At 55.3% G+C, this 50,317-nt stretch carries 55 protein-coding genes; 24 read left to right on the forward strand and 31 right to left on the reverse strand.

The genetic code is table 11. The annotated features are described in order from the left end of the window. Positions 1–101: 101 nt before the first annotated feature. Positions 102–677 carry a hypothetical protein gene (locus tag VGK23_06045; protein HEY3420096.1) on the forward strand — a complete coding sequence of 192 codons (576 nt, stop codon included), beginning with the start codon at positions 102–104 and terminating at the stop codon, positions 675–677. A gap of 131 nt (positions 678–808) precedes the next feature. Here VGK23_06045 and VGK23_06050 read toward each other — a convergent pair whose 3' ends face one another. After that, positions 809–1,345: an inorganic diphosphatase gene (locus VGK23_06050; protein HEY3420097.1), complete on the reverse strand. Its 537-nt coding sequence runs from the start codon at positions 1,343–1,345 to the stop codon at positions 809–811. A 177-nt stretch (positions 1,346–1,522) separates the two neighbouring features. On the opposite strand from VGK23_06050, the gene VGK23_06055 reads away from it, so the two are divergent. Continuing rightward, entirely contained in the window at positions 1,523–2,797 is a 1,275-nt protein-coding gene (locus tag VGK23_06055) for a cation:proton antiporter (GenBank protein ID HEY3420098.1), read from the forward strand. 55 nt (positions 2,798–2,852) lie between these two features. On the opposite strand, the gene VGK23_06060 is transcribed toward VGK23_06055, so the two are convergent. Beyond that, positions 2,853–3,020 carry a preprotein translocase subunit Sec61beta gene (locus tag VGK23_06060; protein ID HEY3420099.1) on the reverse strand — a complete coding sequence of 56 codons (168 nt, stop codon included), beginning with the start codon at positions 3,018–3,020 and terminating at the stop codon, positions 2,853–2,855. 162 nt (positions 3,021–3,182) lie between these two features. Between VGK23_06060 and lysS the strand changes: the two genes are divergently transcribed. Then, the gene (gene lysS / locus VGK23_06065) at positions 3,183–4,724 is read left to right on the forward strand and encodes a lysine--tRNA ligase (protein ID HEY3420100.1); all 1,542 of its coding nucleotides are present in this window, start codon (positions 3,183–3,185) and stop codon (positions 4,722–4,724) included. Here lysS and VGK23_06070 read toward each other — a convergent pair. The 5 genes from VGK23_06070 to VGK23_06090 all read right to left on the reverse strand — a co-directional run bounded on the left by VGK23_06070 (position 4,721) and on the right by VGK23_06090 (position 9,830). Further along, positions 4,721–5,092, reverse strand: coding sequence for a hypothetical protein (locus tag VGK23_06070; GenBank protein ID HEY3420101.1), 372 nt, complete (start codon positions 5,090–5,092; stop codon positions 4,721–4,723). The genes lysS and VGK23_06070 overlap by 4 nt on opposite strands. 46 nt (positions 5,093–5,138) lie before the next feature. Next, positions 5,139–6,263, reverse strand: a complete 1,125-nt coding sequence (locus VGK23_06075) for a DNA topoisomerase IV subunit A (protein ID HEY3420102.1) — start codon at positions 6,261–6,263, stop codon at positions 5,139–5,141. Continuing rightward, the gene (locus tag VGK23_06080; GenBank protein HEY3420103.1) at positions 6,256–8,280 is read right to left on the reverse strand and encodes a DNA topoisomerase VI subunit B; all 2,025 of its coding nucleotides are present in this window, start codon (positions 8,278–8,280) and stop codon (positions 6,256–6,258) included. The genes VGK23_06075 and VGK23_06080 overlap by 8 nt, the downstream gene beginning before the upstream one ends. A gap of 106 nt (positions 8,281–8,386) precedes the next feature. Further along, entirely contained in the window at positions 8,387–9,337 is a 951-nt protein-coding gene (locus VGK23_06085; protein ID HEY3420104.1) for a zinc ribbon domain-containing protein, read from the reverse strand. A gap of 169 nt (positions 9,338–9,506) precedes the next feature. Then, complete coding sequence (locus VGK23_06090) at positions 9,507–9,830, reverse strand: DUF1801 domain-containing protein (GenBank protein HEY3420105.1); 324 nt, start codon at positions 9,828–9,830, stop codon at positions 9,507–9,509. Positions 9,831–10,022: 192 nt separating this feature from the next. Between VGK23_06090 and VGK23_06095 the strand changes: the two genes are divergently transcribed. The 8 genes from VGK23_06095 (at position 10,023) to VGK23_06130 (ending at position 18,289) form a co-directional block, all read left to right on the forward strand. Continuing rightward, complete coding sequence (locus VGK23_06095) at positions 10,023–11,804, forward strand: hypothetical protein (protein ID HEY3420106.1); 1,782 nt, start codon at positions 10,023–10,025, stop codon at positions 11,802–11,804. A 247-nt stretch (positions 11,805–12,051) separates the two neighbouring features. Further along, a complete protein-coding gene (locus tag VGK23_06100; GenBank protein ID HEY3420107.1) occupies positions 12,052–13,164 on the forward strand; it encodes a GTP-binding protein in 1,113 nt (370 codons plus the stop codon). An 81-nt stretch (positions 13,165–13,245) separates the two neighbouring features. Further along, positions 13,246–14,241: a hypothetical protein gene (locus tag VGK23_06105; GenBank protein HEY3420108.1), complete on the forward strand. Its 996-nt coding sequence runs from the start codon at positions 13,246–13,248 to the stop codon at positions 14,239–14,241. A 167-nt stretch (positions 14,242–14,408) separates the two neighbouring features. Beyond that, positions 14,409–14,864 (forward strand): hemerythrin domain-containing protein, encoded by a 456-nt coding sequence (locus VGK23_06110; protein ID HEY3420109.1) that lies wholly within the window; start codon positions 14,409–14,411, stop codon positions 14,862–14,864. 10 nt (positions 14,865–14,874) lie between these two features. Beyond that, positions 14,875–15,090, forward strand: a complete 216-nt coding sequence (locus tag VGK23_06115; protein HEY3420110.1) for a hypothetical protein — start codon at positions 14,875–14,877, stop codon at positions 15,088–15,090. Positions 15,091–15,192: 102 nt separating this feature from the next. After that, a complete protein-coding gene (locus VGK23_06120) occupies positions 15,193–16,971 on the forward strand; it encodes a M3 family oligoendopeptidase (protein ID HEY3420111.1) in 1,779 nt (592 codons plus the stop codon). A gap of 218 nt (positions 16,972–17,189) precedes the next feature. Further along, positions 17,190–17,372, forward strand: coding sequence for a CxxC-x17-CxxC domain-containing protein (locus tag VGK23_06125; GenBank protein ID HEY3420112.1), 183 nt, complete (start codon positions 17,190–17,192; stop codon positions 17,370–17,372). A 200-nt stretch (positions 17,373–17,572) separates the two neighbouring features. Continuing rightward, on the forward strand, positions 17,573–18,289 hold the full coding sequence (locus tag VGK23_06130; GenBank protein HEY3420113.1) for an SDR family NAD(P)-dependent oxidoreductase: 717 nt from the start codon (positions 17,573–17,575) through the stop codon (positions 18,287–18,289). Positions 18,290–18,360: 71 nt separating this feature from the next. Here VGK23_06130 and VGK23_06135 read toward each other — a convergent pair whose 3' ends face one another. The 4 genes from VGK23_06135 to VGK23_06150 form a co-directional block, all read right to left on the reverse strand. Beyond that, positions 18,361–19,497 (reverse strand): hypothetical protein, encoded by a 1,137-nt coding sequence (locus tag VGK23_06135; protein ID HEY3420114.1) that lies wholly within the window; start codon positions 19,495–19,497, stop codon positions 18,361–18,363. After that, entirely contained in the window at positions 19,494–20,336 is an 843-nt protein-coding gene (locus tag VGK23_06140) for a hypothetical protein (GenBank protein HEY3420115.1), read from the reverse strand. Before VGK23_06140 ends, VGK23_06135 begins: the two co-directional genes overlap by 4 nt. 125 nt (positions 20,337–20,461) lie before the next feature. Next, on the reverse strand, positions 20,462–20,902 hold the full coding sequence (locus tag VGK23_06145; protein HEY3420116.1) for an ester cyclase: 441 nt from the start codon (positions 20,900–20,902) through the stop codon (positions 20,462–20,464). Between the two features lie 75 nt (positions 20,903–20,977). Next, entirely contained in the window at positions 20,978–21,538 is a 561-nt protein-coding gene (locus VGK23_06150; protein HEY3420117.1) for a hypothetical protein, read from the reverse strand. A gap of 260 nt (positions 21,539–21,798) precedes the next feature. On the opposite strand from VGK23_06150, the gene VGK23_06155 reads away from it, so the two are divergent. From VGK23_06155 to VGK23_06175, 5 genes are all read left to right on the forward strand, one after another. Beyond that, the gene (locus VGK23_06155; protein HEY3420118.1) at positions 21,799–24,603 is read left to right on the forward strand and encodes a response regulator; all 2,805 of its coding nucleotides are present in this window, start codon (positions 21,799–21,801) and stop codon (positions 24,601–24,603) included. Between the two features lie 131 nt (positions 24,604–24,734). Beyond that, entirely contained in the window at positions 24,735–25,709 is a 975-nt protein-coding gene (locus VGK23_06160; protein HEY3420119.1) for a hypothetical protein, read from the forward strand. 14 nt (positions 25,710–25,723) lie between these two features. Further along, positions 25,724–26,425 carry a hypothetical protein gene (locus tag VGK23_06165; protein HEY3420120.1) on the forward strand — a complete coding sequence of 234 codons (702 nt, stop codon included), beginning with the start codon at positions 25,724–25,726 and terminating at the stop codon, positions 26,423–26,425. 203 nt (positions 26,426–26,628) lie between these two features. Continuing rightward, positions 26,629–27,567, forward strand: coding sequence for a prenyltransferase (locus tag VGK23_06170; GenBank protein HEY3420121.1), 939 nt, complete (start codon positions 26,629–26,631; stop codon positions 27,565–27,567). Between the two features lie 4 nt (positions 27,568–27,571). Next, positions 27,572–28,609 (forward strand): polyprenyl synthetase family protein, encoded by a 1,038-nt coding sequence (locus tag VGK23_06175; protein ID HEY3420122.1) that lies wholly within the window; start codon positions 27,572–27,574, stop codon positions 28,607–28,609. Positions 28,610–28,814: 205 nt separating this feature from the next. On the opposite strand, the gene VGK23_06180 is transcribed toward VGK23_06175, so the two are convergent. Next, on the reverse strand, positions 28,815–29,006 hold the full coding sequence (locus VGK23_06180) for a hypothetical protein (GenBank protein ID HEY3420123.1): 192 nt from the start codon (positions 29,004–29,006) through the stop codon (positions 28,815–28,817). 151 nt (positions 29,007–29,157) lie between these two features. Between VGK23_06180 and VGK23_06185 the strand changes: the two genes are divergently transcribed. Then, positions 29,158–30,582, forward strand: a complete 1,425-nt coding sequence (locus VGK23_06185) for a DHA2 family efflux MFS transporter permease subunit (protein ID HEY3420124.1) — start codon at positions 29,158–29,160, stop codon at positions 30,580–30,582. 80 nt (positions 30,583–30,662) lie between these two features. Here VGK23_06185 and VGK23_06190 read toward each other — a convergent pair whose 3' ends face one another. From VGK23_06190 to VGK23_06200, 3 genes are all read right to left on the reverse strand, one after another. Beyond that, the gene (locus VGK23_06190) at positions 30,663–31,244 is read right to left on the reverse strand and encodes a zinc ribbon domain-containing protein (protein HEY3420125.1); all 582 of its coding nucleotides are present in this window, start codon (positions 31,242–31,244) and stop codon (positions 30,663–30,665) included. 90 nt (positions 31,245–31,334) lie between these two features. Then, complete coding sequence (locus tag VGK23_06195) at positions 31,335–33,188, reverse strand: response regulator (GenBank protein HEY3420126.1); 1,854 nt, start codon at positions 33,186–33,188, stop codon at positions 31,335–31,337. Positions 33,189–33,378: 190 nt separating this feature from the next. Continuing rightward, positions 33,379–34,077, reverse strand: a complete 699-nt coding sequence (locus VGK23_06200) for an MBL fold metallo-hydrolase (GenBank protein HEY3420127.1) — start codon at positions 34,075–34,077, stop codon at positions 33,379–33,381. Positions 34,078–34,155: 78 nt separating this feature from the next. Here VGK23_06200 and VGK23_06205 point away from each other — a divergent pair, with 78 nt between their 5' ends. Further along, on the forward strand, positions 34,156–34,896 hold the full coding sequence (locus VGK23_06205; GenBank protein HEY3420128.1) for a nitroreductase family protein: 741 nt from the start codon (positions 34,156–34,158) through the stop codon (positions 34,894–34,896). A 142-nt stretch (positions 34,897–35,038) separates the two neighbouring features. Further along, positions 35,039–35,614 (forward strand): response regulator, encoded by a 576-nt coding sequence (locus VGK23_06210; protein HEY3420129.1) that lies wholly within the window; start codon positions 35,039–35,041, stop codon positions 35,612–35,614. A 42-nt stretch (positions 35,615–35,656) separates the two neighbouring features. Here VGK23_06210 and VGK23_06215 read toward each other — a convergent pair whose 3' ends face one another. Beyond that, on the reverse strand, positions 35,657–36,295 hold the full coding sequence (locus VGK23_06215; GenBank protein ID HEY3420130.1) for a DUF1638 domain-containing protein: 639 nt from the start codon (positions 36,293–36,295) through the stop codon (positions 35,657–35,659). A gap of 89 nt (positions 36,296–36,384) precedes the next feature. On the opposite strand from VGK23_06215, the gene VGK23_06220 reads away from it, so the two are divergent. Beyond that, positions 36,385–37,101, forward strand: a complete 717-nt coding sequence (locus VGK23_06220; protein ID HEY3420131.1) for a winged helix-turn-helix domain-containing protein — start codon at positions 36,385–36,387, stop codon at positions 37,099–37,101. Between the two features lie 163 nt (positions 37,102–37,264). On the opposite strand, the gene VGK23_06225 is transcribed toward VGK23_06220, so the two are convergent. Then, positions 37,265–37,672 carry a fasciclin domain-containing protein gene (locus VGK23_06225; GenBank protein HEY3420132.1) on the reverse strand — a complete coding sequence of 136 codons (408 nt, stop codon included), beginning with the start codon at positions 37,670–37,672 and terminating at the stop codon, positions 37,265–37,267. Between the two features lie 207 nt (positions 37,673–37,879). Between VGK23_06225 and VGK23_06230 the strand changes: the two genes are divergently transcribed. Then, entirely contained in the window at positions 37,880–38,704 is an 825-nt protein-coding gene (locus tag VGK23_06230) for an SDR family oxidoreductase (GenBank protein ID HEY3420133.1), read from the forward strand. A 15-nt stretch (positions 38,705–38,719) separates the two neighbouring features. Here VGK23_06230 and VGK23_06235 read toward each other — a convergent pair whose 3' ends face one another. The 4 genes from VGK23_06235 to VGK23_06250 all read right to left on the reverse strand — a co-directional run bounded on the left by VGK23_06235 (position 38,720) and on the right by VGK23_06250 (position 40,489). Then, a complete protein-coding gene (locus tag VGK23_06235) occupies positions 38,720–39,313 on the reverse strand; it encodes a thioredoxin family protein (protein HEY3420134.1) in 594 nt (197 codons plus the stop codon). An 11-nt stretch (positions 39,314–39,324) separates the two neighbouring features. Beyond that, positions 39,325–39,798, reverse strand: a complete 474-nt coding sequence (locus VGK23_06240) for a hypothetical protein (protein ID HEY3420135.1) — start codon at positions 39,796–39,798, stop codon at positions 39,325–39,327. A 195-nt stretch (positions 39,799–39,993) separates the two neighbouring features. After that, the gene (locus VGK23_06245) at positions 39,994–40,176 is read right to left on the reverse strand and encodes a YHS domain-containing protein (protein ID HEY3420136.1); all 183 of its coding nucleotides are present in this window, start codon (positions 40,174–40,176) and stop codon (positions 39,994–39,996) included. A gap of 139 nt (positions 40,177–40,315) precedes the next feature. Then, the gene (locus VGK23_06250; protein ID HEY3420137.1) at positions 40,316–40,489 is read right to left on the reverse strand and encodes a YHS domain-containing protein; all 174 of its coding nucleotides are present in this window, start codon (positions 40,487–40,489) and stop codon (positions 40,316–40,318) included. 354 nt (positions 40,490–40,843) lie between these two features. On the opposite strand from VGK23_06250, the gene VGK23_06255 reads away from it, so the two are divergent. Beyond that, positions 40,844–41,014, forward strand: a complete 171-nt coding sequence (locus VGK23_06255) for a hypothetical protein (protein ID HEY3420138.1) — start codon at positions 40,844–40,846, stop codon at positions 41,012–41,014. Positions 41,015–41,292: 278 nt separating this feature from the next. On the opposite strand, the gene VGK23_06260 is transcribed toward VGK23_06255, so the two are convergent. The 6 genes from VGK23_06260 to VGK23_06285 all read right to left on the reverse strand — a co-directional run bounded on the left by VGK23_06260 (position 41,293) and on the right by VGK23_06285 (position 45,147). Further along, positions 41,293–41,817 (reverse strand): flavodoxin domain-containing protein, encoded by a 525-nt coding sequence (locus VGK23_06260; protein ID HEY3420139.1) that lies wholly within the window; start codon positions 41,815–41,817, stop codon positions 41,293–41,295. Beyond that, the gene (locus VGK23_06265) at positions 41,789–42,208 is read right to left on the reverse strand and encodes a hypothetical protein (GenBank protein HEY3420140.1); all 420 of its coding nucleotides are present in this window, start codon (positions 42,206–42,208) and stop codon (positions 41,789–41,791) included. The genes VGK23_06260 and VGK23_06265 overlap by 29 nt, the downstream gene beginning before the upstream one ends. 136 nt (positions 42,209–42,344) lie before the next feature. Beyond that, positions 42,345–42,611, reverse strand: a complete 267-nt coding sequence (locus VGK23_06270; GenBank protein HEY3420141.1) for a hypothetical protein — start codon at positions 42,609–42,611, stop codon at positions 42,345–42,347. 9 nt (positions 42,612–42,620) lie between these two features. Beyond that, entirely contained in the window at positions 42,621–43,268 is a 648-nt protein-coding gene (locus VGK23_06275; protein ID HEY3420142.1) for a winged helix-turn-helix transcriptional regulator, read from the reverse strand. Between the two features lie 128 nt (positions 43,269–43,396). Then, positions 43,397–44,209 carry an ABC transporter permease gene (locus VGK23_06280; GenBank protein HEY3420143.1) on the reverse strand — a complete coding sequence of 271 codons (813 nt, stop codon included), beginning with the start codon at positions 44,207–44,209 and terminating at the stop codon, positions 43,397–43,399. A gap of 5 nt (positions 44,210–44,214) precedes the next feature. Beyond that, on the reverse strand, positions 44,215–45,147 hold the full coding sequence (locus VGK23_06285) for an ABC transporter ATP-binding protein (GenBank protein ID HEY3420144.1): 933 nt from the start codon (positions 45,145–45,147) through the stop codon (positions 44,215–44,217). Positions 45,148–45,537: 390 nt separating this feature from the next. On the opposite strand from VGK23_06285, the gene VGK23_06290 reads away from it, so the two are divergent. Together VGK23_06290 and VGK23_06295 are read left to right on the forward strand one after the other, a co-directional pair. Beyond that, on the forward strand, positions 45,538–45,750 hold the full coding sequence (locus tag VGK23_06290) for a hypothetical protein (protein ID HEY3420145.1): 213 nt from the start codon (positions 45,538–45,540) through the stop codon (positions 45,748–45,750). Further along, complete coding sequence (locus VGK23_06295) at positions 45,750–46,379, forward strand: hypothetical protein (GenBank protein ID HEY3420146.1); 630 nt, start codon at positions 45,750–45,752, stop codon at positions 46,377–46,379. The genes VGK23_06290 and VGK23_06295 overlap by 1 nt, the downstream gene beginning before the upstream one ends. A gap of 12 nt (positions 46,380–46,391) precedes the next feature. Here the strand turns inward: VGK23_06295 and VGK23_06300 are convergent, their stop codons facing one another. The 4 genes from VGK23_06300 to VGK23_06315 all read right to left on the reverse strand — a co-directional run. Then, positions 46,392–47,663 carry a response regulator gene (locus VGK23_06300; protein HEY3420147.1) on the reverse strand — a complete coding sequence of 424 codons (1,272 nt, stop codon included), beginning with the start codon at positions 47,661–47,663 and terminating at the stop codon, positions 46,392–46,394. After that, positions 47,567–48,472: a hypothetical protein gene (locus VGK23_06305; protein ID HEY3420148.1), complete on the reverse strand. Its 906-nt coding sequence runs from the start codon at positions 48,470–48,472 to the stop codon at positions 47,567–47,569. Before VGK23_06305 ends, VGK23_06300 begins: the two co-directional genes overlap by 97 nt. After that, positions 48,469–48,924: a PAS domain-containing protein gene (locus VGK23_06310; GenBank protein HEY3420149.1), complete on the reverse strand. Its 456-nt coding sequence runs from the start codon at positions 48,922–48,924 to the stop codon at positions 48,469–48,471. The genes VGK23_06305 and VGK23_06310 overlap by 4 nt, the downstream gene beginning before the upstream one ends. Positions 48,925–49,316: 392 nt before the next feature. After that, on the reverse strand, positions 49,317–50,317 hold a 1,001-nt coding region (locus tag VGK23_06315; protein HEY3420150.1), incomplete at its 5' end, for a DUF3427 domain-containing protein.

The raw sequence follows: 50,317 nt of genomic DNA on the forward strand, positions 1-50,317 counted from the left end.
TCGAGATATCGCGATTCCCTCAAGACCGAAGGAACAATCATCCATGATAATCGGACGGTAACCTATATCGTCGAAAAGGAGCCTAGCAAGGTGGAGATACTTTGCGCTCGAGAGGGAGTTACAGTTTCATCGGATTTGCAGCTGCCTCGTTCGTCATAGCCATCTTCTGTCTGATCGTTATCGGAGGCACGAGCGGCTCACCGCCGTTGTCGGGAAACGGCGAGGTGATCGCCGAAAAAAACTTTAACGCGCTTCCAGTGAATGTAGTGGGGACGGCGAACATCGATTACAGCGTGTCCGTTAGGTCCGGAGGAAACGTTTCCGTCTACCTGATCGATCAATACCAATTGGCCAATCTGGAATCACTGAATTCTTTCCCATGGGATCCGGAATTCTCCTTCCTGGACGTCGGTCATGCTGAGAAGACAGGGAACCTGACCTCAGGGAACTACTACCTGGTGATCGTGAACGGCCTTTCAGTAAATTCGACCGGACCGGTGGTCGTTGACTATCATCTGAACATAGGGGGTCAAAATGGACAGATGACGGTGATCGGATGGGTATGGTCCATAATAGCTCTTGCATCCACGGTGGCCATGGCGATCGGGGTCATCGATCTTAACAGAGGGAAAAGGACGAAGAAGGCCCATCCGAAACGGTCGAACATGTCGAGATGAATGCCCGACTCCGAACGAAGAACTATTTGTTCAGAGATCGCCATTTTGTCCGTGACTTTAACGTTCCACCTGGGAACTGTTTTAAGGAGCGTTTGATGACGATCTCTGTTTGCGGATAGGAATGTGCCTTCTCACTTGTAACCGAACTTGCTGCGGAACAGGTTCAGCGAGTAGGTGATCTCTTCCATGGCAACTTCCTTGCCGGCCCATCCTTCGACAGTGGTGCCCTTGCCCTCTTCCAGACGCTTGTAGCTCTTGAAGAACTCGAATATCTCGTCCAGCATATGCTTGGGCATGTCCTTGAGGTCGAAGTAGTCCTGGTTCCTGGGATCGCCGGTTGCCACGCACAGGATCTTGTCGTCCCGCCCCTTCTCATCGCTCATCTTCAGCACACCGATGGGGCGCGCCTCCACGACACATCCCGGGAACGTGGGCTCGGACAATATGACCATGGCATCGATCGGGTCTCCGTCGTCATAATAGGTACGAGGGATCAGTCCATAGGCATGGGGATAGACGACCGATGAATGCAGCACCCTGTCAAGCAGTATGCAGTCATACTCTTTGGATACCTCGTACTTGTTCTTGCTGTCCCTCGGGGTCTCGATGATGACATTGACTATCTCTGGAGGGTTACGACCTGAGGGTACTTTCTTCCATAACGACATTTTTCACGCCCTATTGCTTGCTTCGGCGATAGGGGCTAGCTACTTATTGCTTTTGGCAGAACAATAACGGAAGTCATGATTCAGTGAGGAGACCGGGGCAACGAGCAGACGCGGAAACCCGGAACCCGATTGTAAGAATAAATATGGATATCCTGATATTGGGTTCGGGATGCGTACATGGAGTGGATCGTAGATCAGGAATTGGTCAAGCAGGTTCTGCTTCAGCTGTTTGTAATCATATCATTTGCCATGGCTGCGGCGGTGATCTGTAGATTGATCAAGGTACCTGTGGTGATCGGCGAGATCATTGTGGGAATAATCATCGGCAACAGCGGTATGGTGACCGCATTGCAGCTCGGGACCGATCACCAGGTCTTCGACGTGTTCAGCCAGCTTGGCGTTATCTTCCTCCTATTCGCGGTCGGACTGGTCACCCCTTTCAGTGAATTGCGCAAGGTGGGTAAGACCGCGTTCATCGTAGCATCGCTCGGAGTGGTTTTCCCATTGATCGGTGGGTATCTCTTCATGACGTGGCTTGGGTATGGCCTCGTCCCTGCCCTTTTCGTGGCCGCTGCGATGGTGGCCACCAGTGTTGGCATCACCGCCCGGGTGATAGGAGATATGGGCCTCAGCGATGCCGTCGAGTCTCGCATCATCATTGGTGCGGCGGTCATCGATGACGTGCTGGGGATGCTCGTGCTCGCCGTGGTCGTAGGCATCGCGGGAGGGTCCGGAACAGATGTAACCCAGACAGCGATCGTTGCCATTGAAGGCGTTCTGTTCGTTCTGGCTGTGATAATCATTGGCGGCATGGTCATCCCGAAGGTGCGGAAGACCAAGGAGAAGAAGGTCGACATCGAGCATCCCCTCATGCCGACACCCTCCGCCATCGTAAGCCCTCTGCCATTGGCACTGATAGTCTGTTTCGGCCTATCATTCATCGCCGCCTCGTTCGGTTTGGCAGCCATCATCGGCGCTTTCCTCGCAGGCATGGCCTTTGCAGAGTTCAGTGACAGATGGCCATGCAAGGAGAAGTTCGAACCGATCAACGAGTTCCTGGTTCCTTTCTTCTTCATCTTCGTGGGAATACAGGTCAATCTATCGTCGTATTCTGACGCATTGCTCATCGGCATAGGTCTGACCATCATTGCCATATTGACCAAGATAATAGGTTGCGGACTTGGGTCCAGGAATCTGGGGGGAAAATCGGCATTGATCGTCGGAGTGGGGATGGTCCCAAGAGGCGAGGTGGGACTCATTGTCGCCACGCTCGGCAAGAGCATGAATGTGATCTCCGACAGCATCTATGCCGTCGTCGTTTTCATGTCATTGGTGACGACATTGGTCGCTCCGGCATTGCTTACATACTCGTTCAAGGCCAAGTTCAAGAAGAAGGAGAAAACGATCGAGCGCGACGACGCAGATGGACAGCTAAAGTTCCGGGATCGTTGAAACTTCTTGATCCGTAAAACAAAACGACCATGCCGTTCCCTGAATGGAACCGGTCTCAGGTCGGGAAGATTACCTTGAGCACAGAGACAACGACAATGGTGGCGACGATCATTCCGATCACGATGTAGGGGCTGATCTTCAGTGCCTTCTCGTCCTCACTGTCGAAGTACCTGATAAGACCTGCAGCGGATTGGAACCCCGACCCTTTCTTGTCCTTAGGCATGCTGATACCTGAACTCTAACCAGAAATCGCATATAAAAACGTTGAGGTATTCCATCTGGATGATGGATTTCGTGAATACAACAAGCGACCGTCATGAGACCGCAGTAATATTCGCTGGGAACAGGGTTTATTAACGCTCGTGCGTTTGCCCCGGCGATAAACATGCAGTGGGCAGACGTCATCGCCAAGTCATTGCTCGAAAAGGGTCGAAAGCATCTGCTGTCGACCGGGATCAGCCCTTCTGGTCATATTCATGTGGGCAGCCTGAGGGAAGCGATCACCGCCAACGCGGTAGTGAAGGCCCTGCTGGACCAGGGAGCCGACGTCAAGCTGATCTATCTGGTCGATGACTATGATCCCCTGCGGAAGAGGTACCCGTTCCTTCCCGAATGTTACGAGAAGGAGATCGGCAGGCCTCTGTGCCAGATCCCCTGCCCAGGAGACAAGTGCCACGAGAGCTATGGAGCGCACTTCATCCAGCCTTTCCTCGACGCCATCGCCGAGATGGGCATACATCCAGAGGTCTTCTGGACGCACAAGGTCTACGAAGAGGGCAAGTTCGCCGAGCTGACCGACCTGGTGATCCGTGAGAAGGACAAAGTGGCGACGATCCTCCGCGAAGTTACCGGGAGAGAAGTCCCGGCCAATTTCTGGCCGGTATCGCCGCAGTGCGGATCGTGCGGCCATTTCACCGATCATGTCACTTCCTACGAATATCCCTACGTCCACTACAAGTGCCACTGCGGACACGAGGGCAAGGCCGACCTGAGGATCGGCCAGGCCAAACTGCCCTGGAGGCTGGAATGGGCCGCGAAGTGGAAGATATTCGGCGTTACCTGCGAACCTTTCGGAAAGGACCATGCCGCCGCGGGAGGCTCGTACGAGAGCGGGGTCCGGTTCTGCAAGGAGCTTTTCGGGATCGACCCGCCATACCCGATACCTTACGAGTTCATCCAGTTCAAGGGCAAGGGGCAGATGCACAAGTCCACCGGACATGTGGTCACCGGGACCGACGCGCTGAAGATCACTCCCGCCCCGGTGCTCAACTTCAGCGTCCTCCGTTACAATCCCGACCGGCACATCGACTACGATCCCGGACTGGGCATACTGGACGCTGTGGACGAGTACGACCATGTCGAATCGCTCTACTTCAAGGGCGGGGCGGATGAAAAGGAGAAGGACCTGCTCCGCGCCTACGAGATCGCCCAGCCCAAGTGCGTCCGCACCAAGCTGCCGATGCAGGTTCCATACCGCCACCTGGTCCATGTGGTCCAGACCGCGGAGACGTTCGAAGGCATAATGAAGATCATCAACAGGACAGAGGGACTAATGCCGCCGGCACCAGAGGACACAGAGGTGCTCAAGGAGCGCTGCCAGTGCGTCCGCTATTGGCTGGACAACTTCGCACCCGATGAGGTGAAGTTCGCCGTGGCCAAGCAGATGCCCGAGGTGGAACTGTCCACCCAGGAGAAGGCCTACTTCACCATGCTGCACGACGCCCTGGCCGGAGCGGACTGGAACCCGGACACGATACACAATGCCGTTTACGACAACGCCAAAGGAGCGGGCATCCTGCCCAAAGCGGCATTCCAGGCATTATACAAGATCTTCGTCTCCCGCACATCGGGACCGCGCCTAGGATACTTCCTGTCCACCTTGGACAAGTCCTTCGTGATGAAGAGGCTGGCCGAGGCCAGCTCTTAGGCCTGCCTTCTCCTCAGGGAGAACAGAAGTGCCACGACTGCGAACCAGACCAGCAGCACCACGATCAGTATGACCACGTACCCGGGGAAGAAGGTGTTGATGATCAGGACCACCCCGATCATCGCCATAAGGTTTCCCCAGAACAGGAAGTAGTTCGAGTCCGATTTTGTCCAGGGCATCCCCTGGGCTGGCTTTCCGAGGCTGAACCCGAGGATGAGGACGAACACGCCCAGCTCCAGGAGGATCACCGGCACCAATAGCCACCAGTTATTCAGCGCGAAGGATACTACTATGGCGACTGCCACCGACAGCAGCACCGCCGCTGTGGATATCCCGGAACTGTTGAACCTGCGATTACCGTCGGTCATAGGAACCGTATAGCCATTGCCCTGCTGAGATAATAAGATGACCGGTCTACTTCTTCAGTAGACCGAGCTCGTTCAGCTTGTCAGGCATGTACTTGTCGGTCACGAAGTCGAGACCGTACTTCGCCAACGCCTGCTGTTCAGCCTTCTTGTTCAGCTTCAGCATGGTCTCGATCTCGTCCTTCCAGTAACGGTCATTGAAGCGGGGGTCGTTCAGTTCCGCGTTCAGAGCCCGGACGTCCATGTCGGTCAGCTTGTCGGTGGGCAGGTTGTACTGCATGATGTCCGTCGCGGTGATGCCGATGAACTGGGCGGATGGGGTGGCCAGATATTCGCTGATATGGGCGGTCTTGATGGCCCCGTAGGCAACGGAGGCGAATATCCTGAAGGACCAGGGGTCACCGTCGGTGAACACGATGACCGGGAGGTTCATCTCCTCGTTCAGACGCTTGATGAACCGTCTGGTGCTGCGGGCCGGCTGTCCCTTCAGATGGACCAGGACCGAGTTGTAGTCCTCTGCGAACCCGTTCTCCACCAGACGGTCGAACATACCGCCGGTCTCGATGGCACAGATGAAATCGGCCCCGCTCTCGATTAGCTTGACCTTCTCCTTCTCCACGTTGTACGGGATGCCGTATCCGGAGTCGCCCACGTCGTCCAGGCAGTTGATGCGTTTTATCCGGCCTTTCCGGTCGAACTCCTCGATGGTGATGTTGCCGATGACGCTGGCCCCGTTCTCCTCCGGCCTGAGCTTGAAGTCCTCGCGCATGCATTTGGTGACGATCTCCAGGTCCTCGGCGAGCAGGTTCGATTCATCCTGGCTGTGGAACTTGGCCTTGCCCCAGCCTTCCGAGATGTAGTACATCTCCCTAAGGGTGGAGGACTTGTTCTTGTCGATCATGTCCTCGATGAGCTCAAGGGTGTACATGGTACGAAGGAGCATCATCGCGCCGTTGGTCTTCTTGGCCGTCCTGGCCCCGGTGGCCGAACCGTACTTGAACACCCCGTGCTTGGGGTCGAAACGGATGTTGCTCTTCGTCCTGAGCGGCAACACCATCTTCGGGATCTTCCCATGGTCGATCTGGTCGTAGATGGAGTTCGCCACGGAGAAGAGCGCCTCCACCGCCTTGTTGTCGACCCTCTTTTCCGGTTGCCCTTCGGTTGTCTCAGTCATCGCTCAGCGCCTCCGATTTCTCATCATAGTCGACCTCATCCTCATCCTCGGCGTCCGGTTTCTCGGGCTCGACCGGCGCCACCTCGGTGATGTTGAGGCCTTTGACGTCCCAGTCGCCCGGCAGCGGATCGGCACCGATCACCGAGACCGGGTTGATGCCGCTGGAATAGATCTCGTTCTCCTCGTAGGCCTCCTGGTCCAGGCCGTTCAGGTAGAACGATATCTCCACCTTGCCGGTGGAGGGGATGGTCTTGATCTCCCAGGTCGTCTTCCCGTCATCCCTGGCCTCCTTGGGGAACATGGCCAGCCCCTGATAGTCGAACGCGCCCTTGGGCAGGACCATGTGGATGTTGAGCCGCTGCCCGTGCGGCGTGTAGTTGTAGATGGTCACCCGGACCTTGTGACGGCCCTTCTCATAGGTGACATCGTCATCGATCCAGACCACGTTCATGATCTTGGTGATCGTGCCCGAAAGTGAGGGAACCGGCTTGTCGATGATCTTGGCGCTCTTCTGGGCGATGAGCGGCAGGATGACCTGGACGATGTCGAACTTCTCCTTGGTGCGGGCCTTGGTGTCCTTCTTGTTCAGATGGGTCTTGAGGGTACGGCCGCAGGTCCTGAGGGCGATCTCTATCTCGTTCTGGATCGCCGGTATGCTGGCTATCGCCTCCTTGGCCTCGGAGGTGAACGGCACCTTGGTGGAGGCGACATGGACGATGATGATCGCCGGCCCGAACGGTATCCCGTTGCCGCCGCGCTGCTCCAGCCCGTACCGGCGCCAGTCCACCGCTTCCACCGCCTTCGTGATGCAGCAGGCACCCTGCTGGTACATCAGCGGCACCCGGTTCGCGAACCTCAATAACTGGACCGGCTGGTCGGCCGGGATGCCCCCTCCGTAGACGATACCGACCTCGATGAGGAACGGGTTGCCGGCATTGACCTTGGGGTCGCGCGTGACCGGCGGGCAGTAGAACTCCGGCCTCACGTCCACCAGGACGTTCTTCAGGCCCTTCCTTATCAGGTTCTCCCCGATCGGGGAAAGGCAGTCGGTCGGGGGACCCATGATCTTCACCGCCCCGATGGCGGTCAGAAGACGTTTGTAATCCTCGAGCTTGAGACCGTTCTTGTTCTTCTCCGGGTCCCAGCTGCGGATGTTGGTCCGGTCCTCCTCCATCCCGGCCTTTATTGAGATGTCCTTGGCCAAACGGTCGCTTATGCGGCAGAAGTCGGTCTGCAGGAACTTGGACAATGTCTTCGCCTTGGTCTCGTTGGCCATGTTCATCAGGGTGCCGAGCTCGATGCCCTCCGGATGGGGCTTGATCTCCTTCACCGCCGGAGGCAGCAGGTCGGTGGCCCTCTCGAACGTTATCCGCCTTCCCTCCGGGTCGACGAAGGATATCTTGGCATGGGGATTGACAATGGCGGTCTGTTTGAGATATTCCATCACCGATTGCTTGCCGGTCATATAGCGGCCGTTCATGAAGAACTCGATCCGGGTGCCGTGCTCCTTGCCGTCCCAGATGACCGGGTTCTCCTTGAAGACGTCCGGCATGTTCTTCTTGGTGTTGACCATGATGTCGAGTTCCCAGGCGGTGTCCTCATGCGCCACCTTGGACCGCACCGTGGCCGGTTTGCCGGTGGTGATCTGGCCGAACATGACGGTGGCGGAGATACCGATACCCTGCTGACCGCGGGACTGGCGCACTGCGTGGAACCTTGAACCGTAAAGAAGCCGCCCGAAGACGTTGGGGATGGCCTTCTTGATGATGCCGGGACCGTTGTCCTCCACGGTCACCTTGTACTCGTTGGCCTCCACCTTCTCGATTCGCACGTAGAGGTCGGGCAGGATCATCGCCTCCTCGCAGGCGTCGAGCGAGTTATCCACCGCCTCCTTCACGCCCATGATCAGCGACTTGACCTGGGAGTCAAAACCCAGGATCTGCCTGTTGCGTTCGAAGAACTCGGAGACGGATATCTCCTTCTGTTTCTTTGCCAGCTCATCTGCTATGGAGTTCACGGCATCACCCTCTCGAGATATGACTGAACGAATGCATCCCAGCGGGCAGTATCCGCGGGCAGATACTTAAAAAAATGGAGAAAAGTAAGGGGTTTGACGGGAAAGCTCACTTCTTTGGCAGTTCCTTGCCGCAGTTCCAGCATTTGACATCGGACTCGAGGACCTTGGCCTTGCAGAACGGGCATTCCCGTTCCACCGATTCCTCGAACTTCTCGCCGCAGCGGGGGCATTCCTTCGCGTCGAGCGGAACGTCCGCTCCGCATTCGGAACAGATGAACTTGTCGACCATCTTCTGTCCGTCCTCGCTCTTCTTTTCCTGCTTGCGGGCCTTGTCGAACTCGGCCATCTTGGACTTCGAGCGGTCCATCCACCATGTCAGGACCAGCAGCAGGTAGAACAGCAGGCCGATCTGGAACAGGCCGATGAATATGATCCCGTACTGCAGGTATGACCAGAAGACCGCGTCCAAGCTCATGGCGATCGGACCTAATCCGGAATCCGTCAGCACATATCCGCCCGGGATCAGACCTTGATACTGGAATTGATATATCCCTTCCGTCAGATTGTTAAGCGTCTTGGAGAAGATGGCATTGGTACCATCCATTCCCACGTAGCTCATGGAATAGTTCAGAGTGGTGGTCGAAGCCCCATTGACCGCCAGCAGATATACGATGCTGGCGTTATTACCGTTCACCACTTCGACGGTGAAATTGTAGGAATCGCTGGGCAATCCCTTCACCGGAGCGACCTGACCGGCGATGAGGTCGTTGTTCTCCGAGTGGAGCACCTGCCCGTTGAACCCGTTGATGTAGTAGTAGATGTTGAGGCCGAACACCACGCCCAATAACAGGATCAGGAGCGTTCCGAAGACCGCCAGTTTCTTCCGGTTCTTGAGCCCGAAGTAGTATGGTATGCCATACGCGATCAGGGCTATCAGCATGGGAATGAAACACAAGGAAATTGCATACAATGTCAATGCCAGGGTGAGCAGGACGGTCACCGCGAGCCCTATCGGCACCGCGTACTTCTGCTTCCTGAATTTCTTGAAGCTTTCCATAAACGACATTGACGCGCAATCAGGTGTTCAACCTTTAAATCTTTTGAGAACAGCGGAAGGGTTTCCACTTCATTCCTGAACTCTTTGAGTGGTTTTTATGCAGGTGGCAAAATGATGGACCGGATCGGATTGGACGATGATGCATTTCAATCCCCTTCCATCCGTGCCCTTACCAACTTCTTAATGAGGTCCATAGGCAGGTCCTTGTCCAGGGGAATGCGGATCGTTCCCTTGAAAGCCAGGTAAGGGCCGACCTCTTCCTTGTACCTCTCAATGACCGGGCCGATAACCCGTAGAGACCGATGTGAGCCTTCGCTATCCCGAAGTAGACCGTCCGCCCTTTCTCACCATAGGTGGGCATCCCATAGCTGATCCGTTCTGGTGCGTTAGGAGCGATCTCCCTGATGGCCGCGCGAAGCTCGCGCAACTTGGACCTGGAACCACCTGGCGCGTTCTCGATGTACTCGTCCACATCTTTGGGGGAAGGCTTCATCGACGAACGACCGGATCAGCCATGATAATAACCTTGCCACCCAAACATTTCGATGGCTCCATGAGAACACGCTCAATGGATCGAGTTCATGATCGGTATTTGATTCACCTATCGTGATTGTGGTCCGAACCATTAAGTTGCGTAAAGCGCAGTCAATTCAACGTTGCACCAACGAAACTAGGTGGGGAGATCATGGTCGACGAGGAAGGAAGGTCCGATCCAAACCGGGATATCTATCGTGTTCTTGATGATGATTATGTTCCTGTCAAAGACAGGCTGGCTCCCGCAGAGGACGAACAGATAGATCCGCATAATTTTCAGGCCAGGGTTCCCGTGGGAGGGACCGATGCCCATGATATCTCCAGATCGAGAGGTTCAGGCAGGAAGGCTTGGGCGGTGGCCTGCGTTTTCCTAGTGGTCTGCCTCATCATTTCAGCGGGAATTGTATCTGGATGGTTCAAGATAAATAATGGCGGCCTTAACGGAGAAGCCTCCACCAAGGAGATCGCTGTGGGAGATTTCGATTCGGTCTTTCCAGATAATGGTTCGGTGATCAAAACCGATGATATCCAATTGATCTGGACACCGGCAGAGAACGCAAAAATGTACGAGATCATGCTCGACACCGGTCCTACGTTCATGCATCCCATCACCGCCCAGACGGATGGTAACTGTTACAGAATGAACTTGACAGACGGCACATACTATTGGAAGGTAGGGGCCGGAGGAGCGGGATCACCATCGAACTGGACCTCGGTCAAGAGCTTCTTGAAGATAACCGCCTTAGGTACGACCGGTTTGATATCACCACTGAACGATTCATTGGTCACAAACACGGATCTGTCATTTCTCTGGTCGGCCGTGGACCATGCTGCGCTGTACCGGCTTCAGGTGGACAGTGACCGCGATTTTTCATCCCCCGTAATAGACACCTTGACCAACGGGACGAACTACCCTATCAACTACCAATACCAGAACGGGGAGACATACTCCTGGAGGGTGATGTCGACGAACGGCGAGCTCGAAAGCGAATGGACCGCGGCGCGATCCTTCCATGTCAACATCAGACTTCCTGCCCCGTCATTGACCGGACCCGATGATGATGCGATGATCACTGCCGATAATCTGACATTGAACTGGACTGACGTCAATGGGGCATATGTCTATCGACTTCAGGTGGACCGTTCCAGCAATTTCTCTTCGCCGGCCATAGATGTTTTGACTCTGTCCTCGGAGTACAGAGCCACAGATCTGCAGGATAATGTAACATACCACTGGCGAGTGATGGCATCGAACGATCACTATCATAGCCCTTGGAGCACGACATCCGGATTCTTCAAGGGATTCGATCACCTATTGAGAAGCTATTCGTGGAACTATGGCGGACACGGCTTTCATCTGAACCTGAGCATCTCCGGACCCGCCTATTATGCACAAAAGAACGAGAACGGGCAGCCATTGAACCTTCTCTACCCCAATTTCGCCGCCCACGTAAATTCCAGCTCGGACTTTGTCAGGCAGGCAGCCTCGGAAATCAAGAAGTACGCTGCTTCGTTGGGATATAATCAGGAGCAGACCTTGAACCTGGCAATGGCATTCGTCCAGTCGATCCCATACGGTCTCGATCTCAACACCACCGGACATGTCGAATACCTGCGATATCCGGTGGAAACCCTGGTGGATGGAGTGGGAGACTGTGACTGTACCTCGATCCTTCTATTGAGCCTGATCCAAACACCTGAACTAGGATATGACGGCGTATTGCTGGAGTATGATGGATCCAATGGTGACTCCGGACATATGGCTGTGGGCGTCGCCGGGCAGTTCTCTGGCATGTATCACACCTACACCTACTACACGTTCTTAGGGGTGAAATACTACTATTGCGAGAGCACGAGCGAAGGATATCTGGCGGGAATGATCCCCGACGAGATCTCATCGAAATGGAACTCGGCCAAGATCATTCAGGTATAGGGGCGATATGGTTCGGACGACATGCCTATCCGCTATCATCCGGAATTCCATGCCTGATCCACCGAAATATGGACATGGGGTCAAGCTCTGGGGGCAAGACATCCGAAGCCCCAATCCAGTTGGAACCTGTACCAATAATCATATAATGGTGTCCGGTATTGAAGCGTCTTACTCAGAGAAGGAACATGTTCATTTCCAAACGTTCACAAATATCCTATCCGAAATTCCGACCCGTGGGTGATTGCTAATGGCAACCATCGAGGATTCCATCAAAGAGGTGGAGGCAGAGATCGCCAAGACCCAGGTCAACAAGCACACCGAGTACCACATCGGCAAGCTAAAGGCGAAGATCGCCAGGCTCAAGGATGAGCAGGAGAAGAGGCGCTCCACCGGTGGCGGCGGAGGGAAAGGTTACTCGGTCAAGAAGTCGGGGAACGCCACCGTGGCACTGGTGGGGTTCCCGTCGGTCGGTAAGTCCACATTATTGAACCGGCTTACTGGGGCGGAGAGCGAGGTCGGTGCTTACGATTTCACCACCATCGATGTCGTTCCCGGCATAATGGAGTACAACAGCGCCAAGATCCAGATATTGGACCTTCCAGGTCTGATACGGGATGCTTCCAAGGGCAAGGGGAGAGGACGTGAGGTCCTATCCGTCGTCCGTTCCGCGGACCTGATCCTGTTCGTTCTGGATACCTTCGACACCAACCTCCAGGTGCTGACCGGGGAACTGGAAACGGCTGGAATACGGATCAACACGCATCCGGCGGATGTCGTTATCACCAGGACCGAGTCAGGCGGCATCGAGATCAAGCCAACCGTCACCCTGACCAAGATCGATATAGACCTGGCCACCGCGGTCGTCTCGGAGTACGGCTTCACGAACGCCGAGGTCGTGATCAGAGAGGACGTCAACGTGGACCAGTTGATCGATGTCCTGACCGGCAACCGGGTCTATTCCAAGGCCATCCTGGCCATCAACAAGATCGACCTGACCGACAAGACCCACGTAGACGCGGTCATGGAGAAGTTCAAGGACTGGAAGCCCGTGCCGATCTCGGCCCAAGGCAAGGTCGGCATAGATGAGCTGAAGGCCCGCATCTTCGAATCCATAGACCTGATCCGCATATACCTGAAGAGACAGGGGCAGGAAGCGGACATGAAGGAACCGCTCATCATCCGGAGGGGCGCCACCATCGGAGAGGTCTGCGATTCCCTGCATCGGATATTCAGGCAGAATTTCCGATACTCCCTGGTTTGGGGAAAGAGCGCCAAGTTCCCCGGCCAGATGGTCGGACTCGACCATGTTCTGCAGGACCGGGACATACTGTACATCGTTGTGAAGAGGACCGGGGAGTGAATCGGTCAGAACGGGCTGCCCGGGAGGAAAGGCTTTCGGATGTAGCGACGTTACACCTGATTCATCTCAAGGTGATCCATTTTGACGACGGACAATGACCGACCGGATGCAGCGGAGATGGACTACTGGGAGGGGATGCTCTCCAATATGAATAGGGAAAAGAGGAAAGCGACGCTTCCTGCCACCGTCGGCGTGTTCTTCCTGCTGAACCTGACCGCCTTTCTGATGACCGATCAATACGCGGTGGTCTGGATATTGTCCAGCCTGTTGTTCTGCGTGTTCTCCGTCCTTTTCCTGATCATGCCGACGACCAGGCCCTCCAAGGTCCGTGAACCGGCGGAGCGCAAGCTGCGTTTGGACAAGGCCAATGTCATCGAAAACAAGGAGCTGCTCGGCCTGGCCATGTGGAACGGTTTCTTCATGAACTCCCAGCCGATGGCGTTCGGCGTCGTCGCCATATTCTCGTTCGACATCTCCCTGATCCTGTACCTTGGGATCATCGGCCAGGTGCTCACCGCAGAGGTCACTGGTCTGTTGTTGTTGCAATCGGCCGGGATCATCCTCTTCTACATCGGGATCGTTAGGATCAAGCCCTACGACGTTGGCTTCCTGGAAGAGGTGTGGTCGATCGGAAGATCGGTCAAGGATGTCCTCAAAGGCCGGTCGGTCAGGCGGTTCAGGAACGTTTTCCTCACCGTGTTGGTCCTGTCAGTGTTCGTCGCCTCGCTGGTCATCGCCATGCTCCTGCCCGGTTCATCCATCAAGATGTTGAGGGGTGATTCCAACGTAGACCTGGCGAAGGTGATGGCCCCTATTGTCCTGATCTTCCTATCCCAGTTCATACTGGTAAGGGTCACACAGGGCCTTTCGAGCCGGAGGATGGCGGAGGACATGCTTAGGAGAAAACTGTCATTGTTGAGGTCACGGCATGATGTCAGGGGGACCGGTATCGAAGACCTGGATGAGCACATGCCCATGTACTTCAAGGTGGTCAGGCACGACATCCTGGGATTCTTTCCGGTCTATATGATGAGCCCAGACCTGGCAGCGATCCTCGGAGAAAAGGGTACGCAATAGCGTCCCGCAAGCGCTCTTCCTCACCTCGGCCACGGCCTTGGCGCTGTCGAGGTGGCCGACACGTGGCATGGGTCATTTTTCAACGGAGAACCTACTAATATCGAGACCTAGGAAGAAGGTTCAGGGACTCGCCGCCAGCATCGCGACCTTCCCCAGATGGAATCAAGATGTCTATCGCCGATTCGATAAAGACCGACCACACCGAGTTCAGAAGCATGATTGCGACCTTGCAGAAGACCTCCAGGGAGGATTTCGAACTGAGGAGGAGAACATTCTCCGACCTCAGGCGGAAGGTCTCCGCCCATTTCCTGGCCGAGGAGGACACCGTCATCAAGGAGATGGCAAAATTGACCGAACTGAGACCGTTGGCCCTGGAACTGTTGGAGGAACACCAGGCGATCCGCGACCTGTTCGATGTGCTGTGGGCGACAAACTGTGACGACGAAGTATGGCTGCCGAGGCTCTCTCCGATAGCCGAACTGTTAGCCATCCACATGGGCAAGGAGGAGAACATAGTCATACCCGCCGCCCCGAAATACTTCACAGATGCCCAGCTAGATGCGCTGGGAAGGGTATTCGACAAGGTCGAGGCTCAGGAGATGGGTCAGCTGTTAAAGGCGTAGGGGCAGCAGAATGAAGAAGAAACAGCATGGCATCGAAAAGGAACCGCACGGGGCGGAGCCGCCCCTCTTCATCTGCCAGGACCGGCAGTGCCACAGCCCGATGATGACCCGGGTCTACATCCCGGAGGGCTCCCCGCCGTTGGATGAAAGATGGGGATCCGGGGACCTCAGGGAAGACATACCGGTCAAGAAACGGATCCCTAATGACCGCCCAGACCGCTATTAGCACTATAGATCCTTGGAGGATGCCGGTCATCGAACAGGGTCCTTCGGGCAGTAATTATTTGGTCTTGACCGTCCCTTCCGGGAGAACTGAGGAGTTTCGCTCATGAACGACGTCAAATGGGACCTGTCTCAGCTTGTCAAGAGCACAGACCAATCGGAGATCGTCAAGGAACTCGACGCACTGGTGGAGGAGGCCGGAAAGAAGGCTACCGAATACCGGGGCAATATCAAGGACCTGGACGCCAAGGGTCTGAAGGCGCTCTTCGAGCAGAAGGAAGAGATGCAGCTGCGATATGAAGGCGCCATCATGTACAGCCGCCTGAGGTATTCGGCCGACACCACGGATGTGGTCTCGAAACAGCTGAACGACGCCGTCAGCAAGGCCGGCACCAAGGTCGGTCAGCAGCTCGCTTTTATGGACATCGAGCTGAGCTATCTGCTAAAACAAAGACCGGAACTGGTAAAGGACCCGGTCTTGGCCGAGTTCAGGCATGCCTTGGAACGGACCCTCAGGGCAGCCCCGTATCTGCTCTCCGAGGAGGAAGAGCAGATCATCATGTCCAAGGACCAGAACGGCGCGCACGCCTGGTCGCAGCTGCAAAGGGAATGGCTCAGCACCAGAACGTTCCCGATAGAGGTCGAGGGGAAGAGGAAGAGATTGCCTTACGGGCAGATAATCGGATTGTACGGATCGCCGGAAAGGAGACTGAGGAGGGATGCCAACCGGATCGTGTACGGACGGCTGGGCAAGGACGAGATCATCTGGTCCACGGCACTGCGCTCGATCTGCGATGACCACCTGCAGAACTGCGACCTGAGGAAGTACCCGACACCGGAGACGTCCAGCCTCATCTATAATGACGTTGAACCGGAGGCCGTCGATGCGCTCATGACCACCATGAAGGACAATGTTGGCGTGTACCGCAGGTACCTCAAGCTCAAGGCCGAGATGATGGACCTGGACCGACTGGGCAACTGGGACATCATGGCACCGCTGCCCAAGGCGCCCAAGATGACCTTCACCTGGGACCAGGCGCATGAGACGGTCGTCAAGGCCTATGGCGGTTTCGATCCCCAGCTTGGCGAATGGGCCGAGGACATGTACCAGAAGAAGCACATAGACGCTGAGGTGCGCCAGGGCAAAGTCAGCGGCGCATTCTGTTCTGACTGGTACGGCGGCCGGTCCGCCTATGTGCTCCAGAGCTTCAACGGCCGCCTGGACGATGTCTACACGCAGGCGCATGAGATGGGGCACTCCATGCATGCCTACCTGACCTCCCGGGCGCAGCGGGCCACCAACACCGCCATCAGCTATTGCATAGCCGAGTGCGGCTCGATCTTCGGCGAACTGCTGTTGACGGATCACCTGATCGGCAAGGCCAAGGACGTCAAGGAGAAGCAGGCGGTCCTGACCCAGGTCATGGACGGGTTCGGGCAGGCGGCTTTCCAGGTGAGCGCCCGGTACTTCTTCGAGAAGAGCCTGTACCAGGCCATCCGGGACGGAAGATATCTGGACGGGGAGACGATATCGTCGCTATGGGTCAAGGCCAGGGATGATGTGTACGGGGACTCGGTGGAATGGCTGCCGGAGATGAAGTGGGAGTGGACGATGAAGATGCACTACTACATCCCGGAACTCCGCTACTACAACTATCCCTATGTGTTCGCCCAGCTGTTCGTGTTCTCCATGTATCGCCTGTACCAGGAGCAGGGCAAGGCCTTCGTCCCCAAGTTCAAGGGCCTGCTGTCGGCCGGATCGAGCCGCTCCGCGGCGGATCTGGCATCGGGGCTCGGTTTCGACATCGGGAAGGAGGGATCGTGGCAGAAGGGAATGATCCAAGCTGAGACCTTCATCGAAGAGCTGGAGGGTACGCTCAAATAGTCCGGTGTCGGTGGAGGAACCACTGGGATATCCAGGACCAAACCGTTTTTCCATACATTTGGAGAAGGATCTCAGAAAAGGCCGATGAGCCAGCGATTGTCCTTCTCCTCCAATCACTCTTCATTAAAATCAATTTAAATACTAGTACATTATTGGTGTTATTATCCCAAGAGTCGTTTCACGGTTTTTGAGATATAAACAAACAAGGTAGAGTAAAAATGTACGGTGGTAACAGAGGCAACAGCTATGGACGCCCAAGGAACGACGGACCGCGCGAGATGCACAACGTAAAGTGCTCAGACTGCGGAGCCGAGACCCAAGTCCCATTTAAACCGACCGAGGGAAGGCCGGTTTACTGCAGGGAATGCTTCCAGAAGCACAAGCCCAAGGACAGGTTCTAAACCTGTTCTAAAAATATTTCAAAAACCATAATCAAAAATAGGCAAATCAGTCTGCCCAGTCCTCGAAAGGGGGCAGGGTTCTTTTTCTAATAAATTCCTCAGAACACCGAAAGGTCAATCAACCTAAGGATTTGTTCAGATCATTCTCCGAGGTTAATCTCTAATATCAGCTGTTGCCAATCGACATCCGAGGTTGCTCAATGGCAAACGAGAAGATAGCGGTGGTGACTGGCGCCACGGGTTCCCTTGGCAGTGCGGTCACTAAAGGGCTGCTCACGCAGGGGATACATGTCATCGTCACATATCGGACCGAAGGGTCATTGGCCGGTCTGCGTGACGAAATCGGCACCGAGGCGGACAAGATCGAGCCCCGGAAGGCCGATGTGACCGATGAGAAGGATGTCGCCGAACTGTTCGACGCGGTCAGACAACAACATGGCCGAGTGGACATATTGATCAACAACGTCGGCGCCTACAGCGGAGGGAAGGAGATCTGGAACACCCCGGTGAAGGAGTGGGACGACATGTTGATCGTCAACCTGCGCTCGGCCTTCCTGTGCTGCCGGGCGGCCTTGCCCATGATGGTCGAGCAAAATTACGGGAAGATCGTCAACATAGCGGCCCGTCCGGCCCTGGAGAAGCGCTACCGGGCCAAGTCGGGGGCCTATTCGGTCTCAAAGGCGGGCGTGCTGGTATTGACCGAGACCATCGCCGAGGAGGTAAGGAAACTGGACATCAACGTCAACGCGGTCCTGCCCAGCACCATCGACACACCGGAGAACCGCAAGGCCATGCCGCAGGCCGACTTCTCCAAATGGGTACCGCCGGCAGAGATAGCCATGGTGATCATGGGCCTGGTATCAGACAACATGAGACCGGTGAGCGGTTCGGCGGTCACGGTGTACGGTAAGGCATAGGCACGAACGAAGGCTGGAACGGCGAGGGGTTCACCCTCTGTCCGTTGCGCCCCCTCCACGCCATTCCTTGACTACCGGCCCATCTCCTTCTCCTTGGCCTTCCGTTCACGGCGCTGCTGCTTCAATAGCGCGTCGTCCACCGGCCTGAACCCGTTCTGTACCCAGTCCTTCCGATAGATGAACGCCTCAACTGCCCAATAGATGCCCCACAGTGCCGCCGCGAAGATGAACAGCCAGAGCAGCGGTTCGAAGTTGAGGTTGAAATGGATGTTGGTGTTGAACACGTCCATCGAAACGGTGACATGGCCTTCGAGCGCGGCGAAGAATATCCAAGTGCAGATCAGCGCCACCACGACCAGGGCGAAGGTTAGCCTGGAGACCGAGCCCTTGGGATAGAAGCCCTTGAAGAATGACAGCACGGCTATCGGCAGGCCGATGTACAGAAGCAGATTGGCCAGCCTGTCCAGAGTGGCCGAGCCCAGCCCGAGAATGCCGTCGCTGTTGCCGCCCATGCTGTTCGCCAGGCCCTGCAGCATCCCCTGGGTGGCTTGGATGACCCCACCAAGCAGGATGATGAACAACAGCGGGAAGATCACGAACTTGAGCAGCGCCCTGTCCGCCTCTGCCATTCCCGGCAAGAACCTTCCGTAACGGATGCGGAAATCCTGCAATAACGTGTGCCGCTGCGGATCCTCCGCCGGGAGCGGCTCGGGCCATTCGACCCCAGGGTAGGTCCTGGCCATCCATTCCAGGAACGGTCTGCGGAAATCGATGAACTCCGCCAGCTTATAGAACGATTTGAAGACGATGAACAGGGTCAGCAGCCACAGGACCAGATCGAACCTGAAGGGGAAACCGGCATCGCTGAAGGCCGGACCCATCCTCCCGCCCATGTCGAAAGACCACACCATCAGGACATAGAACGGGATCATTGCCATGTCGAACGTTAGGCGGGAGACCGAACCCCTGGGATAGAACCCTTTCAGACCCGCCAATATCGTCAGCGCCGCACCGAACAGCAGGATATAGATGCGATAGTCCATGAACAGCTGGGCCAGATGCCTGGCCGAAGAGGAATTGAACCCGTTGAGGACCGAACCGATGACCAGGAAGATCAAGAATGGGACGATGATGAACTTGATCGCCGCAAAGGTCACCGCCCAAATGGCCTTCGATACCGATCCTAGTTCCAGCTTGAACTCGTTCATAGCACCGGGCTCCATTGATAATCGACGGTCTTGTACACCGAGGCCGACATGAAACCGGCCTGGACCTTGAAATGCAGCTGATCCGAGTGGGTCGCCAGATATTGACCGGTCTGGCTGGTGAGGTTCAGAACGATATTGCCATTGTTCTGCGGACGCAATACGATCTGCTGGTCGCTGGTGGCCATCACGCCGGAATTGTTGCTCATGGTCACCTTGAGATCCATCGGGGCCCCGGAGACCATGCTGGAGACGCTGACATGATAGGGGATCGTCATCGTGTATTGACCTCCGCTCTGGCTCACCCGGGCATGGCTCGTGTCGATCCCATAGTCAGAGACCAGCGGTGGCCAATCGGTGGAGGAGTTACCTCCAATGCTGGCCGAGACCCATCCAAGGGGATAGGTGGCGCCGATCTCCAGCGCCATGTTGACCTTCGTTTGGTTGAATACAAAGGAACTGAGCGCGGTGCCGTTCATCTTGTTTAGGTCAATGGTCATCTTCAAGGGCAGATTGCTCCACTGACCGGAGCGGATGTCCGTATGGCCTGTGGTGTAATTGCCCAGGCTGGTGGCATTGGCGTCGGTCATGCCTAGCACGAGGAAGAAATCCTTGACATCGAACATCGCACCGTTGTATACACCGACCGACGAACCCAGCTTCAGAGTACCGTTGTCGAAGCTCCATGCCGCATTGTTCAGCTCCGGAGCGTTCACCTTAACCCCTCCGGTCATCGGGGTGATCAGCGCCAGCACCAATATCACGATTATGACGATCTTGAATGCCAGTATGCCCAGCCGGGTAACTACGAGCTGCCATCTCGAATCGGAAAAGAGTCCCATCGGCGCGAACAACGCCTTGCCCGGTAATAATGGATTCCATTATGGATGATGTTCGAAAAAAAAGGCCGGTACTGCGTACCAGGCCCAAAAGATCGTTTGGCTTGATGGCTTTTCCTTACAGAAGCTCACATAAGGCCGAGCTGCTTCATCATTCCGACGACGTCGTAGAATAGCCGCTCCTCGACGATCTCGCCGTCCTTCCAGGTCGCTACCGTACAGAACTCCAGTTTCGCTGTCTTTCCGGCCGGCACCATCTTCCCGTCGGCTCCCTTCATCGGCACCTTGGTCGTTACCGTCCAATCGGCGACGGTGCAGGTATGGTCTCCCAGACCTATGGCGATCTTATATGGGTTGTTCACAAGCCGGTTGTCGAAGTTCTTGAAGAACTCGGTGGCCTCCACATCATGGTTATGCCTTCCCTTGGTGGGCAGAGGCTGGTTCGGCCAGTATACGAGGACGTCCTCCTTGTGGCGTTTCTTGAAGGTATCCCACAAGGGACTTCCCGGTCCGGCGTTCCAGGCATCGTCCAAGGTCTTCATCAACTTCAGGTTCTCTTCAACTGTCATTTTTTCACCAATGATTCGACCGTAGTCCGAAGGATTTAACGGTTACTCCTCGACAAGATTCTCAATGGTGACGGTCTAAAGGCCAAGATCGGAGGCCCTGGCCTGCATCCCTTCGAGGCATAGCGATAAGAATTCCTCCTTTCCTATCCCGATCTGTTCGCATACCATTATCCGTTCCCGGCTCACGCCTTTGGCGAAATCCTTCGCCCCGAACTTCTTCACCAACGATTCAGGGCGGACGTCCGAAAGCTTCTTTGATGGCGTCACCAGCGCGCAGGCGGTCACCAGGCCTGAGGCGGCGTCGCAAGCTATCAGCCCTTTCTTCATGGGCGTGTCCGGAGCCACGCCGGTGTGCTCGTGATTATGGGCCATGATGGCATCGATCAGCTCCTGGTCGACCAATCCCTCCAGAATGCCCTTGGCCCTGATCGTGTGGTCTTCGATGCCTTTGCATACCTCGAAATCGACATCGTGAAGTATGCCCACCAATTCCCACCGTTCTGGATCATGGCCCAACCGGAAGGCGACCGCCCTCATTGCTGCCCCTACGGCGATCATATGCTTCACATTGTTCTCTTTAGACACATGTCTCCGGACAAGAAGAAGAGCATCATCTCGGGAGATGTCTTTGATCATCATCGCATCTATGTAGGAACCATAATTTGACCTTTCACATAGGATCAATGATCCTACGATATATCGCAAACCCATGAAGGGTCGACAGGGCTCCTGGATTGTCCCAATTCTGAATGGTAATATAACTTCTGTTTTCATTTATGGATTCGATATCTGATCGGATGGACGCCGTCTCACTTCGATCGATCCACCTAAAATTTCATGGCATTTGAAATAGGTTTAATATTGAATTAACCGAATCCTTGACGGGCTTATCCTCAATGATGAACCAAAATAGCATCTCGGTCCTTTATATCGACGATGAAGAGGATATGCTGGACGTCTGCAAGCTCTATCTTGAACTTTCTGAGGACATCCGCATTGAGACCGAGGTCTCGGTCGATCGGGCGGAAAGGAGGCTCGACGATGAACGGTTCGATGCGATTATCTCCGATTACCAGATGCCGGAAATGAGCGGCATCGATTTCCTCAAACGGCTTCGGGCGAAAGGCAACGACATCCCGTTCATACTTTTCACTGGCAAGGGAAGAGAGGAGGTGGTTATCGAGGCCATCAACTCCGGGGCCGATTCCTACGTCCAAAAGGGAGGGGAAGCAAGGTCCCAATTCGTGGAATTGGGCCATAAGGTCAGGAAGCTGGTGGAGAAGAAGAGGGCCGAACGGTCGCTGAAGGAGAGCGAGGAGAGATACCGGATGCTATTCGAGGGCATCCAGGAAGGAATGGCCTATTGTCAGATGCTGTATGACCAGAACGGAGAACCCATAGATTGGCGCTATTTGAAGGTCAACGCCCAGTTCACCGCGCTGACCGGTCTGGAGGACATCGAGGAGAGGAACGCGACGGAGGTCATCCCCGGGATAATGGAACAGGACCGGGACCTTCTGGCCGCCTACGACCGGGTTGCCTCCACCGGGGCCCCGGACAAGTTCGAGATCTACTTCAACTCGTTGGCAATATGGCTGGACATCTCCGTCATCAGCCCGACCAGAGGATTCTTCATAGCGATCTTCGAGAATGTCACTGCCCGGAAACTGGATGAACAGGAGAGAGAGACCACCATAGAGTTCCTGAGGCTGGTCAACACCTGCAAGAACGTGAAAGAGCTGGTCGGATCCGCCATCACCTTCTTCCGGAAACAATCTGGCTGTGAGGCGGTTGGCATCAGGCTGAAAGACGGGTTCGATTACCCTTACTACGAGACGAGGGGTTTCGATGAAGGGTTCGTGCTGCTCGAAACGCATCTATGTTCCTATGATGACCATGGCGAGCTGTGCATGGATGGGAACGGATATCCGATCCTGGAGTGCATGTGCGGCAACGTGATCTGCGGCCGTTTCGACGTGACGAAGGACTTCTTCACGGCCAACGGAAGCTTCTGGACGAACAACACCACCAAGCTGCTGGCGACATCAACGGAGGACGACCGCCATTCCAGGACCAGGAACCGCTGCAACGTGGAAGGCTACGAATCGGTGGCCCTTATCCCCCTATCCATGGGAAGGGAACGGTATGGCCTCCTGCAGATGAACGATCGCAGGATCGGCATATTCTCGCCCCAGCTCATCGCCCGGTGGGAACGCCTGGCCGGATATCTTTCCGTAGCCTTATCGAAGTTCCTGGCCGACGAAGCGCTCATCGAGAGCGAGGTAAAATACCTCAACCTGTTCGAATCGATCGAGGAGTCCGCGGGGTTCTTCGAGTACGTACTGGACGGGGGAGGAGAGGTGGCCGATTTCATATGCCGGGACGTGAACCCGGCGGCATTGGCGGCGATGGGATACGACTCCAAGGAGGACGTGCTAGGGAGAAGGATGGGAGGTCTGGGTCCAGAGAGGACTCTTGCGCCCCCGGTAGCGGCGATAGCCGAGATGAGAAGAACTGGAAAGACGGTCATAACGAATATCCATCTCACGGCCCGGAATCGGGACTTCATAACCGCCATCATTCCCATCGATGAGGATCATTTCATCCTTACCAGCAGGGACGAGACAGATGTCGTGGAGATGAAGAGGATGGCCGATAACGATGCGTCCCGGATGAAGGCGATCATGGACGTCCTGCCGATCGGACTCATCCTCACGGACGAGACCGGTGCGATCATGGCGATCAATGACATCGCGAGGAAATTGTGGGGCGGATCATTCCCCATGGCTGAGAACGTGGCGGGCTACGGCATCTACAAAGGCTGGTGGCGTGACACCGGGAAGGAGATATCACCTGACGAATGGGGGGCGGCCCAAGCCATCAGCGAGGGAAGGACGGTGCTCGGCCAGGTCCTAACGATCCAAGGGTTCGATGGGGTCATGAGGTCGATGGTCAACAATGCGGCCCCGATAAGGACGAGGGAAGGCAGGATCGTGGGAGCGGTGGCGGCCACCCAGGACATCACGGAAAGCATGCTTCAGGAAGAGTCCCTACGCATCGCCAATGGGAAGCTGAAGCTTCTGGACAAGATCAACCGGCATGATATACGGAACCAATTGACGGTGTTGAGAGGAAGCCTGGAGCTAGTGAGAAGGATGATCTCCGACTCCGAAGGCCTCAAGCGCCTGGAGCAAGCCGGAAAGGCGGCGGAGATGATAGAAAAGCATGTGAACTTCGCAAAGCAGTATCAGGAGCTGGGGAGAACCTCACCGACCTGGCAGTCATTGAAAGTGGAAATAACCAAGGCATCGGAGGGCTTCGAACAGATCGATCTACGGATGGACGGTGAGCAGATATGCAACCCTGAAATTCTTGCCGATCCCATGCTTCCCAAGGTCTTCCAGAATCTGTTTGAGAACAGTCAGCGATACGCAGACAGACCGACCAGAATAAAGGTCCATTGTGAGAGGGACGGAACGGACCTCCTGGTCGTCTATGAGGACAGAGGTCAGGGAATACCAGGGCCAGAGAAGGAAAAGGTCTTCGAGAAGGGTTATGGCAAAGGATCCGGAATGGGACTTTTCCTGATCCGTGAGATCCTCGCCATCTCAGGCATCGAGATCAGCGAGAACGGTATCCCGGGACAGGGGGCCAGGTTCGAGGTCAGGGTCCCTCCGGGACGTTTCCGCAACTGCGGGTGAACCGTTCATCGAGAGTGATATGTCTCGGTCCGATACATGGCGCCGAACAACGATCGAAATTGAAAAGGAAACGGTCGATAACATTATCGTCATGATGCTGGAATTGTATCATTCAGACGAGGTGTCAAACGATGAAGGTGGCGATCGCAGGCGCCGGGATGGCCGGTTCCTATCTGTATAAAAGGTTGAAGGACCAGGGTCTTCACGATGTGGACCTATATGATGTAAGGAAGACCACTGCCTGCGGGTGCCGGCCCTGCGCCTGGGGGATAGCGCCGACATCGGGCTATCGGGAAATGATATCCAAGGTATCCGATCCATCCATTTTCGAAAGGCACCATTCATCCCAGGTCTCCGTCGACGGCGTCATGATACGTTCGGACATGATGACCATCGACAAGCCGGGCCTTATCCGAGAGCTGACCAAAGATGCGGCCATCCGAGAAGGCCAGATCGACCTGGACAATTATGACCGTGTCATCGATGCCACCGGTGTGAGCCGGGCTTACCTGCCGGACATAGAGAACGACATCATCGCCGATTGCGTACAATACCGGATAAGGAGCGAGGAGACGATGGACCTGTGGTTCAGGACATCATCCCTGGGGTATGAATGGTGCTTCCCTCTGGGAAACGGCGAGTATCATGTTGGGTTCGGCAACCTCAAGACCGATGTGAATGGTTACCGGCCTGCGTTGCTGAACGAGGCCGATAAGGGATCGAAGCAGGTACGCTGCAGATGCCAGAGCCGGGTGAGGCTGTCCTCACCGTTCTTTTCACAACCGTTCGTCAAGGACGGTAAGATCGTAGGGATCGGGGAGAGCATAGGGGCCGTCGGCCCGCTGGCCGCAGACGGGAACATCTATGCCCTGCAGACGGCGGAGATGCTGCTGGAGAACTGGGACGACCTGGACCAATACACCGAAAGGGTGCTTCAGAGATTCGATTGGATGAAAAGGGAACGGAAGGCGGCGGAGAAGCTGAGGGACGGGATCATGCCCAGCATGGCGGATGCGCTGGTGTTCAAGAGGCACAGCAACATGGTCGGCATCGAAATGAACACGCTGCACATCCTAAGACTGTTCAGAAGGTCATTGGAGCATTGAACGGGGGTGGACAGATGTCGGGGCCAATGAAGGCGTCGGAAACACTGGTAATTAATAGAGATCTTGGTTGGTATCGGTATCTGGTGCATAACCGGTCGGTGACGGGAAGCCTGTTCACCCTGCTGCACCTGCCCTTCATGCTCGCGTTCCTCTCCCTCGTGCTGCTGGGAACTTTCACGGTGGCCAAGATCGACCAGACGGTCCTCCTTTTGTCACTTGCTGCGGTGGCGGCCATGCTCTACGGCGAGCATATGATGGATGATACCACGCAGGTGGGAAAGCCGTGGAGGACCGTCTTCTCCGATCGGACGCTCACCTTCCTGGGGATCGGTCTGGATGTCGTGGCGGCGGGGATCGGCCTATATGCCAGCTATCGTTTTGGGACGGCCCTTCCGATCGTGGGGGTGTCGCTGGGGATCGTGTTCTGCACCCTCTATGGGCTAGAAAAGTGGAAGTTCCATCAGGTCTGGTTCGGCGCGCTCGGGATGGGGGCGATCGCCATGTTCTCATATCTTGCCCAGACAGTGATAGCCGGACAGACCCCGGATGCACCGGTGACCCTACTGCTCCTCGGCACCGGTTTCACTTTCAGCTATGTGCTGCTAGGGCTTTACGAATACACCAAAAGGGACGGAAGCCGGGTCATATGGAACATACTGGGCGGACAGTTCGCTTTGTCATATCTCCTGGGATTGGCCGTTCTGTGGTTCAGGTGATGTAAAGCTCCGTAACCCCGGGAGACGGGCCGGAACCTTAATTGCCCTTGTGCTCAGAACTCTACCACGGTGAATCCAAATAGAGATCGGAGGGACTTCGCAATTTCCGGAAAGAAGGTGCTCCCGGCAAGGCCAAGAGAAGCTCAGACTCCGTTGCGAACAGGGGAATCCCACGAATCTCTAGACAGCCGAAGGGGCGTTCCATGAAACCGGTTTCCCTGTTCTATTTCGCCAGGATAAAACCGATGGCGGCATGGACCATCAGCGGATCGCTGTTGGGTGTGGCGTTGGCAGGCTATCTGACCGGCTGGCATATCATCGATGGTTTCTCCACGTTCCTGGCAGCCATCGTCGTCGTCCTCATGCAGTATGTGGCCCATCCGATGAACGACATCATGGACTACGAGCTTGACCGACAGGCCCCCATAGAGGCGACCGGCCGGGTCAAGCCTCTGGTAGACGGCATGATCACCAGGAAGGAGACCAAGTGGTTGAGCCTGTCCATAGTGCTGTTGATCGTTGTCATAATGGCATATCTGATCTGGCTCCGTCCGGTCCTGATCCTGCCGGCGGCCTATGGTATGGCCGCTTTGATCGGCTATAATCATAAGGCGACAAAGCTGGCCTACAGACCCTACAGCGAACTATACATCAGCATGCCGATCAACGCCATCGCCGTCTTCGTCATTTCCTACATCGGTTCAGGTCAGCTAAGCCAGGTGGCTACGGTCGTGGGCGTCTGCTTCGGATTCGCCTCCAGCTCGTTCTTCGTGAGCATGATGAGCATGGATTTCCCAACCGACAGAGAGAACGGAAAACGGACCACGATCGTGACCCATCCCCGGCTGAGATGGTGCATGTACTACCCACTGACGGGTCTGTTCTTTACCATTGTTTCCGCCCCATTGATAATGGATGCCCTCCCACCGTTCCCGGCAGCGGCATTCCTCGGGGTGACGGTCGTGGTCTTCGCGCTCTTGGCACTGCTCGGCTCAAAGGTGGACAGGATCAGGCTGGATTACCTGGCAGGGAGGACCTCGAACATGGAAGGGGCGACCGGGGCGGGCAGATTGTACCAACTTTACCTATCGGTCGTCTATGCTCTTTCGCTGGCGGCCCTTTTCGCATACCTGAGGATGTGATCTTATGGGACTCGTAAAAGCAACCGGACCAAGCCGAGAAGCCGCCATTGTTGAGCCGATGATGAGGAGATGCTCCTCATATCCCGTCTACCTGGAAAGGATCAAGCCCGCCATCGATGAACGGATCATGCGATCGGTCTGCAATGATGCGAATGGTGCATTGGACCGAAGGCTGGAGAACCCTTTGAGGCAGGGGAAGAGGATGAGGGCGGGATTGCTCATGCTCATATTCGAAACGTACGGTCAGGAAAGATACCGCGATATGGCCCTCGACCTGGCATCGGCCATCGAGATCGCCCATGCCGCCAGCCTTATAGTGGATGACATGCTGGACGAGGATGTGACCAGGCATGGATCGCCGACCATGCATATCACCGCCGGGCATAAGAGCGCCATACTGGGCACCATCGGTCTTATCTCCTATCCCTACCAGATCACTTCCAGATATGGTGAGGAATACGTCCTGGGCATGGCCAGGACACATCGGGCCATGGTTCAGGGGGCCAGCCGCGAAATGCGTGGCGCACCTTCTGTCGGTGTGAAGGAGACCTATGACGGCATAATCGAGATGAAGACCGGCCAACTGTTCGGACTGGCCGCCCGCTATGGTGCGTTGGTGGCCGGATGCACCCCCGAAGTGACGGAGATGTGTTCTGAGTTCGGGAACCTTACCGGCAGGGCGATGCAGATCGCCGATGACGTGACCGACCTGGAAGCATTGTTGAACGGAAAGAAGGCGGGCATCAGAGGATCCGAGGCGATACTGCTCAGATGCTGCCTCGGTCGGATCGGGGAACCGCCGGAGGAGGTGGAACGTGACGTTGGCGGGGATGTCGGTCCATTGGACAAGGCGCACCGTCAGGACATAGAGAAGGCGCTTGGCGGATACCTTGAGGCTGCCATCAAGAATGCCGTGGGGGCGGTCCATAGGCTCATGGAAGGGATCGGACCTCAGGTTCAGGATAATGGCAATCAAAAATTACCCGAGCTGGGCAGTGTACCGGCCGAGATCGCGGCGATGGTGCTCAAAGAGGCCAAATGATCCTGACCGTCCGTTCTGTCAGCAAGGACCTGACGAAGAGAACATCTCAAAGAAAAAGAGGACAGGCTGCCATTCCGACATGAGCTGGTCGGTCGGTTCGATCAAACCCGCGTCCAGAACCGCATGAATAAACCGGCCAGAACGGTTCAGATGTGTCCAGTGCCTGAGGTGCAGGTCTTTTCGGACCGACCCTGTCATTGACGGTTCAACGGTACGCGATGACCGTGGCGCCGATGTCCTTCTCCACCTTCTGAAGTTCCTTAACTTGACCATTGGACAGTTCCGCAAACTCCAGGGGCTTGTAGGCCATGAGGACCACTCCGAGCTCCTTCTCGAGGGAGTTGATCTTCTTTATGTCCGAGGCAGAAACGTCGGCTAGCTTGTTCAGGCAAACCATTTTTTCACCTATGGGCTCATGGCCAGTCGTATTATTTTAACCTTATTTATCTGGTCCATACATCCAACCTGAGAACTAGTGAATGACCATGTGGCATGTTACAACGACACAAGGTTTAACAGAACCCTTGCCTTGCCTTCGTGCAGGAACGATGGCAAATATTCCGGAGACCGACGAGGGCAGGAAGGATCGGTACCTCATACTGGTGGTGGTCCTAGCTGGAGTGTTCATGTCGGTGCTCGACGGGGTGGTTGTCACCATCGCGCTGCCGAGCATCACCTCCTACTTCCGAGTCGGAGTGGCGGAGTCCCAATGGGTGGTGACCACCTATCCGGTCATCGAGACGGCTTTCATCATCATCTTCGGGAAGGTGGCCGAGCGCACCGGCAAGGCCAAGATGTTCACTGGGGGGCTGGTCCTCTTTACCGTCTCATCACTGATGTGCGGAGTATCTGGCTCATTGGAACTGCTGATCCTATTCCGGGTGGTCCAGGGCATGGGTGCGGCGATGCTGTTCTGCATCGCGGCGGCGATCCTTTTCCAGGTGTTCCGTCATGAGGACCGAGGTAAGGTCATGGGACTCCTCGGGTCCGCGGTGGCGGTGGCCATGCTGGCAGGTCCGGCCATCGGCGGCTTCATCGTAGGAGGGCTGGGATGGCAATACATCTTCTGGATCAACGTACCGGTGGGAGTGTTCGCCGCCGCTCTGGCGTTCAAGACCCTGCGGCTTAACGAGATGGTGGTTAGGCATCTCAGGATGGATTATGCAGGTTCTGTGCTATGGATCATCGCGATCGTGACACTGATGCTCACCCTGGGCGAAATGGCGTCTGCCGGTGAGGTCACCGTGACCGCCTTGGCCTTCATGATCGCCTTCGCCTTATCATTGATCGGTTTCACTTTCTGGGAGAAACGCGCGCCCTATCCGTTGTTGGACATCTCGGTATTCCGGGTGAGGGCATTCACCTTCGCCGGATTGAGCATGGCCATGTTCTTCATCAGCTCCAACATCGTCTCGGTGGTCGGTCCGTTCTATTACGAAGGAGTGCTGGGTTATGGCCCTGAGACGGTGGGTCTCATCTTCATGATACTGCCGGCAGTGATGATCTTCGGTTCGCCGATCACTGGCAGAATGTATGACCGGACGCATTCGCGGCATTACAGCCCGATAGGGCAGATAATCCGGGCCGGATCCCTGTTCCTGCTGGCCCTGGGCGTCTTCTGGCAGGATCTGATCACCATGCTGCTGGCATTCGCCATAATGGGAGGAGGCAGCGCTCTTTTCAAGAGCGTGAACGACACCGAGGTCATGATCACGCTGCCGAAGGAGAAGGCGGCGGTGGCCTCGAGCGTCTCGGCCACGTTCCGAAACCTCAGTATTCCCATCGGGACCTCGCTGGGCACCATGCTGCTGGTCTTCCAGATGGGGAAAGCGGACCTGACTGGAACGTTGGGATCGGAATTATCATCCAATCTAACAGCAGCGGCGACCGTTTCGGTCCTGGTTGCCGGTTCGCTTTCGCTGGCAGGAGCGGTCATTTCATATCTGGGAAATCGCAGGACTATTGAACCGTGAAGCTATTTGGATCACGATCGTATAAATGAAAAAAGAAAGAAACGGTCAGGCAAGAGCCTGTCCCGCTGGTTGTTTGAAGATCACTTCAGTATGCCCATCTTGAGGGCTCCGCCGGCCAGACCGACCATGCCCGCGGCGACGAGGAATCCGCCGTCAATACCGATGCTGCTGCCGAAACTTGCCGCCAGTCCCCAAAGGAAGAACAGAGCCGATATCCCGAGCATCACATAGGTCATGATGTCGTCCATGCCCTTGATCAGGTTGGGCATGATGACCATGGCGAGCATGAACAGACCTGCCAGGATGGCTATGATCCCCAAGAGGATGTAAGCTCCGGGAATGAACCTGACGGAGAGGTAGCCTAGATTGTCGAACCCTGCTCCCAAGAGCAGCACTCCTGAGAACAGGAACAGTATCTCGGTCAAACCCACGCTCTTTACGGTCGCCACTCGGGCCGGCCTTGGTGGCGGCTGCGGTGGGTAGTATTGCTGCGGTGGGGGCTGCTGGTACTGCTGCTGCGGGGCCGGCTGTTGGTACTGCGGTTGCGGGGCAGCTTGCTGAGTACTGTCCCAGTTGCCTGGCGTTAGCAACGAAGCACCGCAGTTCGGACAGTGCACCGCGTCGCTGACGATATTGTCCATTCCACAATTACTGCATTTCATAGGGAAAACCTCATTCCTCCAGCGTTGGATTGGTGGATGGGGGTTAATAGTTATCGGATAGGCCGTGTCAACGACGATCGAGCAGGACCTTCACTTCTTGAACATCTGAATCGGGATGCATATCTCGAACCTGGCCCCCTGACCGTATGTTCCATTCTCCCTGATGGTTATCCCGGTGATGGCCAATATCTCCCTGGAAAGGAAAAGTCCGAGGCCGGTCCCTTTGCCGAACCCTTTCGCGAATATCTTCTCCTTTTCCTCGTCCGGTATACCTGACCCCCTGTCCTCATAGATGAGGTTCATAACGCCGTCCGCAGATTCGCATCTGATGCTGATCAAAGTGGGTTTACCGGAGTATCGGACCGTGTTCTCGATCAGGTTGTTGAACACCTTAGGTAACATCGGATCGGCATAGATCGAGAGCCTGGCCGCCTCCTCGCTGATCTTAATGTCCTTGGCCAGTGGATTGGGGCGCACAGCATCGGCTACCATCTGCCACTGTGGGGCGGTGCTTCCCATGTCCTGGTATTCCTTGGTGAAACGGATCTGGTCCAGGATGTTCCGGCTGCTGTTATCCACCTTCTGGAGCATGGCTGAAATTTCCGGATCGGGGACCTTCATACGAACCAGGTCCAAATTGCCCCGGAGCACGGATATCTGATTGGTGATGTCGTGCCTCGTTATGCTGTTCAGCAGGCTGAGCTTCCGGTTCGCCCTTTCGAGGGCCACCTCTGCCTTCTTCCGATCGGTGACGTCCTGGTTGGCACCATACAAATGGAATGGGCGGCCCTGGGCATCCCTCTCCACCTCCACGCAGACGATGAGGTCCCTCACCTGACCGTCCCGGCGGACCATGCGGTGTTCCAGCTGATTGACGCCTATGGGAGAGAACAGATTGATCTCTATGATCTTGGCGACCCGGGGCCGGTCCTCAGGATAGACGAAGTTGTTGGTGTAGTCGTCCACCTTCATGAGATAACCGCCCTCCGCCTCTGCCGTCGTTCCGTAGAGCGAATAGAATGCGTCATTGAAAATGAACCGGTCCTTTTCCAGGTCCATGTCCCAGTAGACCAGCTTGGCCAGGTCCATCGCCACCGCCAGCTTGTGCTTGGCCGCCCGCAGGTCCTCCTCCGCGGCGGAGATCTGCGAATAGGAGGCTATCAGCTCATCGTTCTTCTCACGTATCTCCATCTCGGCCTTCTTCCGTTCCGTGATGTCCTGGAGAACGCCGAAGACGATCCTATTGACGGGATCGTATTCCGCCCTTGAATAGACCTCCACTGTTCTTCCATCAGAAGTGCGTTTGATCTTGAACTCGATATCGTAAGGTATGCCCTTCTGGATCAGATCGGCCATCGCAGTATCGAGCTGCGATCGGTATTCGGGCAATGGTATCTGCTTCACAAGCTCGTACGACTCATGCTTCCATTCTGTGCCATAGATCATCTTGGCACCCGACGATGCGAACATCTCTTTGGTGTCCAGGTGGAGTTCCCAGTGCCCGAACCCGGCGATCTCTTCTGCCCGGGTCAAGCGACTTTCGCTCTGCTTCAATGCGATGGCCGCCCTGCGCCTCTGAGCGGCCTGATCTATACGGTGTGCCAGTTCTGTGAACTGAGGGGTAGGGAGGCCACCTTTCTGCAAATAGGAATCGACACCCTCGTTCAGTGCTTGTATGACCACCTCCTCCCTTCCCTTTCCCGTGAAAAGGATGAATGGGATGTCGTTACCGGACCTTCTGAGTGTTCTGATGAATTCTAGCCCGTCCATTTCCGGCATCATGTAGTCAGAGACCACCACGTCGATGTCCCCCTTCTGGATCATCTTGATACCGTTGAAGGCGCTTGTGGTCGTCTCCAGGACGATCTCTCCGGAGGATTCCAAGAACTCTTTGGCCAATTCCAGGAGGGGCTCTTCATCATCGACGTAAAGGACCTTGATCATCAGTCGTTCTCTCTTCTGAATCGGCCGTTTCGGTTCATAAAACCTCATTCCCAATAATCAAAATACCGAACTGACCCGCGTCCTGTTGTAATACCAGATGTGCAATTGACCGAAGGTTCGGAGAATTCCAACGTAATTTGAGTAACATTCCTGACGAATGGATAGCATGTCCGGATCTCGGTCGATCGTTTCAGAACGGCTCGAAAGGGCTTCCATGCTCAGCCAGCATAACCTGGATGCTGGGTGCTTCGGCCAACCTTGCCTTGAGCTCCGCGATCGGCGTCCTCAGGTTATGCATCGGCACCACGATCGGTGCACCGATCGCCCTTGCAGCCTCGGCCGCCGCTTCCACATCCATCGTGAACGTACCGCCGATGGGAAGCAATGCCAGGTCAACATGACCGAGCTGCCTCATCTCCGGAATGAGATCGGTGTCTCCAGCATGGTAGATCGTCCTTCCCTCGATGGTGAGCAGATAACCCACGCACTTCCCCTTCTTGTGAAAGATGTGGCCTTTGAGACCGAGGTTGTACGCGTAGACCGCTTTGAGCTTGACCCAGCCCAGGTCATGTTCCTTCCCCGGTTCGGTGACCACGACATTTCTCAACTGTCCCGATCTCCCTGCGACCTTGCTGGGCGCTATGATGATGGTGGAGTCGCCGGCGAGCGCTGACACGGTTCCCTTCTGGAAATGGTCACCATGTGCATGCGTGACCAGCACCAGGTCTGCCTTGTCGTTCAGCTCAGGTCCCGGAGCATGTCCTTTGGGAGAATATGAGGGATCGATGTGGATGATCTTGCCGCCGGCCCTTATACGGAACCAGGAATTGCTCCCCTCGACCCAAGTAAGCTCCATGAGTATCTTCCTGGTCATGATTGGTCGATTCATTATATGAAAGTCGTCCGCACCTTCAGAGATTATTTATCGCTTGTTGTGCCCTTGACCGCCACAACAGGACGCACCAACATGGACGAAGAGTTGCTTTATCAGACCATATTCAAGAGGAAATCGATCAGAAAGTATGAACTTGCCCCGTTGGACAACGGCACGATGGAAATGATACTTTCAAGGATCGCCACGTTGAAACCTATGATCGCCGGGATCAGGACCGAGATAAGGATGCTGAAGGGCGAAGAGGTCAAGGGGATGTTCAGGGCGGACGCCCCTCATTACCTGGCCATCTACTCGGAGGATAAGGAAGGATTCCTGGCGAACGCCGGCTTTATCCTGCAACAGCTGGACCTCTTCTTCAGCGCCAACGGGATCGGCTGCTGCTGGCTGGGCGGTAGCAAACCGACCAAGAAGGTCGAACCGCTGGCAGGCCTGGAGTTCGTCATCATTCTGGCGTTCGGAAAGCCCACTGAAACGCTTCAGAGGAACAGCGTGACCGAGTTCAAGAGGCGGGCTCTTTCGGATATCTCCGACATAAAAGGAATGGACGATCTCATGGAGCCGTTGCGTTTGGCCCCTTCGGGAATGAACAATCAATCCTGGTATTACCGCGGGGACGCGAACCGGATCGACGCGTACTATGCAAAATCGATGATGGCCGATCAAATGAACCAGATCAACCTGGGCATTGGTCTGTGCCATCTCTGGCTGTCGGCGGTGCACTTCAAGAAGGAGATCGAATTCCTCATCGAGAGGCCGGATGAGGGCCGCACCCCGAAAGGATACCGGTATGTGGTCTCGGCGAAGATGCATTAGCCGTTGCATCTTCGGAGTTGATCGATCGAGGCGGGCCCTTTGAGGCTCTGGACAATTTCCTTTACCCCTTTTTTTTATTGACAATAGTAAATTAAGGGCAAAGGTTCAAGATTCTTTCGTGCATATCTTTTCAGAGGATGTCATGAACGACTGCATTCGGAAGCCCCGGCTCCTTCTGGTGGAGGACAACCGAGGGGACACTTTCCTAATCAAAGAGATGCTCCGGGACACCGGGATCGAGCTAAATATCACGGTGGCAGAGGACGGTCAGAAAGCGTTGGAGATCCTGGACCGTGCCAACGGGAATACGGAAAGACCTATCGACTTCGTCATACTGGACCTCAATCTGCCCAAGGTCAACGGGTTCGAGGTGCTGTCCTACATGAAGAGAATGCACGGGATGAGGGACATACCGGTCGTCGTCATGACCGGGTCCTTGAACAAGGATGACCGGATCAAGGCCACCTCGATGGGGGCGACCAACTTCCTTATCAAACCGTCCTCGAACAGCGAGTTCGAGGCTATCGTCGATTGGATGAAGGGAACGCTGATCGGTCTGGACAGGACCTCGGCGGAGAAGTGTCCGCCTGGGGTCAATGAGCTCAAGGCATGTCCAGGTGACCGATCCGTTCCGTACAGGGGATCGTCAAGGCCCACCGACCGGTCCGATGTGAACGATAGAACATCGAATCCTAACGGCCGTTTCGGTCCATTTTGATGATCAGTTGGACGATCACTTAACCGCCTGGTGCCCTGACCTCTAATCCTCATGAACCGTGCTTGCTGCAAGCTCCTTGGTCATCGCCAGGCTCTGCTGCAGTATCTCCGGGGTCCCCAGCCTGCATTCATGCCTGAGGTTCAGCTCGACCGCGAACTGCTTGGAGAGCGCCACATACTTCTCGATGTCACCAAGGCCATCGTCGATGAAAAGGACGCGGGAGTAGCCGTCGAACATCTTCTGCAGGTACCAGTCAAGGGAGATCCCCAGCTCCTCGTAGTTTGGCATTTGTTCGCGCATCTTCTTCTCGAACCATTCGCGGTTCATTAGGGCAAAGTAAGGGGTGTGGTACATGGTACCGGCGCACTTCTTCCGCTCGGCCGCATATTCCTCCGGCGTTATGAGCACCCCGATGCAGTCATCGCCCCTGAGCTGGATCGTGGGGACCTTCAGCTGCTGGGTTATGTCCTTCAGCGAATTGCATATCCCGTAACCGAGGAGGACCGCGTCCACTTTGCCCTCCAGGGAGTTCACCTTTTCGATGACCTTCTTCTTTAGCTCCTCCGGGTATTCGTGGAGTCCGAACTCCAGGTATTCCTTGTAGACGATGTCTTGGTCGTCCTTGATCAAGGGTTCGAGGTTCCTTTCGAACGTTTCGCAGGAGATTATGCCTATCCTCATTTTCTCAACCTCTGCTTTCGCGATTGATGATAGGTCTCCGAAATATTAAAGTATTATCATGGCATATTATTCTATTACGATGGTCTTTCATGCAGGCAGATGATATCCGGGAACAGATCGAGGCGCTCCGCCAAGAGGTGCGCGGGCTGAGCAATTCCATACTCAACCTAAGGCAGGACGATATGCGCAAGGTGTTCGGCGACCAGATCAGACCGGTGCTGATGGACCGGATAGAGCGCCATTATTCCCGTTTGACGATTTCCGAAATTCAAGCAGCCACCCCCAGGTCCTCCCTGACCGAGCTGGTGGACCAGACGATCGCCACCTTCCAGCAAGAGGGAAGATCGAGAGCGCTGGACAAGGTCGAGGAACTCGAGAAGGGACTGGCCCATGGCGACAGCCGTTTCGAAGCCGAGCTCATAGCCCAACTGAGAGAGTATATCCAGTTGTCGGAGACGATATTCAACCAAACTGTCCCCGAGGTCCAGGTCGAACGGGACGCAAGGAACGGCTTAGGGTCGAGATCGATCTCCCCGGATTCGTTCGAAAGGTTACTTGCCCCTCTTTCTAACGCCAAGCGCGTCCAGGTCATGATGCTCCTTTCCAGGGAGAGCAACAGCCTGGCGGAGCTGTGCAAGGAGCTTGAGCTGCAAAAGGGACATCTGCAGTTCCACCTGAAGGCGCTGCTCGATGTGAACTACATCCGTTTCGACCGGAAGAGCCGGCTCTATTCCATGACGCCCCGGGGGACGATGGTCCTGGAACGGGTCGCAAAACTGATGGATGACCTGATGGCGTTGCCTTGATACGATCCGATAGAAAGATGCCGGCTTTAAGCTCACGCCGCTCGGGACGATGGCATTGGATGGATCCGCAGCTCAACGGAATCCATTTCGCCGGCAAACACCCGGACTGGATGGACCTCCGAGCCCATACCGGCACGGCGATCCGTTCCAAGGTCGATCGGTCTCAGGCAATTACCATCTCTGGCATCAGGACCCGGTCTATGACGTGGACAACACCGTTGTCGCACTCGATGTCCGGCTGGACCGCCAGTGCCTCCCCGATCCTCAACCCCTCGCTCCTGTCCGCGTTGATCCAACCTCCGTTCTGAAGTTTCACGCCGCTCCTGATGGTATCGGCCTTGTGCTTTCCGTTCATGGTGTGGCCTTTGACCAGTTCGGCGGCGCTGTTCCGGTCTCTCAGCAGTTCGTCCATCTTTTCCTTCAGGGCCCCTGCAAACGCCTCGTCCGATGGGGCAAAGAGGGTGAAATCTCCGCCTCTCACGAAGGTATCCCTCAAGCCGGCTATGTCGATCGCTTCCACAAGGGTCGTGAAGTTCCCGTTCTCTTTCAGTGTGTCGTATATGTTCTTCATGACAAACCCTCGTGTTTCTCTTGTACCTAGAGGTATTAATTCTTGTTTCACGCTGGGGGCGCGTTCCTGGGCATAACGAGGCTTTTCCGGCGCTCCTGGCATGTCCGAACCTTCGGCCGTTGGTCGTGTACGGCCAAGCGGTCATCTATTAAGGGTTAAAACGTGATTGAGTGCGCATTGATGGGTCGTCATAACGGGAGAGGGAACATGTCGAAAGTGATCTTGATAACGGGGTGCTCCAGCGGCATCGGCCATGCCACGGCGCATTTCTTCGCGGACGAGGGATGGAGCGTGGTGGCGACCATGCGCCACCCGGAGCAGCGGCAGACCGACCTGAAGGGCATGGACAATGTCGACCTGCTGCATCTCGATGTCACGGACCTCGGGTCGGTCAGGGACGCGGTCCGGAGAACGATAGAGAAGCACGGGAGGATAGACGTCCTGGTCAACAACGCTGGTTACGCCGTGGAGGGCGTGTTCGAGGCAACGACACCGGAACAGGTCCGAAGGCAGTTCGAAACGAACGTTCTCGGGCTCATGGACATCACCAGGGAGGTCATCCCGATCATGAGGGCCCAGAATGGCGGTACCATCGTCAACGTCTCATCGATAAGCGGCAGGATCGGCGCTCCGCTACACTCCGTCTATGACGGGGCCAAGTTTGCCGTGGAAGGTTTCTCGGAGGGGCTGCAGTATGAGCTGCGCCCGTTCAACATCAGGGTCAAGCTCATCGAACCGGGCGTGATCAGGACCGATTTCTATACCCGGTCCATGGACTTCGCGAAAAAGGAAGGCCTGACCGAGTACGATGCGATGGTGACAGCGGAGAAAAAGAGCGCCGAGCAGAAGATAAGGGTCGGTTCACCGCCGGAACGCATCGCCCTGTGCATCTTCGAGGCGGTCAATGACATGAACTGGAAGCTGCGCCACCACGCCGGCAAGTACTCAGGGCTGATGCTGGCACTAAGAAGGATCCTGCCGGACCGGGCGTTCTTCGCGCTCATACGGCGCTCTTCTCTGCCGAAGAAGTGACCTGCCTAGGTGAGTTCATGGCCTTTCGGGCAGACGGTCCCCGCAATCGGCACAGGGCCCGAAGTACTCGATGGCACAGGCGAACGGCCGGGTCTCCGGAACCCGCACCGGCCTCTCGGCCAGGATATCGTCCAGTGCATTCCTCAGGTCGTGGACGGTCACCAGGTCGGGGTCCCTCGAATCATCGATCCTTCCCCGATAGCGGATGAGCCGTTCCCGGTCCAGCACGAAAGCGTGCAGGGTCACCAACGCCCCGTACGATCTCGCGAGGTCCTGGCTCTCGTCCTTCAGATAGGGGAAGGTGAAGCCCCTCTCCTGGGCGATCCGCACCATCTCCGGATATGTCTCCGTGGAAAAAAGATACTGGCTGTCGGAGTTCACCGCTACCAGCTGGACCCCTCGTCCGCCATAATCACGCTGGATGGAGTTCATCCTATCCGTGTAGACACGGGCGGTGGGGCAGCGGTTGGCCATGAACATGATCACCAGCACGTCCTTGCCGTCGAACGAGGAGAGCGAGTATTCCTTCCCGTCGACGCCTCTCAGACCAAAGAAATCGGGCGACCGGGTCATGAGCTGCATTGGATATTGGAGCGGCGGGAGGGTCATCGGGTTCCGCCCTAGTCCTTGAACATCTCAGGGTGCTGCTTGATCACGCCATCGGACAGTGTGTCCGCTATCACCATCGCCTCGGTGAAGATCTCGTCGAAGGTCTTCACGTCGTCGTCCCAGTTCTTGGTCAGCCTGGCCACCGCCTCGTTCTTGGTCAGCTTCAGGTGCAGGTAGAGCAGGTCGGCGACATCCTTCTTCGGCCAGTTGGGGTTGGCACTGCTGAGGAAGGCGGCGATGTCGTCGGCATTGGCGGTCCATTTCTTGTCGTATTCCGCGAACTTGGCCGTGTCGTTCGCCTTGGCCGCGGCGACCAGGTCGACGGCGATCATGATATGCTGCTTCAGCAGCCCGGTCAGCTTCTCTCCGGCGTCCTGGCCATAGACCGGGACGATAGCGTTGCCGATGTCGTCCTGATTCCTCAGGAGCCTCCCGGCGGCGGCATTGGTGTCGGGAGCGCCGTCCACGGCCGCGATGATGTACAATCTGGTCCAGAAAACATGGTCTGACCAAAGCTTTCGCATTCCTTGTCTGAGGGAAAATCCGGGTGTCATGCTGTAAAATACTTCATGAGCGCCCTAAAGTAATTATGGGAAGGAATCAAGTGCGATGAACTGGCAACACCTGAGAATGATTATTAGATTTAGAGGCACCGTCAGCCATACCCATGATGATAGGTGCTATTTCTTCATCCTGGATTCGAGCCTAAGGAACTTCTCCGGGTCGTCGTCGAACTCCTCTTTGCACATCTTGCCACAGAAGTAGAATCTTCTCCCTTTGTACTCGGAGAAGAACTTGGCCGTCCGCTCGTCCACGTTCATACCACAGACCAGATCGATCGCCATGCTATCGGAGTATCCCACCGGAGCGCCTGGCTATTAAACGTTTTGAACGTTTGGTCTATGCTTCATCTTTTCTGACGAAAAGGAGCTTGTTGCCTGATCGGGCGGGTGTTAAGTCTCGTTCGGCGCTCATCGCGGCCGAAGAAGTGAACGGCGGCGGTCACTCTATCTTTCGCTTCAGGGTCGCTTCCATCCAGAGGAACTTTTCCGGTTTCTCGTCGAACTCTCCTTTACACATTTTGGTACAGAAGTAGAATCTCCGTCCATTGTATTCACTGAAGAATTTCGCCTTCTGCTCGTCGACGTTGTTGCCGCAAACCAGATCGATCGCCATGCTAATCGATCGTTTTTAGCCTGCGATGGATGTTAAATGTTTCGTTGGACGACCAACCATAGGAATACGCCTTCATCATAGGTAGAATTGCCAGAAGCAGTGCCGGAAGAAAACGCCCAGACAGTCACTGATGAGGTGACAAACGCCCCCTTCCGACAATAAGACGATACCTGATCACCTTTTTATTAATGACGGTCGAGGACTCGCCACTTTATCCAGCTATATGTGCACGAAAGGACAACGTATCGAGGACGAGAAATACGTTAGGCTGGTCAGTGCAAGGGGGCATAAGAACCTCAAATTTTTTAAGGCAGAAGTATATCAAAGTGGGTAAACTCAAGGGGGGAAGGGATCGTGACAACAAAAGGGAACGGAAAGCGATTAACCAGGCGAGAGATCGAACGAATAGATGCGGCCATAAACGGCGGCATGACAGTTCAGGACATGATAGCGGACGGCACGATACCATCGGCCAAAATGGACGATACGGTCGAACGTTACAATCTAAAACAACCGGGCGATTGAAATAGTATGCATCGATTCTCGCATTTTTCGCAGAAGTGAAGAATAATCACTGCCGCTGTCCGCCGAGCCGACAGTCTGCATGAACTGGCCGAACAAATGGGCGAAATGACGCGAATATTGTAGAAGGAAAAGGTATCGATGGAACAGCGGATCGCTGATGGCCGGTCGTGTAGCCTTGTTTGCGTTGTGCGGGGCTCGCTGATTAACTAATGGGATCATGTCGACGTAGGACTGATCGTCAGCAGGAAGTGGCGAAAAGGGTTTGAGTGTGAGATCGTTCAGACCAGGGATGCGGCCCATTCCCTGATCTCGTCCCATTTTCGGAAATCGTACGGTTTGGACGGGTCCGCTCCACGTTCCTCGATGGTCTTCCTGGCGTTCTTCATGATCGCCTTGACCAGGAAGCCATACTGCTCGAAGTCCATGACGCCGCCGAAGAGCGCCGTCGAGATGGGCTCGATGCCGTACTTGGTGCCGACCTCGGTGACGTACTTTCTCTTCCATTCCGCGGCCTGTTCCTTCTTGAACTCCACGTCCCCGCAGCAGGCGAAGAGGGCTATCTTCCGACCCTTCATTTCGTCCCTGTTCTTGTCCAGGAACCGCAACGATTCCTTAGACCAGGAACCGGCCATTATGCCGCTGCCGACGACCACGAGCTGGTAGGAGGAGACAGTCTCGTTCTTCCTCGAACGGAGGTCCAGGACCTCGGTGTCGATGCCGTTCGAACGGAGCACGGTAGCGATCTCGTTCGCCACCGCCTCCGTCGAACCATACCTAGTTCCGAACGCCACCAACGCGTTCATCGACCCTCACCCCGGCGACGAAGTCGTTCCGGACCAGGAAGAGATAGCCGATGAACACGACCGGCAGGATGATACCGAGCAGCGCCGTCGGCTGCACCGCGAATATCGCCCAGACGTCGAACACTATGGTTATGGCGCTGATGCCGATAGTACCGATGTATCCCCATCTCCTTCCCTCGAACAGCCCGTAGGTCAGCACGATCCCGCCGATCCCGAGCAGCAGGAACATGACGTTAATGAACAGCTCCACGTCCGATGATACGGCATGCTCGGTAGCCGGCCACCCGTTCTGCAGAACGACTCCCAGTATCCCAAACCTCAATGCGCTCTGGACCAGTGCGAGCACGCACACCGCCAGCAATCCCTTCTTTCTGTTCTCCGTGATCGTCATTTGATTTTCACCTATATGGGCGAAGGAAGGCGGGGTTGATGAGCTCGCGTCAAATGACCGGACGAAGATATGGAACAAGGACGGGGAAGAAGTACCGGTTCTTAGTAGAAATCCGGAAGATGTGGTAATGGACGGTTCAGCCAGTGCTCTTGCCCGAAATCTTGGGCGAGGCGAGCATCTCCTTGAGATAGGAAGTCCGATGGTCCTCGTAGTAGTAGATCGCCTGCAGGATGTTCGGAACGACGGAGACGAACACGCCCTCCTCTTCCAGCTCCTGGCATACCCGGTGCGTCTCCCGGTTGTTGTGCGTCCAGAGGGTTATGATCAGCTGGTTCGGGAGATTGCTGAAAGACATCGTCCGGATGACCCCGGCCGACAGCCTCTTGATCAGGGTGAAGGCCACCTTCTCCTTCTACACATCCTCCCGTACCGTCAGGTGGATGTTGGTGATGGGGTCGGGCTGAGAATCCAGGCGCCAGTGGATGGAATGGACGATCAGGCCCTGCTCGGTCATCCGGTCCAGCCGTTTCCGGGCCGTCTTGACGGTGACGCCGACCTCCTCAGCCACGTCCTTTATCGGCCGGCGGGCATCCGATTCCAGCGCCTTGACGATGCGCAGGTCGAGGTTGGTGAACGCATCCCTTGGTGACGGAGAAGGTGTTGGCAGGATGCCCACCTGCACCTCGTGCATGATGGCCTCTCTCTGCACCATGGAGACGAAACGGGCCATGTCGCTCGCGTCCCTGACCAGGCCATGGATGTAGACGAAGTTGCCGCTGGCCACGAAGATCACGGCAACGTTTCGCTCCTTCTCCAGTCTCGCCGCCAGCTGGTCCATGGAGGTAGCGCGGGACCAGCCGAAGACCACGACCCACATGTTGCCATGGTAGCGCTCGCTGATGTAGGTGCCGGTGTGGGTGATGATGCCGGCGTCCATCAGCTCCTGGACGCGGTGATGGACGGCCTGAGGGGTCAGCCCGAGGGACTTCCCTAGATCGGAATAGGACATCCTGGAGTTCAGCATCAGGCTGCGGCCGATGGCGATGTCGATCTCGTCCACGGGTCCGATATCGGATGTGGGAATATTAAACAAGTGGACACAACGATAATTGTCCTGGCATCAACGATCTAGTGAATTAGGAAAAGACGGAAAGGGTTTGTATCACCTCTCGACCCGTAGCGAGTGTCTTAGAACTGTTTCCTCCTGAACAGGACCGTTGAGACCAGCAGCGACACTACGATGTAACCGATGAGCACCATTGCCGCTCCGGTCTCGGAGGGGACGAATGTCGTCGACGACATATCCCCCATCAGAGTGGTGTGCGTGACTGGATAGGGGTCCTGCAGCGAGAACGATATCGTTCCCGAGGCATTCGACGCCAGGAAGAACGGGTCCACGCCCGACATCGACAGTAGCTGCGACACTATGGTCATCACCATCAGGAAGGTTAGCACGGTGGCGACGATGGCTGCGGTGTTCGTCTTCAGCAATGCACTGAACAGGAACGCCACCGCACATACCGCCGCCCCGTAGAGCATAGCGAGACCGAACGATATCAGGATCGCCCCCGGGATGGAACCGACTATCGCCAGGGACATAAGGCTCACGAGCACATAGTAGATGCCCAAGGCCACCCCTGTCATTATGATGCTGGACAGGTACTTTCCCATGAGATAGGTCGTTCTCTTCACCGGTTGGGGGAACATCAAAAGGCCGGTCCTCCTCTCGAACTCGGAGGAAAGGGCGCCGCTGGCGAACGCTACCGCCGCGATCAGGACGATTATCTCGATCCAAGTGGTATAGTTCTGGACGAAATCCACCGCGTTGCTCGAAAAGCTCAGGCCCAACGCGGGCATAGCGACCGTCATGAGGGCCAGGACCGCCATGACCAGTGCGATTATGCCGACGAATGCCCGACTCTGGAGATGCTTCTCCACTTCGTACCTGGTGGAGATCAGTACCTGTTCGAGATCGCTGGGTATATCATTCCTTGTGGTCATCCTGATCACCTCGATTCCTTGATCAAGCTCAGATACAAAGATTCCAGCGGGTTCCCCGAATCATAAAAGGCGGTGACCTTCACATCGGAATCGATGCTCCTGAGCAGGGCATTCCTTTCGTCCGGACCACCCTTGAAGTCCACCACTATCTGGTTATTGGAACAGACCTCTATGTCAATGACGCACGGAAGTTTGGCGTATAGCTTGACCCGGTCCCCGTCGATTTCCCTTATCGTCTCGATCTGCAACCTGACGGCGCCGCTGTTCTTCTTCATATCCTCGACCGATTGATGGAGCAACATCTTCCCGCGGTTCATCATCACCACGGAATCGCACAATCCGTTGACCTCGTTCAACAAATGAGAGGACATGAACACCGTAATGTCCTGCTTCTTCAGCGACATCAGGATGTCGCGGACCTCCACCATGCCCCTCGGGTCCAGCCCGGAAGTCGGCTCGTCGAGGATTATGATCGACGGATCGAACATGAGCGCCTGAGCAATCGCCACTCTCTGCTTCATACCCTTGGAGAACTTGCCGATCTTCTTTTTCGCCTCTTCATCCATCTTGACCATTTCCAGGACCTCTTTCGTCCTGCCGGGGATCTCGGCACGTTTCATACCCCGTAGCCTGGCAATGTACTCCAGGCTCTTCTCCGGCGTTAGGTATGGGTAGAACTCAGGCGTCTCGACCACCGCCCCGACCTCTGCCAATGCCCTCTTGGGATCGGCCACGACGTCGATCCCGTTCAGGTAGGCCTTGCCGGATGTGGCACGGGTCAGATTGGTAAGCATCTTGATCGTGGTGGATTTGCCTGCACCATTGGGTCCCAGGAAACCAACGAAACGGTTCTTCTGTATCTTCATCGAAAGAGAATCGACCGCGACGAAGTCCTGATATGTTTTAGTCAAGCCTTCAATCTCTATGACATCGCTCATCTGTTTCACCTTTGATCCTTTATCAGCGGACACTTTCGGTCCACGAGGTGCTCATCGTTAGAGATGTCTTAACCTGTTCCAAAACAATGGTCGGGGGCGTCGATCAGCCTGGGGATGAACTGATGGACAAGGACTGGGACGATCGCTCGGCGAATGCTGGACCCGTACCAAAAGTGTTCTATTCCCCGACCGTGTACCTTCCTCCCGTCCAAAGTCTCGGAGCGGATTCTCGCCTACCTTTGTTCTGGAACAAGGGATAAGGAGTGGTGCCATTCGACAGGACATGGGTGAAAGGCCATCGGCAGATCTTCAGAATACCGGTCCAGCAACATCATCATCCAGAACATGCTCGAGCGGATCATCCGGCATGACCCCCGGGAAGGAGGGATAGTGAAGACCCACCTCATCCAGGAATGCGGCCTGAAGGCCGCGACCGCTGAGAAGTACCTCGAGAAGCTGGAAGAGGCCGGTTACATCCAATCCTATGAGGAGGTGTGGGGCGAAAGGACTAGGATACGGTACCGCGCGCTCCCGTTGGGCGTGGAAAGGTACAGCTGGTTCCTGAGGATCAACGCCGAGCTCTACATCGGGGGAGGATTCTGATGGCTGGAGAGATCCTGCGTTCGATCGTCGATGCCGGCGAATCGGAGACGCAGAGCCACATGGAGTTCATGAGGAAGAGCATCGTGATGGACCTGCTCTTCACCACATTGATCATAGTGGTCGTATCGGCCAATATGCTGACAGCGGTCGATATGGGCGTGCCCCTGGACAACATCAGCCTGGTGCTATTCCTCAACCCGCCCCCGATGCTGTTCATCGCCCTGTCGATATCGGCCCTGGTCGAACTGTACATGCTAAGGAAATTGAGAAGGAGCCTGAGGGAGCTCTCGGAGGTCCGGTCGAACGGTGCCGTACCGGGCCAGACTCGTAAGAGCATGACCGACATCAACTATGGGATGGTGGAGGCTATGCAGAAATCGCTCAGGATATGGCCGGTCATCGCCATCCTGTTCGTCATCTATTTCATCGGGGTCGCCGAGAACGTCACCGAACTGACGCTGGGCATCACCTACTGGTCTATCAATTGGATCGCAGTGCTGAACATGTTCACCGCGTCCATGGCCGTCCTCTTCTTCTCCATCCAGACCCTTAGATGGCGGACCAGGAGGGGGAAGCTCAGAAAGCTGAGGCGGATGGAGATGACCATACTGGAAGAGCTTCACATCTGACGTGGTCGACGTTCAGAGCGCGACCAGCGCCTTGTGGATCGCGTCCTGCAGCTGTTTCATGGTGTACGGCTTCGGCAGCACGCCCTTGAATCCGTAGCTTATGTAGTTCGCGGTTATCGGGTCGTTCGAATAGCCGCTGGAGACGATGGCATTGACGTTGGCGTATCTTTCCTGGAGCCTCCTTATGGTCTCTCGGCCGCCGAGCCCGCCGGGAATGTTGAGGTCCATGATGACCACGTCGAACGGTTCGCCGGCCGCATCCGCCTGCTCGTATAGGTCGATGGCCTCCCCGCCTTCCTTGGCCGCCACCACCTGATGTCCCAAGGACTCCACCATGTTGGACAGGACGTCCAGCACGCTCTCGTCATCGTCCATGATGAGCACTTTGGCCGGACGTTCTAGCAGATATTTCGATCGGACCGCTGGGGCGTTGACGCATTCCGACCAGGCCATGAGGTAGACGCTGAAGTTCGAGCCCTTGGTCGAGGTGTTCATTACCATGAACCCGTCGTGCCTTCGGATGATGGAGTTGGCGATAGCAAGGTCGAGGCCCTGCTTCTCGTCCAGCTCTGAACCGTTGGCCGGGGAGCTATCGCTCTCCGACCTCTTCGATATCCAGTTGGGTGCCTCCATCTTCACGAGCACGTATCGGATAGGGGTGATAGAAGCGGCCTTGGCGTTGTCAATCTCCTGATAGGACAGGGAGATATCGAGCACGATGCCGGACGGCGCGCTGGTCTGGGCATTGGAGATCAGGTTCGAGAATGCCTGGCCTATCTGGACCTCGTCCGCGTTCACCATGTATCGTCCGTTCTCCGATGAGACCTGGACCTCGATCCTGGAACCGTCGGAGTATCTTATGCCGATGTCCCTCAGCAGGTCCAGCACCGAGATGCACCTTCTCACCGGTTCCCCTCCCCGGGCGAACGTCAGCAGCTGGTTCGACAGGTCCTTGGCCTTCATGGCCGCCACCCTTACTTCGTTGAGGCGGGCCTTCCGGTCGGCTTCCTCCAGTTCTACATAACTGAGCATCTCGATGTTGCCCAGTATCGATGTCAGGACGTTGTTGAAGCTGTGTGCGATTCCGCCGGCCAGCTGTCCGATGGAATCCAGCCGCTGCGCTTCGGAGACGGCCCTCTGCAGTCGGACCTCGTCGGTTATGTCACGGAAAGCGATGACGTATCCCATCACCCGGCCGGCCTTGTCCTTGACCGGAGCCGAATTGTATGAGAGGTCGCGCCGGCCATTGAGGTTGACCAGATCCCTTTCTGTTCGGAGACGCAATCGTTTTCCCGGGCGACCCAGTAGGATGTGAGGACCTCCTCCGTCATCGGGTCCAGTAAGGGAAGGACTTCACTTATCTTGAGACCGGTGATCTGACCGGCGAAGGCACATTTGTCCTCGGCTATCTGGTTGGCCAGTAGGATGGTGCCCTCGGTGTCGATGACTATCACCCCTTCCCCGATGCTGCGGATGGTGACATCCAGCCTCTCCTTCTCCTGGAACAGCTTCTCCTGCGCCTCCTTGGTCCGCTTCACCTCCTCCGCAAGACGCTCGGTGACGTTGGTAAGGTCCTTGGTGCGTTCCTTGACCTTTCCCTCGAGGTCGTTGGCATATGATCTCAGTGCCTCGATCATCCGGACCTTCTGGATGGACAGCAGGGAAAGGTTGGCGAGCGATTGGAAGGGCCCCATCCGGTCCTTGGTGAACCATTCCGGATCGGGATGGCCGAAGACCATGGCCCCGATGACCGTTCCATCCTCTATGAGTGGAATCACCGCCCAGGCCATATCGCCGTGGACGATCGTCCGGGGGTTCGGGTCCGCCTTGTCGACTACCGTGGAGAGCTCGAATTCCGGCGGAGTCCCCTTTTGAGCGATCGTTGTCATCTTTCCTGATGGGTCGAGATCATAGACGAGGGCCGAGGAGGCCTGCAGCCGCTCCACAGCCACGCCGCAGATGCTCTCCAGCGAGTCCGTGGCCATTTCTGAGCCGATGTTCTTCCGGGAAACGTCGTAGAGCGCTTCCAGCTCCTCCGCCCTTCTGGCCAGCTGGATCGTGCTCTCCTTCTGCTCGGTCACGTCATGGATCATTCCAGGACGTACCTTTCGGAGCCGGTCTCATCCGATATCGGTGTGGAGACACGCTGGACCCATATTGGCTTGCCGTTCTTGCGGGAGAAACGCGCGACGCCGTCATGGAAAGCAGGGGTCGAGCTCTGCTCGGGGATGATATCCGTCGTATGTACCACGAAATCCTTCAGGTTGGAACCTATAAGCTCGATCGAACTGGTGCCGAGGATCTCGTTCGCCTTTAGGTTGGCACGGATGATGAAACCGTTCTCGTCACTTTCGATGATGCCGTAGGGGGCACGCTCGATCATAACACGGATGCGACGCTCGATCTTGCGAAACGAGGCTTGCGAGGACCTCAGCGAATCGAAACCCTTCTTGACCAGGTAATATAGCAGAAGAGATGTCAGGATGATGAAGGCCAGGCCCTTGACGAGGGAGATGTTGTATCTCATTGAGGGGTCTTCGATCATGACATAGACGATGTTATCCGATAGGAATATCTAGATGGCGGAAACGACGAGATAGACCAGTACTATCTCTAGCGGTCTCTCGAACAATCTGCGTCTCGCCCGATCGGCGTTCGTCTTCTCCATTCCCCTTACCGGTCCTTACCGATTGTTACAGTATGGGAGGTCATTGCATATAAAAGGCCGATTGGGGCAGTTATCTTAGGAGTTTATATTGTTGATGATTTCTTTTAGAGTCAATCGTTTCACTATCTGGCATACGAGTGTTATGGAGTACTTATCATACCCAGAAAGGGCTATTAGAGTTCTTGTCTAGGTTGGATTGCTATTATGAAAGGCAATATATATAATTTATATTTATTATTAAATTTTCCTTTTTTGGTTACTATACCAAATTAATTTCTTATTGCAGCCAAAGCCTTTTCCAGAATATGAGAAGGAATCGGTTTCTCAAGTCTCCAAATTATACTAATTGGTTTGTTACCTTGATGACTTTCATAATTTGCTTTCCCTAAGAATGTATAAGATTCAGATTTAATATCTCTAACAAATAGTAATACTCTTCCACCCATCTTTCTATCCTTTATGTAGCGTTGTCCAGTTATCGAAGTATCACTTGTCTTGCTCTGACTCTGCCAATGGAATAGTCTATCACTTATTGCATAATCTTCATACATTGTTGTAGGCGAAAATTCTTTCTCACTCTTCTGCAAATTGATGAAAAATATGTCAAGGTCTCTTTCCTTAAAATAAAAGACCCCTTCACGTGATTCTTGACGATGATCAAACGAATTGACTCCTAACCCAGTTAATATTTCTTCTCTAGAATATGTACAATGTAAATCTAGAGCATTTTCATAACCAATATCCACAGTTTCGTCTAGAAATTTGATCTTATTATATCGATAATTTAGAAGTTGATTTAACTCCTCACAGAATACAGAATCCGCCTTGATTTTTTGAATAACTTTAATCAGGTCTTGGAATCCAACATCGACCGGTTTTTTATTGTAGAAATTGTAAAATAACATTAGAATCATTTTTTCTTGAATGGAGTTTATTGTTTTAATATCGTTATTTAACAAATACTTGATTGTGGAAATCCATCTTCTACTATCAATATGAGATAGTCTAAGAAATGCTTTGGAGTAAAATCCATTTTTTTCATTGTCTAGATCTTCTGTAAGAATTCCTGCCTCTTTGTACAAACCTGACAAAGTGCTTCTCGTGTAGATATCTCTGGGAGTCAGTCCGTAATAGTCTAAAAACTCACTATAGTGTACTCTATCACTTGGCTCTCCTTCATATGTTTTGATTTTATTGATTATGTTATTTTTATTAATTATAGCATTATGAATATTGTCCAATATATATTCCCTAGCTAACTTTTCTAGTT

The organism is Methanomassiliicoccales archaeon (assembly GCA_036504055.1).
In the GTDB taxonomy this organism is placed as follows: domain Archaea; phylum Thermoplasmatota; class Thermoplasmata; order Methanomassiliicoccales; family UBA472; genus DASXVU01.

What these genes read in the sequence shown, in the direction of transcription:
- VGK23_06175 (HEY3420122.1), top strand. Translation starts at nt 27,572, where the DNA reads ATGGGACTCGTAAAAGCAACCGGACCAAGCCGAGAAGCCGCCATTGTT.
- VGK23_06205 (HEY3420128.1), top strand. Translation starts at nt 34,156, where the DNA reads ATGGACGAAGAGTTGCTTTATCAGACCATATTCAAGAGGAAATCGATC.
- VGK23_06060 (HEY3420099.1), bottom strand. Translation starts at nt 3,020, where the DNA reads ATGCCTAAGGACAAGAAAGGGTCGGGGTTCCAATCCGCTGCAGGTCTT.
- VGK23_06250 (HEY3420137.1), bottom strand. Translation starts at nt 40,489, where the DNA reads ATGGCGATCGATCTGGTTTGCGGCAACAACGTCGACGAGCAGAAGGCG.
- VGK23_06050 (HEY3420097.1), bottom strand. Translation starts at nt 1,345, where the DNA reads ATGTCGTTATGGAAGAAAGTACCCTCAGGTCGTAACCCTCCAGAGATA.
- VGK23_06235 (HEY3420134.1), bottom strand. Translation starts at nt 39,313, where the DNA reads ATGACCCTCCCGCCGCTCCAATATCCAATGCAGCTCATGACCCGGTCG.
- VGK23_06200 (HEY3420127.1), bottom strand. Translation starts at nt 34,077, where the DNA reads ATGAATCGACCAATCATGACCAGGAAGATACTCATGGAGCTTACTTGG.
- VGK23_06110 (HEY3420109.1), top strand. Translation starts at nt 14,409, where the DNA reads ATGTCTATCGCCGATTCGATAAAGACCGACCACACCGAGTTCAGAAGC.
- VGK23_06155 (HEY3420118.1), top strand. Translation starts at nt 21,799, where the DNA reads ATGATGAACCAAAATAGCATCTCGGTCCTTTATATCGACGATGAAGAG.
- VGK23_06140 (HEY3420115.1), bottom strand. Translation starts at nt 20,336, where the DNA reads ATGGGACTCTTTTCCGATTCGAGATGGCAGCTCGTAGTTACCCGGCTG.
- VGK23_06115 (HEY3420110.1), top strand. Translation starts at nt 14,875, where the DNA reads ATGAAGAAGAAACAGCATGGCATCGAAAAGGAACCGCACGGGGCGGAG.
- VGK23_06100 (HEY3420107.1), top strand. Translation starts at nt 12,052, where the DNA reads ATGGCAACCATCGAGGATTCCATCAAAGAGGTGGAGGCAGAGATCGCC.
- VGK23_06070 (HEY3420101.1), bottom strand. Translation starts at nt 5,092, where the DNA reads ATGACCGACGGTAATCGCAGGTTCAACAGTTCCGGGATATCCACAGCG.
- VGK23_06160 (HEY3420119.1), top strand. Translation starts at nt 24,735, where the DNA reads ATGAAGGTGGCGATCGCAGGCGCCGGGATGGCCGGTTCCTATCTGTAT.
- VGK23_06150 (HEY3420117.1), bottom strand. Translation starts at nt 21,538, where the DNA reads ATGATCAAAGACATCTCCCGAGATGATGCTCTTCTTCTTGTCCGGAGA.
- VGK23_06120 (HEY3420111.1), top strand. Translation starts at nt 15,193, where the DNA reads ATGAACGACGTCAAATGGGACCTGTCTCAGCTTGTCAAGAGCACAGAC.
- VGK23_06170 (HEY3420121.1), top strand. Translation starts at nt 26,629, where the DNA reads ATGAAACCGGTTTCCCTGTTCTATTTCGCCAGGATAAAACCGATGGCG.
- VGK23_06280 (HEY3420143.1), bottom strand. Translation starts at nt 44,209, where the DNA reads ATGACCACAAGGAATGATATACCCAGCGATCTCGAACAGGTACTGATC.
- VGK23_06210 (HEY3420129.1), top strand. Translation starts at nt 35,039, where the DNA reads ATGAACGACTGCATTCGGAAGCCCCGGCTCCTTCTGGTGGAGGACAAC.
- VGK23_06055 (HEY3420098.1), top strand. Translation starts at nt 1,523, where the DNA reads ATGGAGTGGATCGTAGATCAGGAATTGGTCAAGCAGGTTCTGCTTCAG.
- VGK23_06190 (HEY3420125.1), bottom strand. Translation starts at nt 31,244, where the DNA reads ATGAAATGCAGTAATTGTGGAATGGACAATATCGTCAGCGACGCGGTG.
- lysS (HEY3420100.1), top strand. Translation starts at nt 3,183, where the DNA reads ATGCAGTGGGCAGACGTCATCGCCAAGTCATTGCTCGAAAAGGGTCGA.
- VGK23_06265 (HEY3420140.1), bottom strand. Translation starts at nt 42,208, where the DNA reads ATGACGATCACGGAGAACAGAAAGAAGGGATTGCTGGCGGTGTGCGTG.
- VGK23_06295 (HEY3420146.1), top strand. Translation starts at nt 45,750, where the DNA reads ATGGCTGGAGAGATCCTGCGTTCGATCGTCGATGCCGGCGAATCGGAG.
- VGK23_06215 (HEY3420130.1), bottom strand. Translation starts at nt 36,295, where the DNA reads ATGAGGATAGGCATAATCTCCTGCGAAACGTTCGAAAGGAACCTCGAA.
- VGK23_06230 (HEY3420133.1), top strand. Translation starts at nt 37,880, where the DNA reads ATGTCGAAAGTGATCTTGATAACGGGGTGCTCCAGCGGCATCGGCCAT.
- VGK23_06075 (HEY3420102.1), bottom strand. Translation starts at nt 6,263, where the DNA reads ATGACTGAGACAACCGAAGGGCAACCGGAAAAGAGGGTCGACAACAAG.
- VGK23_06135 (HEY3420114.1), bottom strand. Translation starts at nt 19,497, where the DNA reads ATGAACGAGTTCAAGCTGGAACTAGGATCGGTATCGAAGGCCATTTGG.
- VGK23_06225 (HEY3420132.1), bottom strand. Translation starts at nt 37,672, where the DNA reads ATGAAGAACATATACGACACACTGAAAGAGAACGGGAACTTCACGACC.
- VGK23_06260 (HEY3420139.1), bottom strand. Translation starts at nt 41,817, where the DNA reads ATGAACGCGTTGGTGGCGTTCGGAACTAGGTATGGTTCGACGGAGGCG.
- VGK23_06305 (HEY3420148.1), bottom strand. Translation starts at nt 48,472, where the DNA reads ATGATCCATGACGTGACCGAGCAGAAGGAGAGCACGATCCAGCTGGCC.
- VGK23_06145 (HEY3420116.1), bottom strand. Translation starts at nt 20,902, where the DNA reads ATGACAGTTGAAGAGAACCTGAAGTTGATGAAGACCTTGGACGATGCC.
- VGK23_06165 (HEY3420120.1), top strand. Translation starts at nt 25,724, where the DNA reads ATGTCGGGGCCAATGAAGGCGTCGGAAACACTGGTAATTAATAGAGAT.
- VGK23_06095 (HEY3420106.1), top strand. Translation starts at nt 10,023, where the DNA reads ATGGTCGACGAGGAAGGAAGGTCCGATCCAAACCGGGATATCTATCGT.
- VGK23_06185 (HEY3420124.1), top strand. Translation starts at nt 29,158, where the DNA reads ATGGCAAATATTCCGGAGACCGACGAGGGCAGGAAGGATCGGTACCTC.
- VGK23_06090 (HEY3420105.1), bottom strand. Translation starts at nt 9,830, where the DNA reads ATGAAGCCTTCCCCCAAAGATGTGGACGAGTACATCGAGAACGCGCCA.
- VGK23_06220 (HEY3420131.1), top strand. Translation starts at nt 36,385, where the DNA reads ATGCAGGCAGATGATATCCGGGAACAGATCGAGGCGCTCCGCCAAGAG.
- VGK23_06310 (HEY3420149.1), bottom strand. Translation starts at nt 48,924, where the DNA reads ATGATCGAAGACCCCTCAATGAGATACAACATCTCCCTCGTCAAGGGC.
- VGK23_06180 (HEY3420123.1), bottom strand. Translation starts at nt 29,006, where the DNA reads ATGGTTTGCCTGAACAAGCTAGCCGACGTTTCTGCCTCGGACATAAAG.
- VGK23_06130 (HEY3420113.1), top strand. Translation starts at nt 17,573, where the DNA reads ATGGCAAACGAGAAGATAGCGGTGGTGACTGGCGCCACGGGTTCCCTT.
- VGK23_06195 (HEY3420126.1), bottom strand. Translation starts at nt 33,188, where the DNA reads ATGATCAAGGTCCTTTACGTCGATGATGAAGAGCCCCTCCTGGAATTG.
- VGK23_06085 (HEY3420104.1), bottom strand. Translation starts at nt 9,337, where the DNA reads ATGGAAAGCTTCAAGAAATTCAGGAAGCAGAAGTACGCGGTGCCGATA.
- VGK23_06285 (HEY3420144.1), bottom strand. Translation starts at nt 45,147, where the DNA reads ATGAGCGATGTCATAGAGATTGAAGGCTTGACTAAAACATATCAGGAC.
- VGK23_06125 (HEY3420112.1), top strand. Translation starts at nt 17,190, where the DNA reads ATGTACGGTGGTAACAGAGGCAACAGCTATGGACGCCCAAGGAACGAC.